This is a genomic window from Pseudodesulfovibrio sp. (genome assembly GCF_028692895.1).
Lineage (GTDB): Bacteria > Desulfobacterota > Desulfovibrionia > Desulfovibrionales > Desulfovibrionaceae > Pseudodesulfovibrio.
Genome location: NZ_JAQUWN010000014.1, coordinates 1 through 56246, shown reverse-complemented (window position 1 = coordinate 56246; position 56246 = coordinate 1). Strand labels below are relative to the sequence as shown.

General features: G+C 64.9%; 56 protein-coding genes (1 of these 56 running past the window's edge). 22 read left to right on the top strand and 34 right to left on the bottom strand.

Annotated features, from left to right (window positions below; genetic code table 11):
* On the top strand, positions 1-640 hold the 3' end of the coding sequence (locus PHP91_RS05525; protein WP_300138059.1) for a beta-phosphoglucomutase family hydrolase. The gene continues 2528 nt to the left of window position 1, outside the view; only the last 640 of its 3168 coding nucleotides appear in the window; the start codon falls outside the window, past its left edge; the stop codon is at positions 638-640.
* 166 nt (positions 641-806) lie between these two features.
* Here PHP91_RS05525 and PHP91_RS05520 read toward each other — a convergent pair whose 3' ends face one another.
* The 11 genes from PHP91_RS05520 to PHP91_RS05470 all read right to left on the bottom strand — a co-directional run bounded on the left by PHP91_RS05520 (position 807) and on the right by PHP91_RS05470 (position 11700).
* Positions 807-2075, bottom strand: coding sequence for a class II fructose-bisphosphate aldolase (locus PHP91_RS05520; RefSeq protein ID WP_300138057.1), 1269 nt, complete (start codon positions 2073-2075; stop codon positions 807-809).
* Positions 2076-2247: 172 nt separating this feature from the next.
* Positions 2248-2562, bottom strand: coding sequence for a phage regulatory CII family protein (locus PHP91_RS05515; protein WP_300138055.1), 315 nt, complete (start codon positions 2560-2562; stop codon positions 2248-2250).
* A gap of 179 nt (positions 2563-2741) precedes the next feature.
* On the bottom strand, positions 2742-3149 hold the full coding sequence (locus PHP91_RS05510; RefSeq protein ID WP_300138052.1) for an ATP-binding protein: 408 nt from the start codon (positions 3147-3149) through the stop codon (positions 2742-2744).
* Between the two features lie 2 nt (positions 3150-3151).
* Entirely contained in the window at positions 3152-3481 is a 330-nt protein-coding gene (locus PHP91_RS05505) for an STAS domain-containing protein (protein WP_300138049.1), read from the bottom strand.
* A gap of 19 nt (positions 3482-3500) precedes the next feature.
* Positions 3501-5435, bottom strand: coding sequence for a SpoIIE family protein phosphatase (locus PHP91_RS05500; RefSeq protein ID WP_300138046.1), 1935 nt, complete (start codon positions 5433-5435; stop codon positions 3501-3503).
* Positions 5432-6397: an ABC transporter substrate-binding protein gene (locus PHP91_RS05495; protein ID WP_300138043.1), complete on the bottom strand. Its 966-nt coding sequence runs from the start codon at positions 6395-6397 to the stop codon at positions 5432-5434. Before PHP91_RS05495 ends, PHP91_RS05500 begins: the two co-directional genes overlap by 4 nt.
* A 5-nt stretch (positions 6398-6402) precedes the next feature.
* Positions 6403-7569 (bottom strand): rhodanese-like domain-containing protein, encoded by a 1167-nt coding sequence (locus PHP91_RS05490; RefSeq protein ID WP_300138040.1) that lies wholly within the window; start codon positions 7567-7569, stop codon positions 6403-6405.
* Positions 7566-8084 (bottom strand): alpha/beta fold hydrolase, encoded by a 519-nt coding sequence (locus PHP91_RS05485; protein ID WP_300138037.1) that lies wholly within the window; start codon positions 8082-8084, stop codon positions 7566-7568. The genes PHP91_RS05490 and PHP91_RS05485 overlap by 4 nt, the downstream gene beginning before the upstream one ends.
* Before the next feature lie 122 nt (positions 8085-8206).
* Positions 8207-10204 carry an ATP-binding protein gene (locus PHP91_RS05480; RefSeq protein WP_300138034.1) on the bottom strand — a complete coding sequence of 666 codons (1998 nt, stop codon included), beginning with the start codon at positions 10202-10204 and terminating at the stop codon, positions 8207-8209.
* Between the two features lie 112 nt (positions 10205-10316).
* The gene (locus tag PHP91_RS05475) at positions 10317-10562 is read right to left on the bottom strand and encodes a phage regulatory CII family protein (RefSeq protein WP_300138031.1); all 246 of its coding nucleotides are present in this window, start codon (positions 10560-10562) and stop codon (positions 10317-10319) included.
* 499 nt (positions 10563-11061) lie between these two features.
* Positions 11062-11700: a TetR/AcrR family transcriptional regulator gene (locus tag PHP91_RS05470; protein WP_300138028.1), complete on the bottom strand. Its 639-nt coding sequence runs from the start codon at positions 11698-11700 to the stop codon at positions 11062-11064.
* A 299-nt stretch (positions 11701-11999) separates the two neighbouring features.
* Between PHP91_RS05470 and PHP91_RS05465 the strand changes: the two genes are divergently transcribed.
* Positions 12000-12287 carry a YciI family protein gene (locus tag PHP91_RS05465; RefSeq protein ID WP_300138026.1) on the top strand — a complete coding sequence of 96 codons (288 nt, stop codon included), beginning with the start codon at positions 12000-12002 and terminating at the stop codon, positions 12285-12287.
* A gap of 195 nt (positions 12288-12482) precedes the next feature.
* Here PHP91_RS05465 and PHP91_RS05460 read toward each other — a convergent pair whose 3' ends face one another.
* On the bottom strand, positions 12483-14258 hold the full coding sequence (locus PHP91_RS05460; RefSeq protein WP_300138023.1) for a glutamine--tRNA ligase/YqeY domain fusion protein: 1776 nt from the start codon (positions 14256-14258) through the stop codon (positions 12483-12485).
* A 155-nt stretch (positions 14259-14413) separates the two neighbouring features.
* Here PHP91_RS05460 and PHP91_RS05455 point away from each other — a divergent pair, with 155 nt between their 5' ends.
* Both PHP91_RS05455 and PHP91_RS05450 read left to right on the top strand, forming a co-directional pair.
* Positions 14414-15235: a nitroreductase family protein gene (locus PHP91_RS05455; protein WP_300138020.1), complete on the top strand. Its 822-nt coding sequence runs from the start codon at positions 14414-14416 to the stop codon at positions 15233-15235.
* A 60-nt stretch (positions 15236-15295) separates the two neighbouring features.
* Positions 15296-16081: a transporter substrate-binding domain-containing protein gene (locus tag PHP91_RS05450; protein ID WP_300138017.1), complete on the top strand. Its 786-nt coding sequence runs from the start codon at positions 15296-15298 to the stop codon at positions 16079-16081.
* Between the two features lie 78 nt (positions 16082-16159).
* Here PHP91_RS05450 and PHP91_RS05445 read toward each other — a convergent pair whose 3' ends face one another.
* The 5 genes from PHP91_RS05445 to PHP91_RS05425 form a co-directional block, all read right to left on the bottom strand.
* Positions 16160-16282, bottom strand: a complete 123-nt coding sequence (locus PHP91_RS05445) for a hypothetical protein (protein WP_300138014.1) — start codon at positions 16280-16282, stop codon at positions 16160-16162.
* Between the two features lie 209 nt (positions 16283-16491).
* The gene (locus tag PHP91_RS05440) at positions 16492-17223 is read right to left on the bottom strand and encodes a tetratricopeptide repeat protein (protein ID WP_300138011.1); all 732 of its coding nucleotides are present in this window, start codon (positions 17221-17223) and stop codon (positions 16492-16494) included.
* Positions 17224-17424: 201 nt separating this feature from the next.
* On the bottom strand, positions 17425-17889 hold the full coding sequence (locus tag PHP91_RS05435) for a TadE/TadG family type IV pilus assembly protein (protein ID WP_300138009.1): 465 nt from the start codon (positions 17887-17889) through the stop codon (positions 17425-17427).
* Positions 17890-17899: 10 nt separating this feature from the next.
* Positions 17900-19111, bottom strand: a complete 1212-nt coding sequence (locus PHP91_RS05430; protein ID WP_300138082.1) for a pilus assembly protein TadG-related protein — start codon at positions 19109-19111, stop codon at positions 17900-17902.
* A gap of 28 nt (positions 19112-19139) precedes the next feature.
* Positions 19140-19520: a TadE/TadG family type IV pilus assembly protein gene (locus PHP91_RS05425; protein WP_300138006.1), complete on the bottom strand. Its 381-nt coding sequence runs from the start codon at positions 19518-19520 to the stop codon at positions 19140-19142.
* 257 nt (positions 19521-19777) lie between these two features.
* On the opposite strand from PHP91_RS05425, the gene PHP91_RS05420 reads away from it, so the two are divergent.
* The 12 genes from PHP91_RS05420 (at position 19778) to PHP91_RS05365 (ending at position 33404) form a co-directional block, all read left to right on the top strand.
* On the top strand, positions 19778-21160 hold the full coding sequence (locus PHP91_RS05420) for a sigma-54 dependent transcriptional regulator (RefSeq protein ID WP_300138003.1): 1383 nt from the start codon (positions 19778-19780) through the stop codon (positions 21158-21160).
* A 540-nt stretch (positions 21161-21700) separates the two neighbouring features.
* Positions 21701-21865, top strand: a complete 165-nt coding sequence (locus PHP91_RS05415; protein WP_300138000.1) for a Flp family type IVb pilin — start codon at positions 21701-21703, stop codon at positions 21863-21865.
* 140 nt (positions 21866-22005) lie between these two features.
* Positions 22006-22548, top strand: a complete 543-nt coding sequence (locus PHP91_RS05410) for a prepilin peptidase (protein WP_300137997.1) — start codon at positions 22006-22008, stop codon at positions 22546-22548.
* Between the two features lie 9 nt (positions 22549-22557).
* Positions 22558-23373, top strand: a complete 816-nt coding sequence (cpaB, locus tag PHP91_RS05405) for a Flp pilus assembly protein CpaB (protein WP_300137995.1) — start codon at positions 22558-22560, stop codon at positions 23371-23373.
* A 9-nt stretch (positions 23374-23382) separates the two neighbouring features.
* Entirely contained in the window at positions 23383-24825 is a 1443-nt protein-coding gene (locus PHP91_RS05400) for a type II and III secretion system protein family protein (protein ID WP_300137992.1), read from the top strand.
* Positions 24826-24837: 12 nt separating this feature from the next.
* A complete protein-coding gene (locus PHP91_RS05395) occupies positions 24838-25113 on the top strand; it encodes a hypothetical protein (protein ID WP_300137989.1) in 276 nt (91 codons plus the stop codon).
* 73 nt (positions 25114-25186) lie between these two features.
* Positions 25187-26377, top strand: coding sequence for a histidine kinase (locus tag PHP91_RS05390; RefSeq protein WP_300137986.1), 1191 nt, complete (start codon positions 25187-25189; stop codon positions 26375-26377).
* A complete protein-coding gene (locus PHP91_RS05385) occupies positions 26374-27762 on the top strand; it encodes a CpaF family protein (protein ID WP_300137984.1) in 1389 nt (462 codons plus the stop codon). Before PHP91_RS05390 ends, PHP91_RS05385 begins: the two co-directional genes overlap by 4 nt.
* Positions 27759-28733 carry a type II secretion system F family protein gene (locus PHP91_RS05380; RefSeq protein ID WP_300137982.1) on the top strand — a complete coding sequence of 325 codons (975 nt, stop codon included), beginning with the start codon at positions 27759-27761 and terminating at the stop codon, positions 28731-28733. Before PHP91_RS05385 ends, PHP91_RS05380 begins: the two co-directional genes overlap by 4 nt.
* 10 nt (positions 28734-28743) lie before the next feature.
* On the top strand, positions 28744-29700 hold the full coding sequence (locus PHP91_RS05375) for a type II secretion system F family protein (protein WP_300137979.1): 957 nt from the start codon (positions 28744-28746) through the stop codon (positions 29698-29700).
* A 24-nt stretch (positions 29701-29724) separates the two neighbouring features.
* Positions 29725-31089 (top strand): tetratricopeptide repeat protein, encoded by a 1365-nt coding sequence (locus tag PHP91_RS05370; RefSeq protein WP_300137977.1) that lies wholly within the window; start codon positions 29725-29727, stop codon positions 31087-31089.
* 176 nt (positions 31090-31265) lie between these two features.
* A complete protein-coding gene (locus PHP91_RS05365; RefSeq protein ID WP_366141536.1) occupies positions 31266-33404 on the top strand; it encodes a response regulator in 2139 nt (712 codons plus the stop codon).
* Between the two features lie 736 nt (positions 33405-34140).
* On the opposite strand, the gene PHP91_RS05360 is transcribed toward PHP91_RS05365, so the two are convergent.
* The 3 genes from PHP91_RS05360 to PHP91_RS05350 all read right to left on the bottom strand — a co-directional run bounded on the left by PHP91_RS05360 (position 34141) and on the right by PHP91_RS05350 (position 36809).
* Positions 34141-34677, bottom strand: a complete 537-nt coding sequence (locus PHP91_RS05360) for a hypothetical protein (RefSeq protein WP_300137974.1) — start codon at positions 34675-34677, stop codon at positions 34141-34143.
* 51 nt (positions 34678-34728) lie between these two features.
* On the bottom strand, positions 34729-35235 hold the full coding sequence (locus PHP91_RS05355) for a hypothetical protein (RefSeq protein WP_300137972.1): 507 nt from the start codon (positions 35233-35235) through the stop codon (positions 34729-34731).
* A 389-nt stretch (positions 35236-35624) separates the two neighbouring features.
* Positions 35625-36809: an RHS repeat-associated core domain-containing protein gene (locus PHP91_RS05350; protein WP_300137969.1), complete on the bottom strand. Its 1185-nt coding sequence runs from the start codon at positions 36807-36809 to the stop codon at positions 35625-35627.
* Positions 36810-37067: 258 nt separating this feature from the next.
* Between PHP91_RS05350 and PHP91_RS05345 the strand changes: the two genes are divergently transcribed.
* On the top strand, positions 37068-37868 hold the full coding sequence (locus PHP91_RS05345) for a 4Fe-4S binding protein (protein ID WP_300137966.1): 801 nt from the start codon (positions 37068-37070) through the stop codon (positions 37866-37868).
* Positions 37869-37937: 69 nt separating this feature from the next.
* Here PHP91_RS05345 and PHP91_RS05340 read toward each other — a convergent pair whose 3' ends face one another.
* The 6 genes from PHP91_RS05340 to PHP91_RS05315 all read right to left on the bottom strand — a co-directional run bounded on the left by PHP91_RS05340 (position 37938) and on the right by PHP91_RS05315 (position 44268).
* A complete protein-coding gene (locus PHP91_RS05340) occupies positions 37938-39251 on the bottom strand; it encodes a TRAP transporter large permease (RefSeq protein WP_300137963.1) in 1314 nt (437 codons plus the stop codon).
* Position 39252: 1 nt separating this feature from the next.
* On the bottom strand, positions 39253-39741 hold the full coding sequence (locus tag PHP91_RS05335) for a TRAP transporter small permease (protein WP_300137960.1): 489 nt from the start codon (positions 39739-39741) through the stop codon (positions 39253-39255).
* A 63-nt stretch (positions 39742-39804) separates the two neighbouring features.
* Complete coding sequence (locus PHP91_RS05330) at positions 39805-40803, bottom strand: TRAP transporter substrate-binding protein (protein ID WP_300137955.1); 999 nt, start codon at positions 40801-40803, stop codon at positions 39805-39807.
* 103 nt (positions 40804-40906) lie between these two features.
* A complete protein-coding gene (locus PHP91_RS05325) occupies positions 40907-41917 on the bottom strand; it encodes a TRAP transporter substrate-binding protein (protein ID WP_300137952.1) in 1011 nt (336 codons plus the stop codon).
* Between the two features lie 55 nt (positions 41918-41972).
* Positions 41973-42566 carry a TetR/AcrR family transcriptional regulator gene (locus PHP91_RS05320; RefSeq protein ID WP_300137949.1) on the bottom strand — a complete coding sequence of 198 codons (594 nt, stop codon included), beginning with the start codon at positions 42564-42566 and terminating at the stop codon, positions 41973-41975.
* A gap of 235 nt (positions 42567-42801) precedes the next feature.
* Positions 42802-44268, bottom strand: a complete 1467-nt coding sequence (locus PHP91_RS05315; protein ID WP_300137946.1) for an MFS transporter — start codon at positions 44266-44268, stop codon at positions 42802-42804.
* A 214-nt stretch (positions 44269-44482) separates the two neighbouring features.
* Here PHP91_RS05315 and PHP91_RS05310 point away from each other — a divergent pair, with 214 nt between their 5' ends.
* Complete coding sequence (locus PHP91_RS05310) at positions 44483-44710, top strand: hypothetical protein (protein WP_300137943.1); 228 nt, start codon at positions 44483-44485, stop codon at positions 44708-44710.
* Positions 44711-44742: 32 nt separating this feature from the next.
* On the opposite strand, the gene PHP91_RS05305 is transcribed toward PHP91_RS05310, so the two are convergent.
* A complete protein-coding gene (locus PHP91_RS05305) occupies positions 44743-46458 on the bottom strand; it encodes a PAS domain-containing sensor histidine kinase (RefSeq protein WP_300137940.1) in 1716 nt (571 codons plus the stop codon).
* A gap of 179 nt (positions 46459-46637) precedes the next feature.
* Here PHP91_RS05305 and PHP91_RS05300 point away from each other — a divergent pair, with 179 nt between their 5' ends.
* Positions 46638-48647 carry a methyl-accepting chemotaxis protein gene (locus PHP91_RS05300; RefSeq protein WP_300137937.1) on the top strand — a complete coding sequence of 670 codons (2010 nt, stop codon included), beginning with the start codon at positions 46638-46640 and terminating at the stop codon, positions 48645-48647.
* 60 nt (positions 48648-48707) lie between these two features.
* Here PHP91_RS05300 and PHP91_RS05295 read toward each other — a convergent pair whose 3' ends face one another.
* Positions 48708-49700, bottom strand: a complete 993-nt coding sequence (locus tag PHP91_RS05295; protein WP_300137934.1) for a glycosyltransferase — start codon at positions 49698-49700, stop codon at positions 48708-48710.
* A 218-nt stretch (positions 49701-49918) separates the two neighbouring features.
* On the opposite strand from PHP91_RS05295, the gene PHP91_RS05290 reads away from it, so the two are divergent.
* The 3 genes from PHP91_RS05290 (at position 49919) to PHP91_RS05285 (ending at position 51535) form a co-directional block, all read left to right on the top strand.
* Positions 49919-50791 carry a hypothetical protein gene (locus PHP91_RS05290; protein WP_300137932.1) on the top strand — a complete coding sequence of 291 codons (873 nt, stop codon included), beginning with the start codon at positions 49919-49921 and terminating at the stop codon, positions 50789-50791.
* On the top strand, positions 50715-50957 hold the full coding sequence (locus PHP91_RS17280; RefSeq protein WP_366141535.1) for a glycoside hydrolase family protein: 243 nt from the start codon (positions 50715-50717) through the stop codon (positions 50955-50957). Before PHP91_RS05290 ends, PHP91_RS17280 begins: the two co-directional genes overlap by 77 nt.
* A 275-nt stretch (positions 50958-51232) precedes the next feature.
* Positions 51233-51535: a lysozyme inhibitor LprI family protein gene (locus tag PHP91_RS05285; protein WP_300137929.1), complete on the top strand. Its 303-nt coding sequence runs from the start codon at positions 51233-51235 to the stop codon at positions 51533-51535.
* Between the two features lie 438 nt (positions 51536-51973).
* Here PHP91_RS05285 and PHP91_RS05280 read toward each other — a convergent pair whose 3' ends face one another.
* The 6 genes from PHP91_RS05280 to PHP91_RS05255 form a co-directional block, all read right to left on the bottom strand.
* On the bottom strand, positions 51974-52261 hold the full coding sequence (locus PHP91_RS05280) for a hypothetical protein (RefSeq protein WP_300137927.1): 288 nt from the start codon (positions 52259-52261) through the stop codon (positions 51974-51976).
* 272 nt (positions 52262-52533) lie between these two features.
* Positions 52534-53505 (bottom strand): DUF3150 domain-containing protein, encoded by a 972-nt coding sequence (locus PHP91_RS05275; protein WP_300137925.1) that lies wholly within the window; start codon positions 53503-53505, stop codon positions 52534-52536.
* On the bottom strand, positions 53502-54491 hold the full coding sequence (locus PHP91_RS05270; protein WP_300137922.1) for an AAA family ATPase: 990 nt from the start codon (positions 54489-54491) through the stop codon (positions 53502-53504). Before PHP91_RS05270 ends, PHP91_RS05275 begins: the two co-directional genes overlap by 4 nt.
* A gap of 90 nt (positions 54492-54581) precedes the next feature.
* Positions 54582-54875: a type II toxin-antitoxin system RelE/ParE family toxin gene (locus tag PHP91_RS05265; protein WP_300137919.1), complete on the bottom strand. Its 294-nt coding sequence runs from the start codon at positions 54873-54875 to the stop codon at positions 54582-54584.
* Between the two features lie 3 nt (positions 54876-54878).
* Positions 54879-55106 carry a type II toxin-antitoxin system ParD family antitoxin gene (locus PHP91_RS05260; protein ID WP_300137917.1) on the bottom strand — a complete coding sequence of 76 codons (228 nt, stop codon included), beginning with the start codon at positions 55104-55106 and terminating at the stop codon, positions 54879-54881.
* A 56-nt stretch (positions 55107-55162) separates the two neighbouring features.
* Positions 55163-56246, bottom strand: a 1084-nt coding sequence (locus PHP91_RS05255) for a hypothetical protein (protein WP_300137915.1), incomplete at its 5' end; no start/stop codon positions are given.

Sequence of the window (56246 nt, the reverse complement as noted above, 5' to 3'; positions counted from 1 at the left end):
GTTCTACTCCATCGGCCGCATGGATCGCATCCTCAAGGCCGAGAACGACTCGCCCGACAACTACAAGGTGGCCAAGCAGGCCGACACGCTCATGGCCTGGTACGTCCTGGAGCCCGAGGAGGTGGCCCGCATCCTGGGCCAGTTGGGCCATCCCGTGGCCGACCCGCTCGCCCTGCTCAAGACCAACTACGACTTCTACGAGCAGCGCACCAGCCACGGCTCCACCCTGTCCAAGGTGGTGCACGCGGTTATTTCAAGCTACGTCTATCCAAGCGGAATATCGTGGGATTGGTTCATGGAGGCCATGCGGAGCGACATCGAGGACACCCAGGGCGGCACGACCATCGAGGGCGTCCACACCGGCGTCATGGCCGGGACCCTGGAGGTGGTCAAGCAGGACTTCGCCGGGCTGAACCTCTCGGCCTCGCCCATGAAGGTCGACCCGGACCTGCCCGCCCACTGGGGCTCCCTGCGCTTCAGCTTCACCTGGCGCAGGATCTGGTTCGACCTGGCCATCGAACCCGGCCGCGTCAACATGACCGCCTACCACAAGGGCGACCGGGTCGTGCCCGTGGACATCTTCGGCCGCCGCTACGAACTCAAGCCCGGCATGACCGTGGAGGCGCGCAAGGAGGCGTAGGGGGCGGCGGGATCGGGGGAAGGGCTATTCTGTCCTGAAAACGTCCGGAGTCGCCCTGGCGGATGCGGGGCGCAAAAAAGGCCGGGCCCGAAGCGTATCTTCATACGCGAGGACCCGGCCTTTTTGTTGCAATGAAGCGGACGTCGTGACAGGCGTCCTCGGCTGTCTAATCGTCGAAGTGGCCCTGGGGGCCCTTGTCGGTGTCCATCTGCTTGGCGCGGGCCTTGATCTTTTCCTCGGTCCAGTCGGCGGCATCCTCGAACTTCTCGACCTTGGGGCCGAGGTCGTAGGAGCCTGCCTTGCAGAGGATGTCCATGGCGATGGGCGCGGTGTCGGCCGCGTTGAACACGTTGACCAGCAGGTGGTGGACGAAGTCCTCCACGGCCCCGGCCATGCGCTCGCGCACGGCGGCGGGCTGGCCCAGCCAGCGGCGCTCGAAGGGCAGGTTCAGCTTTTTGTAGTTGCCGCCGGTGATGCCGTTCTTATCGGCGTATTCGACCATCTCGGCCCACAGGGCGTCGTCGAGGCCTTCGCCCGGCACTTTGTCGAACTTGCCGTCATCGGTCATGATGGCGTTGCCGAAATCGTTGACGCGCACGCCCCAGCTTATCATTTGCAGGGCCGTGGCCACGTTGGCCTTGGTGGTGCGGGTCTTGGCCGCGATCTCTTTCAGGCGCTGGGAGTCGTTGCCCGAAGTGCCGTGCTGGGCCCCGGAGGTGCCGTAGGCGGCCAGGGCCTGGTGAATCTCGGCCGTCAGGTCAACCTGGATGCCCTCGCCAGAGGCCTCGATGCCATGGGTGGTGCCGTTGTTCAGGGCGATCCAGTCAGGGCACAGGCCGTGGGCGTTCAGCCCCTGGCACAGGAACTTGGCCTCCACCGGGGAGGAGAGGCCGAACTCGCCCTTGATTTCGCCGATCTCGGTCTCGTAACCGGCCCAGGAAGGGATGGAGGACGCCACGGCCAGGTTGCCCAGCAGGTTCAGGTCGTCGGTCATGTGCGAGGCGTCGATGGCGATGGAGGTGACGCCGGAGTCGAAGACCGTCGGAATCTCGGCCTTGGCCACGGGCACGTCGTCCCATTTCTTCATGAAGTAATGGTCGGCGTGCACGGCCACGGGCACGGTGATGCCGAGCATGTTCATCACGTAGTCGACGCGGCGGGCGACGTTCCACAGGGTGGTGGGGCAGTAGGTCGACTCGCTGCGGGCGATCTCGATGATGATGGCGGCGTTGGCCCGCTGGGCGGCGCGCAGCGCGCCTTCGATGACGAATATGTTCCGGCCGTTGGCCGCGATGGTCATGCAGTGGCCTTTCTCGATCATGGCCCGGTCCACGACCTTGCCGCTGACGATGAGCGCCTTGGAATTGGGGAAATTCTTGACCACGTTCGGCGGCCGACCGATGGCGAGAGCCTGGTTGAATACATCCTGGGACATGCCCGTTCCTCCTTGGGATATTGCTGAGCGGTCGCGCGAGACGCGCGACGCAAAGAAATACTACGGATCGCATGGAAAAGTCAAAAAATGAACCGCACGCGGCCGGGCGGTCCGAAGCGATGCCCGGAGCGCCGGTCATGCGCTCCGGGCATCGTCGCTTCCTCAGGGCCTGCTACAGCGTGGCGCTCTGGCGGCGAAGCCGCTTGGTCGCGTTGGGCTGCCGGACGGGCATCTGCTTGCGGGTCTCCAGGGGCATGAGCGTGTAGCCCAGCTCCCGGGCCATGAATTCGAGCACGGACACGTTGTGCGTGGCCTTGACGATCTCGAACATGGTCTCCGCGCCCAGCTTGGCGTGCGTGTCGAACGGGTTGAGCTCGCGAAGCAGCGTGGAATACGGCTTCTTGATCTCCCGGCACACTTCCTTGGCGGAAATGCGGCCTTCCAGCACGACATCCTGCATTTTCTTGGTCAGGTTTTTTTCAAACATGTTGTCCCCCCACACGTTGAAGAGTTCTGCCTAGTAGTAGCGTTACCCCAAATTTCAATTTTGCGTCAACGAAAATTGGAGATTCAGGGGACGTTTTTTGGGTGGCGAATCCGTTACATGATAGAATATTCTATGAAGTCGGCCGGTTGAAAGTCACCGGTGGGGGACGAAAAAAACGTTCAGGGCTTGCGGGTGAAGCAGAAGGTCAGTTCGTTGGCGTTGCCGAGGCGTTCGTAGGCGCAGTGGTCGGGCATTGTGGTGGCCAGGAAGATGCCCAGGCCGCCGATGGGCTGGTCCATGATGTCCTGGCCCACGTCCGGGGGGGCGGCCTCCAGGGGATTGAAGGGCGGACCCCAGTCCCGAAGCAGGCAGCAGAAGCTGTCGTCCCGCAGGAAACAGTCCACCTCCAGGGGGCCGCCTTCCCTTCGGTAGGCGTGGTTGGCGACGTTGACCAGGATCTCCTCCAGGACGAGGTCGATCTTCTGTTCCGCGCCCTTCGGCAGCCCCGCCCGGCGCGCCTGGCCGAGGACGTACTCGCGGACCTCGGGCAGGCTGGCGAGGGAGGCGGTGACGCTCAGGACGGCCATGTCTACCCGGCCAGGGCGTCGTCGAGGGTTTTGTGAATCGTAAACATGGCTGCGAAGCCAGAGACGTTGAAGACCTCCTCGACCATGCCGGAGAGGCCGCAGAACACGAGCTGGCCGCCCGAACCCTTGAGCTGCTTGGCCGCAGCCAGGATGGAGCGCAGCCCGGCGGAGCTGATGTATTCCAGGCCGGAGAGGTCGGCGATGACCTTCTTTTCGCCGTCGGCCAGCCAGGTCTGGCTCTGGGCGTCGAACTCCGTGGTGGTGATGGCGTCCATGCGGCCCTCGACCGCCACGACCAGCGCGCCATCCTTCTTGGTTGTACTGAATTCCACGTTTATCTCCTTGTCGCTGTTATTTCTTGCACTTGCCCATGAACTGCATGGCAAGCATGGTGATGTCGTCGCTCTGCTCCGCGCCGCGGGCGAACGCCTTGATGGAGGCGTCCAGGTCCTTGACCAGCTTGGGCGCGAAGGGTCCCCTGGCGTCGCTCATGAAGCGCATGAGCCGTTCGTCGGAGTAGAGCTCCTTGTCCGGGTTCATGGCCTCGGTGACGCCGTCGGAGTAAATGAAGATGATGTCGCCGGGGTTCATCTTCATGGATTTGGTGGTGTACTGCATTCCGTCCATGATGCCCGCCACGGGTTCGCCCAGGGGCGGAATCCACTCCGGCGCGCCGCCGCAGGGCATGTAGACCGGCGGATTGTGGCCCGCGTTGGCGTATTGCACGTCGCCGGTCTCGATGTCGATGATGGCCAGGAACAGGGTGACGAACATGCAGGATTCGTTTTCCGCCGCCAGGTCGCTGTTGACCTTGGAGAGCACCTCGCCGGGGTTCAGCCCGCGTTCGGATACGACTTTGAGCAGGGTCTTGGTCACGGCCATGAAGAAGGCCGCGGGCACGCCCTTGCCCGAGACGTCGCCCACCAGGAAGCAGAAGTGGGTCTCGTCCACGAAGAAGAAGTCGTAGAGATCGCCGCCCACCTCCTTGGCCGGTTCGATGGAGGCGAAGATCTCGAACTCCGTGCGGTCCGGGAAGGCGGGGAAGAGCTTGGGCAGGATGCCCATCTGGATGTCGCGGGCGATGCGCAGCTCGGATTCGATGCGCTCCTTGGCCGCCGTGGTGCTGGTCAGGTTGTCGATGTACTCCTTGAGGGAGAACTTCATGGTCCGGAACGACTTGGTCAGCCGCCCGACCTCGTCGTCGCAGCGGGTCTCGGGCAGGACCAGATCCAGGTTGCCGTCCGCGATCTCCAGCGCGGCCTTGGAGAGGCGCGACAGCGGCCGGGTGATGCGCCGCGAGATGGTCACGATGAGCAGGGCGAGCAGGGCGAAGCCGAACAGGCCGATGAGCGACATGACGTTGGACAGCCGTGTCACGTCCGCCAGCATCTCGGACTTGGGAAAGATGACGCCCAGGGACCAGCCCCCGTACTCCAGGCCGGTGTAGAACAGGTAGCGTTCGTCCTCGGAGACGGTGTTGTCCAGCTCCACGAAGGCGCTTTTGCCGTCGAGCATGTTGCGGCCGATCCGCCACAGGGCCGGGGACTTGACCTCCTCGGCCAGGCTGAAGATGGTCTGGTTCATGACCAGGTTGCGGTCCGGGTGGGCGACAAAGGTGCCGTGGCGCGAGAGCAGGAACGCGTAGCCGGTGCGGTAGATGCGGATGTCCTGCAGCATCTCCTTGAGCCATTCCAGGGAGACGTCGGCCGTGACCACGCCCGCGAAGACCTTGCGCCCGTCCACGGTGCGGTAGAAGGGCACGGCGTAGGTGGTCATGAGCACGCCCCCGCCGCCCTCGTCGTTGTAAGGCTCGGTCCAGATGGAGTGGCCCAGCTCCTTGGGAATCTGGTACCAGTCCATGTAGAAGTAGCGGTAGCGCGGGCCGCCGAGCATGGTGAAGGCGATGCGCCCGGCCGAACGGTAGTGGTAGGGGGCGAAGAAGAGCTTGTCCTTCTCCAGGAAATAGGGCTCGAAGGCGATGGCCATGCCGTAGATTTCCGGGTTGTTGGCCAGGACGCGGCGGTCGAGATCCAGGATCTCTTCCCGGGTCAAGGTGGCGTCCTCCAGGGAGAAGGCGATGTTGTTGGCCATCTTCTGGACGCTGGAGAGCACGGCGTCGATGCGGCTGGTGGTCTCCAGGGCCAGGAGGCGGGAGTTCTCCTCGGCCTGCTTCAGGATGATCTCGCGGGAATAGGCGTAGTTGTATATGACGATGGCCAGGACGATGACGAAGACGCAGGACAGGATGAAGAGGGCCAGCTTGGCCGCGATGCCGAGACTTTTCATCGGACCGGCCCCCTGTAGAATTCGGGGAAGAGCGGGGCCTTGTCGATGACCCCCACGTCCTCAAGAATTTTGACCACCCGCTCGTAGTCGGCCTGGCGCAGGACGCCGATGGACGGGACCTGGTCGGAGAGGATGATGTCCTCCATGCGGGCGAGCATCCAGCGCTGGTGGGCGCGGCTGGCGGGCACGCGCGCCTCCTTCATCCGCTTCATGACCGAGTCCAGGGCCTCCTCGGGATGGTTGAAGGCGTACATCCAGCCCCTGGCCGTGGCCCGGACCAGGGCGCGGCAGAGCTCGGGGCGGCGGTTGGCGGTCTTTTCCAGGCAGTAGATGCCGTCCTCGGGAAAGTTGAGGTCATAGTCGGTGTAGAAGAATGTCGTGAGGTCCTCGGGCTTGAGACCGTAAGTCATCAGGGTGTGGTATTCGTTGTACCACATGCCGGACGCGGCCTGGACCCCGCCGCGCATGAACATGTCCAGGGAGTCGGACTGGGGCACCACGGTGACCCGCATGTTGCGCTTCTTGAACAGCGCCCTGGCCTGGATCTGGAACTCGTTGGCCCACAGGCCGACCTTCTTGCCTGCCAGGTCCTCCACCTTCTCGATGCCCGAGGACTTCTTGCAGATGAGCATGAGCGCCGAGTTCTGGACGAACTGGCCGATGTTGACAAGGGGCAGGGTGGCGCGGCGCTGGATGCCGGTGGCCAGGAAGAGGGTGGCGAAGTCCGCCCGGCCCGTTTCCAGGTATTCGCTGGCCAGCACGTCGGGGCCGCCGGACATGATGTGCAGGTAGATGCCCTCTTCCTCGTAGAAGCCCTTGTCCTTGGCCACGTAGTACCCGGCGAACTGGGCCTGGGGCAGCCATTGCAGGACGATGGAGGCCTTCTCGATGGCCCCGGCCGGCGCGGCGGTCAGCAGCAGGGCCAGGAGCGCGGCCGGGAGGAGGTGCGTGAAGCGGGACATGCTCGTCATTCCTGAGGGTTCGCGGTGGGGTCGAATTCGGCCAGCTTTTCCTGCCACACCTTGCCGCCCACGGTTCCCTTCCAGGCCAGGCGGGGGTCCACCTGGACGATGAGGGTGGACTGGGCCACGGAGTGGTCGGCGTACTTGAGCCGGGTCAGCTTGTTGACCGAGGCCATGAGCAGGGTGTGGGGAAGCTCCATGTCCTTCTCGGCCGCCGGGATGTCCACCACCACGTAGTTGTTGAACTTGACGTTGGCCAGCAGGTAGCTGAGCACCTTGCGGTCCGTGTTGTCGAGCCGGGTGTCGGCGGTGAGGGTCAGGAGCATTTCCTGGTTGCTGACGATGGACCGGTTGGCTTCGATGACCGGCCGGACCTTGCCGGGCTGGTCGGCGATGGCGCGCACGCCGCCCTTCAGGAAGGCGTATTCGAAGTAGCCGTAGGATTCGAGGAAGTATTGCAGCCAGCGCACCTGCTTGCCCACGGCGTCGAAGAACAGGAGCCGCTTCTCGGTCCAGATGCGGGAGACCACCAGGTCGAGCAGGGGGTCAAGCGGGATGTTGCGGATGCCCTCCAGCCGGGGAATGAGGGCGCGCTGGAAGGGGTCGCGGATGTCGATGACCACGGTGTCGGGCTCGGCGGCCAGGGTCGCGAACCGGTCGTAGTCCACCTGGCGATCGCGGAAGGCCTCGGGACTGATGATCCGCCCGGTGCGGGCCGGGGTCTCGCCCATGAGGGTGGCCTTGTCCGGGGCCATGGCGATCCATTCGAAGATGCCCGCGTCGTAGACGTAGACGTGGCCGAAGCCCAGGGAGAGGGCGAGCTGGGCCGCCTGGTAGCTCTTGGCGCAGGTGTGGCCGTTGCAATAGAAGACCATGGGCGTCGGGTCGTTCTTGGCCCGGAGCCTCGCCAGCTTGGCCGCGAAGTCCTTGTCGGTCAGGGGGAGCAGGACGGCCTTGTTGATCTTGGCCACGTCGTATTCGAACCGGGAGCGGATATCGAGGATGACCGCCCGGTCGTAGTCCTTGAGCAGGGCCTCGGTGGTGATGGGCGCGACTTCCGGGTAATAGGCCCGGAGCGGGTAGCCCTCGGCGGCCCGGGCCGGGGCCCCGGCCCGGAGCGCGGCGGTCAGGAGCAGGGCGCAGGCGAAAAGCAGGGTGCGCGTGCGGCTCACTGGACGCCTCCCGCGCGGGCCAGGAAGCGGGCGAAGAGCCCGGTCAGGTCGTCCAGGCTGGCGAGGAGCCGGTGGCCGTCGGGCAGGAGGTGGAGCCGGGCGCCGTGGAATCGGGCGAAGCGGATGGAATTCTCCGGCGGGACCTCGTCGTCGTCCCAGCCGTGGACCACCTCGACCGTTTTCGGCAGGCGGGAAAAATCGTGCACGGCGTAGCCGGACAGGTAGAAGGCCGGGGCCAGGAGAAAGAGGCCGCGCACCTCGGCCGGGCCGGCAGAGGCCGCGGCGGCGGCCACGTAGCCGCCCATGCTGGACCCGGCGAGGAGAACCGGGCCGTCGCTGTCGCCGAGCATCTCGCGGAGCCGCTCCACGCGCTGGTCCGGATCGTCGAGGTCGCGGAAGTCCGGCCCTTCCATGGCCAGCCCCGCCTTCTCGGCGACGGCTGCCAGGGCCGTGCTTTTCCCTCCCCAGGGACGGCTCAGCGAGCCGTGGCACCAGATCAGGCGTGCGTGTTCCATGGTTTCCCTGTCCTCGAATCCCGCGATTTTCCCGCATGATAGTACACATGCCGGAATCCTTCAACGTATTCCGTCAAATGGCCGGGAGGGGGCGAGGCGGATCCGGTTGGCGGGAGTCGGCGTCAGGCCCGGGGGGCCAACCTTCGGATGGCGTCGAAGAGGGCGCTCTTCTTGACCGGCTTGGGCAGGTGGAGGTCGGCCCCGGCGGCCAGGCAGCGGGCGGCCTCTTCGGGCAGGGCGTGGGCGGTCAGCGCCACGATGGGCGTGCGGGCCAGGCCCCGGCCGCGCTCCCAGTTGCGCATGGCGCGCATGGCCTCGTAGCCGTCCATGTCCGGCATCTGGATGTCCATGAGCACGAGGTCGGTTCCGTTCTCGGTGAAGGCGGCCAGCCCGTCGCGTCCGTTTTCGGCCACGGAGAGGCGGCAGGGCGTGTCCTTCAGGTAGGTCTGGACCACGAAGGCGTTGTACTTGGAGTCCTCCACCATGAGGATGCGGACGTCCGGCAGGGGCGCGTCCGGGGCCGTCTCGGCCGGGGGCGGCGCCGGCTCCGGGGCGGCCACGGCCTTGAACCGGGCCGTGAAGTGGAAGGTCGAGCCCTTGCCCGGCGTGCTTTCGGCCCAGATGCGGCCGTGCATCATCTCCGCCAGTTGGCGGCTGATGGCCAGGCCGAGGCCGGTGCCGCCGAACTCGCGGGTGGGCGAGTCGTCGGCCTGGGTGAAGGCCTCGAAGACCGAGGCGAGCTTGGCGGGCGGGATGCCGCAGCCCGTGTCCGACACCGAGAACTGGAGCCGGGGCAGGTCGCCGCTGCCGGGAGCGGTCCCCACGGCCAGGCGCACGGACCCGTGGGCGGTAAACTTGACCGCGTTGTCCAGGAGGTTGATGAGCACCTGGAAGAGCCGGTTGGGATCGCCGCGCAGCCGGTCCGGCGCGTCCGGGGCGAGCTCGCGGGTGAAGCGCAGCCCCTTTTCCGCCGCCTTGGGCTCGATGATGGCCACGGCGCGGCTGACGGTCTCGGCCAGGGAGAAGTCGGCCTCCTCCAGGTGGAGCCGCCCGGCCTCGATGCGCGAGAGGTCCAGGATGTCGTTGAGGATGGCGAGCAGGTTCTCGCCGGCGTTGCGGAAAATCCTGACGTAGCGCTGCTGCTCCTCGCTGAGCTCGGTTTCCCAGAGGATGTCGGCCATGCCGAGGATGGCGTTCATGGGCGTGCGGATCTCGTGGCTCATGCTGGCCAGGAAGCGGCTCTTGGCCAGGTTCGCCACGTCGGCCTCCTGCTTGGCCCGGCGGATGTCGCCCAGGGCCTGGCTCAGGGAGACGTTTTTGCCGTTGAGCTCCTCGGTGCGCTCCCGGACCGTTCCCTCCAGTTCGTCGCGATGGCGCAGGAGCCGGGTGTTGGCCTCGCGCAGTTCGCCGATGTGCGAGCGCAGGGAGAGGCGCATGTCGTCCAGCACGCGGGCCAGTCGGCCCAGCTCGCCCGGCAGGCCGGCGTCCACGGGCGCGTCCAGGTCGCCCTCGGCGATGGCCGTGGCCGAGCGCTCCAGCCTGGCCAGGGGGTCGAAGAGGTGGGTGCGCGCCTTGGCGAAGATGGCCCGGTTGACGATCAGGGCCAGCAGACAGCCCAGGACGAGGACGATGGCCGCGTTGACCAGGATGTTCCGGCGGAGTCCCTGGCGGGAGACCGCGAGGTTGAAGGAGCCGATCCAGTCGCCGTGCATGCGGATCTCCACGGAGGAGGTCAGGAACTCGGCGTTGTTCTTGAAGAAGGAGAAGGGTTCGTCCGCATGGGCGGGCTTGGCGCGCGTGGCCATGACCTCCCGGCCGGTGACCACCTGGGCGAAGGCTACGTCCGGGTCGCGGGCCAGGGCGTCGATGAAGTCGCGGGCCGAGGCGTGGTCCACCTGCCAGACGGAGGAGGCCAGGCTGGTCTCGGCGAGCTGGGAGATGGCGCGGATCTTGTCGTCCAATTGCATGCCCATCAGGTGGGCGTTGAAGGCGATGATGAGGCCGGAAAAGAGGAGGACGATGCCCGCGATGATGGTCTTGAGGGCGAGCCCGGCCCGGCGGGCCAGGGGGCGGTCGGCCGGAGCGGGGGCGGCGGCGCGGTTTGCGGACGGGTCCTTCATTATTCCCCGGTTACGCGCAACCGCGAACAATTGCCATGATTTTCCCGCCGACCGGCTGCAAAAAAAGGGCCGGAGCGTCGTCCGGCCCTTCGGGGAATGCGTGTGCGGGGGACTAGGCCTCGCCGATGAGGGAGTAGCCCATCTCCTGGGCCATGAACTGCAGCGGGCGGATGTCGGCCGTGACCTTCATGATTTCGAGGAGGGTCTCGGCGCCCAGCTTGGCGCTGGTGTCGAAGGGGTTGATCTCGCGCATCAGGGTGGAATAGGGCTTCTTGATCTTTTCCGCCACAACCTTTGCCTGAATACCGCTGTCGAGAATGCAGTCCTGGACGACCTTGGTGACGTTCTTTTCAAACATGGCGTTCCCCCCTGGAGGTTTGTTTGCTCGTCGCGCGGTCACTCGCGACCTGCCTGTCATTTAGCAACGGGTGTGCCAGAGAGAGGGTATTTCCATTATATTTCATTAAAACCAATGGTTAAACGAAGTCTAGAAATCCTGCTCCTGTGGAGTGTGTTGCGACAAAGCGTCGCATGCGACAGTTGAAATGCGACATATGTGTTGCAAGTGTCGCAATGCGACATGCGTGGCCGTGGGGTGGCCGGGGGAAGGGCAAAAGAAGAAGGGAGCCGCCGAAGCGGCTCCCTTGTGTGACCCGGCGAACCGGGTTCCGAACCATAAACAGGCTGTCAGGTGTGGGTTGCGGTCCAATCCTAGTCTGCCGTTTGGAGGTGTGTCTGGTTCGGCAATGGGTGTCTATGTTGTTGTCTCGCGCGGGGTCGGGTCCGGTCATCCGGGGCGGAGGCGGCGTTTTCGGCCGTCGCGCGGGTCGAGAGTGTCCTTGTTTGTTCTTGTCCGTCTAGTGATCGGGGGTCCCGCTGTCCGCGTTGGCCATTTCCACCGGCTGCCAGCAGCCGCCTGCGGCCGGATGGCGTTCCAGGCTGCGCGTCACGTGCTCGATGGTGTCCAGGAAAATCCCCTTGCTCTCGTAGGGAGTCAGGAGGCTCGTCCGGACGCTGCCCACGATGTTGCCGTATATGATCAGCGCGGTCTTTTCACGGGGCAGGGGGCGGATGGAGCCGTCCGCGATGCCCTCCTCCACGCATCCCTTGAGGATGTCGATGAAGACGCCGAACTTTTCGGCCACGCGCCGCGCGTCCACGCCCGGCTCCAGATGGCTGAAGGGCGAACACCTGAGCAGGATGGGGAAGCGGTAGCGGTGCTCCTCGGTGAAGTCGAAGTAGGCGGCCATGTAGCGGCGCACCTTGTCGAGGCCGGAGCCTTCGCCCCCGGTGGAGCCGCTCAGCTTGTCGACCAGCCGGTCCGCCATGTCGAAGGCGGCGGCCAGGTAGAGGTCCTGCTTGCTGCCGAAGTAGTGGGAGACCAGGCCGAAGGACACGCCAGCCCGCCCGGCCACGTCCTTGACGGTGGCCGCGGTGAATCCCAACTGGCCGAAGGCCTGCTGGGCTGCCGTGAGTATCGCTTCCTTTTTGGTCATTTCCCGTTTCCCTCTTCGGGCCGATTGATTGGACAATCAGCCAACGCCCCTGTATTAGATTGATTGTGCAATCAAAGTCAACCCCCCCTGTGCGCATTTTTTCGGATTTGTCCGGCCGGCTTACGCAGGCGGCCTCCCGACGGGGCAAAAGGCCTGCGGCAAGCGGGCGGAATCCTTTTGGATCGGATCGGAGAAAAAGGGCGCTCTTCCTTTGACAACGGCCCCGGCCTGCCGTAGACCTCGGACCTGCCGACCGCTCGTCGGCGTCAAAGCCAAATCAACTGCAACGGAAGGAAATCATGTTTATTGTCGATCTCGCCTATGTCGCGCCCCTGGAGGCGGTGGACGCGCATCTCGGGGCGCACGTCGCCTTTCTCAAGGAACAATATGAAAAGGGCGTGTTCATCGCCTCGGGCCGCAAGGAGCCGCGCACCGGCGGGGTGATAATCGCCCGCTGCGCCTCGGCCGGGGAGCTGCAGGCCGTGCTGAACAAGGACCCGTTCAAGCGCAACGGGGTGGCCTGGTACACCGTCACGGAGTTCATCCCCTCCATGACGGCCAAGGGCCTGGAAGCGCTCATGGCGTAGCGCTCCCTCCCTCGGGATATTGCAAAAGGCCGCACATGCGGCCTTTTTCGTTTCAGTGGCGGGGCAGGCCGAGGGCAGCGCCGAGCCAGCCGATGACCGGCCGACCTGTCCGGACGGCGCGGCCGTCCGCTTCGCGGACGAAAAAAAGGGACCGCACCGGGCGGTCCCTTTTCATTGGCGGGTGTTGCGGGCCGATCAGTTGTCGCCCTTCTTTTGAATTTTGGCCCAGGTGTCGCGCAGGGTGGCGGTGCGGTTGAAGACGAGCCTGCCGCCCGGCTTGTGGTCGCGGCTGTCCGCGCAGTAGTAGCCCATGCGCTCGAACTGGAAGTTGGTCCCGGGCTTCATCTCGGCCAGGGCTGGCTCCACCCAGCAGGTGTCGAGCACTTCCAGGGAGTCCGGGTTCAGGTAGTCGAGGAAGGTCTTGCCCTCCTCCACGGCGTTGGGATTCTCGGTGGTGAAGAGGTTGCCGTAGTTGCGCACCTCGGCCTTGACGCCGTGCTTCGCCGACACCCAGTGCAGGGTGCCCTTGACCTTGCGGCCGTCCTTGGACCAGCCGCCCTTGGTCTCGGGGTCGTAGCTGGCGCGGATGAGCGTGACCTTGCCGTCGGGGTCGGTCTCGTAGCCGGTGCAGGTGACGTAGTAGGCGAAGCGCAGCCGGACCTCGCGGCCGGGTCCCAGGCGGAAGAATTTCTTGGGCGGGTCGATCATGAAGTCCTCGCGCTCGATCCACAGCTCCTTGGAGAAGGGCACCACGCGGTGGCCGAAGGACTCCTCCTCCGGGTGGAGCGGCATGTCGAACTCGTCCGTCTGGTCCTCGGGGTAGTTCTCAATGACCAGCTTGACCGGGTCCAGGACGCCGAGGTAGCGCGGGGCGCGGTCGTTCAGGTCCTGGCGCAGGCAGTGCTCCAGGAGGGCGAACTCCACGGTGGAGTCGGACTTGGCGATGCCGATGCGCTCGCAGAAGTCGCGGATGGACTCCGGGGTGTAGCCCCGGCGGCGGAAGCCGCAGATGGTCGGCATGCGCGGGTCGTCCCAGCCCGAGACGTGGCCTTCCTTGACCAGTTGGATGAGCTTGCGCTTGGACAGGACCGTGCCGGTGATGTTCAGGCGGGCGAACTCGTACTGGCGGGGGCGCTGGTTGAAGCCGGGCAGGGCGGCCAATTCATTATATATGGCCGCGTTCTCGCCGAAGAGCTCCGGCTGGCGCAGTCCCTCCATCAGCGTATCCACGCACCAGTCGTAGAGGGGCCGGTTGTTCTCGAACTCCAGGGTGCACAGGGAGTGGGTCACGCCCTCGATGGCGTCGGACAGGCCGTGGGTGAAGTCGTACATCGGGTAGATGCACCAGGCCGCGCCGGTGCGGTGGTGGTCTGCGTGCTTGATGCGGTAGAGCGTCGGGTCGCGCATGACCACGTTGGCGGCGGTCATATCGATCTTCGCGCGCAGGACGCACTCGCCGTCCTTCATGTCGCCCGCGCGCATGGCGCGGAACAGGGCGAGGTTCTCGTCCACGGTCCGGTCGCGGTGGGGGGACGGAACGCCGGGCTCCTTGAGGGTGCCCCGGTTGGCGCGGATCTCGTCGGCCGACTGGTGGTCCACGTAGGCCTTGCCCATCTTGATGAACAGCTCGGCGATGAAATAGAGCTTCTCGAAGTAGTCGGAGGCGTAGAAGTTGGCGTCCCAGTCGAAGCCGAGCCAGTGCACGTCCTCGCGGATGGAGTCCACGTACTCCACGTCCTCTTTCACCGGGTTGGTGTCGTCGAAGCGGAGGTTGCACTTGCCCTGGTAGTCGCGGGCGACGCCGAAGTTCAGGCAGATGGACTTGGCGTGGCCGATATGCAGGTAGCCGTTGGGCTCCGGGGGAAAACGGGTGTGCACCCGGCCGCCGTACACGCCGGTTTCGTTGTCCTTGTCGATGATCGTGCGGATGAAATCCTTGCCTTTTTCCGGGCCTTCGGGCTTGTTGCTCATGGATGTTCCTTGCTGATGATGGTTCCCCCGCAGGCGCGGCGACGGCCGCGCGCTCCGGTGGATTAGGAAATACGGGAAATCGCCAGGCCGGTCAACGCATCCCTCGCGCGGGGAAGGACAAAAGCGGAGGCCGGACGGGCGGAAGGAGGCGGCCCATGGCCCTGTTCACCATTGACACGGAGCGCTGCGCCCGCGACGGCCTGTGCGCGGCCGAGTGCCCCCTGGGGTGCGTGGAAATTTCCGGGGACGGCCTGCCCGTCGCCCACGCGAAAAAGGCGGACTACTGCATATCCTGCGGCCACTGCATGGCCGTCTGCCCCACAGGGGCCTTCCGCCTGGACCGGTTCGACCGCCCGGCCGCGCCGCTCCGCGGGATCGCCGAGGCTCCGTCGGCAGGGCAGGTGGAACGGCTGCTCATGGGCCGCCGCTCGGTCCGGGCCTTCCGGCCCGAGCCCCTGGACCGCGGCCTCCTCGCCCGGCTTCTGGACCTGACCCAGTACGCGCCCTCGGGGCACAACGCCCGGCCCGTGCGCTGGGCCGTGGCCCTGGGCGCGGACAGGGTGCGCGGCGTCGCCGGGGCCGTGGCCGGGTGGATGCGGCGCGAGGCCGAGGCCGGGAGCGAGGTCGCGTCCCGGCTGCACCTGGGCGGGCTGGTCCGCAAATGGGACGAGGGCGAGGACCTGATCTGCCGCGACGCCCCGGCCCTGGCCGTGGCCCTCGCGCCCGAGCGGGGCGTCACCCCGTCCGAGGACGCGGTCATCGCCACGGCCTGGCTGGAGCTGGCCGCCCACGGCGCGGGCCTGGGCGCGTGCTGGTGCGGCTACGTCCTCATGGCCGCCGGAAGCGACCCCGCCGTGCGCGCCGCCCTGGGCATGGGGGAGGGCCTGGTTGCGCACGGAGCGTTGCTCCTGGGACGACCCGCCCGGCGCTGCCCGTCCGCCCCGCCCCGGCCGCGGGCCGAGGTGCGCTGGCTGTAGGGTAAACGCTCATTTGATTTGGCGCTGGACGCGCCGTTGTTTGTCGGATATGGGCAAGGGATGTTCCATTTGCGGTCCCGCTTCTTCAGCGCGCTCCTGGCCGTCGCGCTGGCCGCGCTTTTCGCCGTTCCCGCCCTGGCGCAAGACGTGCGCATCGGCATCGGTTTCGTGCTGCCGCCCTACGTCATCCGCGAGAACAACCAGGGGCTGGAGGTGGAGATCATCCAGCAGGCTCTGGCCGTATCCGGGCGTTCCCCGGTCTTCGTCTACCTGCCCAACCTGCGCCTGCCCATGGAGCTGTCGCGCGGGACCCTCGACGCCGTGGCCGCCAACCTGTCCTACGACCTGGGCCGGGAGACGGGTCTGCCTGTCTTTCACTCCGCCGAGACCCTCGCCTATCACAACTACGCCATCACCCTGGCCGAGAAGGGGCTGGTGGTGAACCGCCTGGGGGACCTGCTGGGCCGCCGGGTCCTGGCCTTCCAGAACGCGCACAAGTACCTGGGCCCCGAGTTCCGGCAGGTGACCGCCGAACTCGCCTGCTACCGGGAGCTGGCCGACCAGTCCCTGCACGTTGGCATGCTCTATGCCGACCGCGCGGACATCCTCATCTCCGACAAGCGCATTTTCTATTACTGGCGCAAGAAGCTCGCCGAATCCCCCCAGGCCAAGGGGCTGGGGCTGGACCGGCCGCTGACGTTCCACGACGTCTTCCCCCCGTCGCCCCGCGCCGTTTTCTTCATGAACCGGGAGCTGCGGGACGATTTCGACCGCGGCCTGAACGAGATCCGGAAGCGGGGCGAGATCAAGGCGCTCTGCCTCAAGTACCTCGGCGAAGTGCCCTGAGGGCCTCGGGCCAATTGATGAAAAAAAGCGCCCCGGCCGTTTTCGGTCGGGGCGCGTCGTTTTTTCGGGATGCTCGGGTTAGCGGGATTCCTCGCCGCCTTCGTTGCGTTCGTCCTGGCTCTCCGTCAGATTCTGGTCCCACAACTCGCAGTTGTCGGCGATGCAGGAGAGGCACGGTCCGGGATAATCCATGTTGGGCATAGTTTCCTCCTCGGTTGGAGAGGTGTCGGGCCATTCCCCGCAGGGCGGCCCGTTAATGTATTATTCGTATGTTCACATATGATAAGAATGGAATCGGGAATGGCAAGAGGGAGAGTGGAAAAAAAACGGCGGGCCGGGGGGCCGCAAGCCATGAAAAAAGCCGCCCCGGCTGGCCGGGGCGGCTGTTCGCGACGCGGGGTTCGCGCGGGTCAGGCCGCGCGTTTCTGGCAGTATTTGAGGAACTTCTGCGCTTCGATGAATTCGGGGTTGAGGCTCAGGGCCTGCTGCAGGTTGGTGATGCAGCGATCGTTCATGCCTTTTTCAAAATAGACCCGGGCCAGGTTGAAGTAGACGTTTTCGTCCTCGTCCACGATCTCCAGGGATTTTTCGTAGTAACGGATGGATTCGTCGTAGTGGCCGTTCTTGCGCAGGCTGATGCCGAACTGGTTGAAGCGCTGGCGATGCACGTAGGTGAAGGCCTCGCTCAGGCCGAGCAGGGTTTCGAGCACGCCGCGCAGCTTGTCGAACTCCTTTGTCTCGGAATAGACCTCGCCCAGGCCGTAGTTGGCCTCGACGCTCTTGTCGTCGATCATCAGGGCCTTGATGAACTGGTTTTCGGCCTCGTCCAGCTTGCCCTCGGCAAAGGCCTTGGTGCCCATTTCGATCTTGCGGGCCAGGCTCTTCAGGGCCGGGACGGTGTGGATGCGGTAGTAGCTGGGCTCGGGCGTGTACTGCTTGAGGAAATCCATGGCCTTCAGCTCGGACCGCACGCCCGAGGGGACGTGCTGGGCGTTGAGGGGCTGGACCTCGAACCGGTCCTCGCCGAGCTGGCGGGCGTACCAATAAGTGACGTTCGCATGGGTGGACTGGGTGCCGCCCGTGCCAAGTTCCGCTTCCAGTTGCAGGGAATACACGCCGAGGATCTGTGGGAAGTCGCTCACTCTTTTTTGCTCCGTATCATGGCGTTGTCCCGGCGTTTGCGCGCGCCGGGGCTTTGCACCGCCTTGCCTGGAATTCTTAGCGCAGCGAGCGGTTAAAAGCAATTATTCTTATTCGGGGAATGCGGGGCGGCATGGAAAAGGCTCCCCGCCTGGGGAGCCTTTCCGGAGGGGGGATGCGGCGTGGCCGCGGAAAGAGCGGGATCAGTCGCAGGGCCGCCAGGGCTCGTTGAGCTTGCGGTCGGTCCCGCGCAGGGGAATGGTTTCGGGCAGGGCCGAGCCGATGACCGGGGTGAAGGGGTGGTAGGTGTAGGTCACGTCCACCTCGACCATCTGGCAGGGGCCGCCAGCGTCGCCCTCCACGCCGTCGCCCTCGGGCAGGCCGGCGGGCCAGGAACGGACCACGATGGTCTTTTCGCCCTTGTCCAGGTGGTCCATCCATTCCTCGGCCACCCCGAGGATTTGGGACATACGCGTGCCCTGGTCCTCGCCCTGGCCGGTGGCCGCGAAGCGCGCGCCGGACTGGGCCGCCTTCTGGATGGTCAGCCAGGAGTAGAACATCACCCCGCCCTCGATGAGGGCCATGGCCAGGGCCAGGAGCAGGGGCAGGATCAGGGCGAACTCCAGGGAGACCAGCCCCCTGCGGTGTCGATTGCGTGCCGTGTGCATGGTCGCCTCCCTAGTTGAGCAGCCGCCAGCCGAGCTGCTTGCCGATCCGCTTGAACACGTCCGGGATGTCGTAGACCGAGGGCGCGTCGAAATAGTGGTCGTCCGTGCCCGCCTTGCTGGAGGCGATGGACTTCATCAGGTTGACGTCCACCGTGTCCGAGGAGCCGAAGCGGATGGCGAATATCTCGATGCCCGCGTCCTTGGCGGCCTGCGCCTCGGCCAGCATGGCCGCGTTGAGCGCGCCGCCGTCGTCGCAGTGCGAGGCCTTGTCGCCCATGCCGTAGTATGCGTTGGTCCAGTAGACGTTGGGCCGGTATGAGGCGCGGTATGCCCCGCCGCACTCGCCGTCCTCGGTGTCGCCGTCGGTGAGCACGATCATGATCTTGCGAAAGTCGTCCCTGCTCCCGGCCTGGGTGTAGGGGGCCTCGGGGGTCAGGATGTGGCGGCCCCACTTGAGGCCCTCGGAGACGACCGTGCCCGACGCCGCGCCCAGGGCGTCCTGCCCGTTGATGGCCGCGATGACCGCGTTCTTGTCCTTGCTGAGCGGCATGGCCTCGGGGATGTCCGAGCAGGTGTCCAGCGGGATGGACTGCCGGTAGTAGTAGGGCAGGGCGTAGTATTCGTCCATGAACGCCTGGTTGATGCCGGTGTTCACCGATCCGTCGGCGTTGCGGCAGCCCGCGGCCAGCCCGTCCACGCCCGCGCCGACCCGGACCTTGCCCCGGAAGGCGACCATTCCGACCTTGGTGTCGGGCGAGGTCCCGTCAGGGATGAGCAGGTCGGTCAGGCCGATGGAGGCCTCCTTGACCATATTGATGGGCGCGCCCTTCATGGAGCCGGAGTTGTCGGTGACGAAGACCACCTCCAGCTTGTTGAAACCGGCGGCCGCCCTGGCCGTGATGTATTCGTCGGCAAGGTTCAGGAAGCGCATCAGGAAGAGCTGGACCTTGGCCCTGGCCTGGACCACCACGCTGCGCACCTCGGCGCCGGGCGCGACCGAAGTGACCTCGGCCCGCTCCATGTTGGCGGCGACCATGGAGAGCACGGCAGCCCGGACCAGACCCTTGTCCAGGTCGGGATCGTAGGGGAGCTCCAGGCTGCCCGCCAGCGCGCCCGCGTCCACCGCGGCCTGGAGGCGGGTGTGGGTGACGTACATGTTGCCCATGTCGATGGCCAGCCCAGCCACGGCCAGGAGCACGGGCAGGAGCATGGCCACCATCAGGCTGGTGGCCCCGCGCCGGGGGCCGCGCCTACGGCAGCGGCATGGTGGTGCGGGCGGCCAGTTGAATGGTCTCGCTGCCCACCAGGATTTCGAGGATGTTTTCGTTGAACGGGTGGTAGTCATAGCTCACCTCGACGGTAACGGTATCCGGTCCTTCGCTCACGGCGGTGGTCAGGCTGTCGCGGTCCAGGTCCGTGGTCAGGGCCTCGACCATGGCAGCCACGTTGGCGGTGTCCCCGTCGACAAGGGCCTTGCGGGCCCCCTCGCGGCTGGCCTCCACCAGGGTGGAATAGGCGTGCATGGCGCTCGCCCCCTCCACCAGGAAAAAGAGCAACAGGACCATGAGCGGGAGCAGCAACCCGAATTCCACGGCCGCGATGCCCCGGCGTGACGCGTCCCTCTTCCTCATTTCCATGTCTCCTTGCTCAAGATGCAATGCACGCCCCCGGCGGGCTTGCAACTGCGGCAAGCAACCAGCGTGCCACTCTATGAACAGATGTTTTTACTGAATCGGAACATCTTGAATTCTCAGGATAATATAGTAAGATATAGATTATTAAAATAGGACGAATGAAATGTAATCGAGAACAGTTGTCTATTTTATGTGGAGTTTTGTCGGGGCTGGGGGTAGGGTGACCACGAAGCGTGGAGCACAAGGAGGCGGCCATGGCGGAGCGGATACTGGTGGTGGACGACGACCGGGCCTTTCAGGGCATGCTGGTGGAGGCGCTCATCGACAAGGGATACGGCGTGGAGGCCGCGTCCTCGGCCGAGGAGGGCATCCGCAAGGCCGCATCCGGCCGGTTCGACCTCATCCTGCACGACATCAAGCTGCCGGGCATGTCCGGCCTGGACGCCCTGGCCCATCTGGCCGAGGCCGCGCCGGGCGTGGACGTCATCGTCATGACCGGCTACGCCTCCAAGGACTCCGGGGTCCGGGCCATGCAGAAGGGAGCCTACGACTATTTCACCAAGCCCTTTTCCCTGAGCGAGATGGAGGTGGTGGTCCGCCGCGCCCTGGAAAAACGGCGGCTCCAGTCCGAACTGGCCGAGCTGAAACGCCGGGGCGGCGCCAGCCCGCTGGACAACATCATCGGCCAGTCCCCGGCCATGGGGGCGCTCAAGGAGCGCATCGCCCGCGTGGCCGAGCTCAACGCGGACGTCCTGGTCATGGGCGAGACCGGCACGGGCAAGGAGCTGGTCTCGGACACCATCCACGCCCTGAGCGCCCGGGCCTCCGGCCCCTTCGTCAAGATCAACTGCGCCGCCATTCCGGAAAACCTCATCGAAAGCGAGCTGTTCGGCCACGAGAAGGGGGCCTTCACCGGCGCGGCCGCCGCCCGGGCGGGCAAGTTCGAGCAGGCCAAGGGCGGCTCCCTGCTTCTGGACGAGATCGGCGACATGCCGCTGAACCTCCAGCCCAAGCTCCTGCGCGCCGTGGAGCAGAAACAGGCCGAGCGCCTGGGCGGGACCAAGCCCGTACTCTACGACGTGCGCATCATCGCGGCCACCAACCAGGAGCTGGAGAAACGGGTGGAGGAGGGCGCGTTCCGCAGCGACCTCTATTACCGGCTCAACGTGGCCACCCTCGTCCTGCCGCCGCTTCGGGAGCGCAAGAGCGACCTGCCCGAGCTGGCCGCGTTCTTTCTGGACCGGGCCAACCGGCGCATGGGCACGGACATCGCCTCGGTCTCGTCCGGGGCCATGCAGGCCTTCTTCAACTACGACTGGCCGGGCAACGTCCGCCAACTGGCCAACGCGGTGGAGCGCGCCGCCATCTTCTGCGCCGGGCCGGTCATCACGGAAAAGGACGTGGACCAGGCCTTTTCCAAGCGGCAGTCGGCCACGGCCAGCGACGCCCTGGCCCTGCCCGGCGCGGGCCTGCCCCTCAAGGACGCCCTGCGCGAGTACGAGCGCACCCTCATCGCCAACGCCCTGCGCGCGGCGGACGGCGTCCAGACCGAGGCCGCCGACACCCTGGGCATTTCGGCCAAGAATCTCTGGAACAAGCTCCAGAAGCACGGCATCGACCCCACGACCTTCAAATAGGTATATGGACCCGGCCGCCGGGTCCCCGTCCATTTCCCGCTCCCGACTCCTCCTTTCGCCTTCGCAATGCCCGCTCCCACCCCGGTTTCCCAGGAAACGTGGAGTGGCGGCCGCTCTTCCCGATCCATTGGCGTGATATCGTCAACATAGCGTAATCAAAGGATAACAGCGTATCGAGGCGGGCCTTCGGCGCTTCCCATCCCGCGTGGCGGGCGGCCTGGCCGGGCATATATTCCGAGACTCCATTATTGGTGGACTGCTGTGGTAACATGCCAATTTAAAAGGAGTTGTGTGGCTTGATGCGGAAGTCTGGCCGCTGCAACAACTCCACGAAAAATGTATTCTTCTGTTCGCAAAAGGCCGCGTTACGAGCGCCGATGGACATGGATATTTTTTTAGTCAAGTTATTACAATTTGTTACAAGTAAATATGAACGTGCCGATCCTCGGTGGCACACCGGTTGCTTTATCCGGGTCGTGGCTGATGCGGGGACAGTTCAAACCGCAAGTAAAAACGAAACCGTTTTCAAGGAGAAGTATCATGACCAAGCTGATGAACCTCATTCGTAACGAGGAAGGCGCGACCGCTCTGGAATACGGCCTGATCGCCGCCCTGATCGCGGGCGTCATCGCCGGCGCCGTCACCCTGCTGGGCAACCAGGTGAACACCGTCTTCACCGACCTGCAGGCCGACATGACCATCTAGGTCAAAAACTTTCCGTTTAACGGAAGCAGCCAGAGCAGCCGAACCGGGGCTTGCGGGAAGCAGCCCGCCAGCCCCGGTTCCGTCTTTCGGGGGGAAACGAGGGACGGAGGCCGAGTCGGCGTCTGGCAGGGGGAGGAACCATGAATTTCATCATCGCCGCCATCCTTGCGTCCGCGCTCCTGACCGCCGTGGTCACGGACCTGCGCGCCCGGCGCATCCACAACTGGCTCACTTTTCCGCTCATGCTCTCCGGGTTCGTCTTCCACGCCGTGGTCGGCGGGCCGGGCGGCCTGGGCTTCAGCGCGGCCGGGTTCGGCCTGGGGCTGGCGGCCATGCTCCTGCCCTTCCTTCTGGGCGTCATGGGCGCGGGCGACGTCAAGCTCATGGCCGGTGTCGGCGCATGGGTCGGCGCGTCCACCATCCTGGCCGCCTTCCTCTTCACCTGCCTGGCGGGCGGGGTCTACGCCCTGGGCGTTCTCGCCTTCCACCGCGCGGCGGCCCGGCAGGTCCTGCTGAACCTGAAGGGCGCGTTCTACGGCTTCATGGCCACGCGCCGTTTCAACTACGCGCCGTCCGCCTCCGCCGCCCTGCCGCGCCTGTGCTACGGCGTGGCCATCGCGGCGGGCACCGTGGCCGCCGTGGGCCTGAACCTCGTCCGGACCGGCTCGGTCCTGGCGCAGTAGGGGGGAGCCATGAGCAAGTCGTCGCGCGCAATGGTCCAGATTTCCGTGGCCCTGGTCCTGGCCCTGGCGGCCGGAGTGGTCATGTTCCGGTGGACCTCCGCCGTGAAGCGCCAGCATCCGGCGGGCCAGGCGTCGGCCAGGACCGCGCCCGTGGTCGTGGCCAAGGCCGACATCCCGCTCGGAACCAAGCTGACGGCCGGGATGCTCCTGGTGCGGCCCTTCACCACCGACTCCCGGCCGCCGGACGCCTTTGCCGAAGTGGCGGCCGTGGAAGGCCGGGTCCTGAACGTGGCCGTGGGCGTCAACGAGGCCGTCACCGCCCGCAAGCTGGCCGACAAGTCCGTCATGGGCGGCGGGGTTTCCGCGCTCATCGAGCCGGGCAAGCGGGCCATGGCCGTCAAGGGCAACGCCGTCATGGGGCTGGCCGGTTTCGTCCGGCCGGGCGACCGGGTGGACGTCCTCGTCTCCCTGACCGTGGGCAAGGAGGACAAGCCCGTGGCCAAGCTCGTGCTGGAGCGGGTCAAGGTCCTGGCCACCGGCTCCGAACTGACCCCGAACGGCGAAGGCAAGACCGCGCCCGTGGACGTCTACACCCTGGAGCTGACCCCGGAGGAGAGCGAGCGTCTGGCCCTGGCCGCCACGCGCGGCACCCTGCACTTCGCCCTGCGCAACGAGCAGGACGCCGAGACCGTGCTGACCACCGGGGCCACCGTGCCCTCGGCCCTGGCCGCCCTCAAGCCCAAGCCGAAGCCGCGACCGGCCCCCAGGCCCAAGGTCACGGTCGAGGTCATCACCGGCGGCAGCAGCCAGCAGATGACCTTCTAGGAGACGGACATGACTGATTCGCGCACCGCAACACACCTGTCGGCCGCCCTGGCCCTGGCCTGCCTGATCTGCCTCGCCGCCGCCTCCCCGGCCCCGGCCGCGGTCGAGGTCCTGGACACCGAGGCCCCCGGCGTGATCCGCATCGTGGCCGGAAAGTCCACCATCCTGAACACCGCCGAGCTGGTGAGCCGCGTCTCCCTGTCCACCGAGGAGGCCGCGTCCATCATCATCCTCTCGCCCCGCCAGGTCTACATCACCGGGCGCAAGATGGGCACCGCCACCCTGACCCTGTGGACCGGCGAGCGGGTGCTCAACGTCTACGACCTGGTCGTCACCCCGGACGTGACGCGCCTCAAGCGCATGATCCACGAGATTTTCCCGGACGAGACCGGCGTGAAGGTCCTGTCCTCCGGCCAGTCCATCACCCTGTCCGGCTCGGTCAACAACACCGGCAACCTGACCTCCATCCTGGCCCTGGCCGAGGCCGAGGCTCCTGACAAGGTGGTCAACCTCCTGCGCGTGGACGGCGTCCAGCAGGTCATGCTGGAGGTCCGCGTGGCCGAGATGACCCGCACGGCCATGAAGCGCATGGGCATCAACCTGTTCGGAACCATCTCCAACTTCACCTTCTATTCCTTCCTGAACAACTTGAGCTCCCTGAATGCCGCAGGCACCCTGGTCGAACTGACCGACAAGATCAACGGCGTGGTCCAGTACAGCAGCGGGTCCACCTCCATCTCCGGCCTGTTCGACGCGCTGAAGGCCAACGGGCTGATCCGCACCCTGGCCGAGCCCAACCTGACCTGCGTCTCCGGCGAGTCCGCCGACTTCCTGGTGGGCGGCGAGGTGCCCATCCCCATCCCCCAGGCCCTGGGCCAGGTGGCGGTGGAGTTCAAGCCCTTCGGCATCGGGCTCAAGTTCACGCCCACGGTGCTCTCGGCCGGGCTCATCAACCTGCGCGTCTCGCCCGAGGTCTCGGACCTGGACTACTCGCGCCAGGTCAGTTTCGACGGCTACGAGATTCCGGCCATCACCACGCGCAAGGCGTCCACCACCATCGACCTGGCCGACGGCCAGTCCTTCGCCATCGCCGGGCTCATCAGCGACCAGCTCAAGGAGAACTCCAACCGCTTCCCGGTCCTGGGCGACGTGCCGGTGCTGGGGACCCTGTTCCGCAGCCAGGACTTCGAGCGCAACAAGACCGAACTGGTCATCATCGTCACCGCCCACCTGGCCAAGCCCATGGACCTGGCCAGGCAGACCCTGCCCACAGACGGGTTCAAGGAGGCCGACGACTTCGAGTTCTACATGCTCGGCCTGCTGGAAGGAAAGAAGGACAAGCCCGGGGCCTCCCCGGTGGGGCAGGCGCCGGACGACAAGGCCGCGCCCGGCACCGTGGTCCGGCCCGAATCGGGCTTCGACGGCGAATTCGGCCACACCTGGCCCAAGTAGAGGAGGATCGTCATGCAGAACATTTTCATCTATCTCGCCATCTTCGGCATCATGTTCCAGGCCGGTTGCGGGGCCATGGTCGAGCGGGAGCCGACCACGCCCGCCTTCGGCAGCTCGGTCCGGCTGGCCGTGAGCCAGCAGATCGCGGACCCGGCCCCGCCGTCGGACGCGCCCGTGGCCTTCAAGGACGGCCGCTACGCCGCCGCCGTGGCCAGGAAGTACCAGGAAGGGCCGCAGTCCAAGCCGAACGACGGCATGTCCATTTCGGAGATCGTCATCGGCAAGTAGCGGGACGGCCGGGCGCGACAGGGGAAAGGGCGCGCCGTCCGGCTGGCCAGGACGTGAGGAAAAAGGGGGAACCGTGAACAATCGAATCATACCCGTGACCCTGGCGCTCATCGACAGCGGGGAGCGCCGCAGGCTGGAGTCCATCATCGGCGCGAGCCCCATGGTCCGCCTGCTCGATGACGACGCCGACGAGATGGGCGTGCTCATCTACGAGCCCGGCCCCAACGTGGACGAGGACATGCCGCAGATCATCCACGCCCTGGAGACCGGCCAGGCCGAGGATGTCTACCTGGCCGGACGGGACGCGGACGCGGACGTGCTCATCCGGGGGATGCGCAGCGGCATCCGCGAGTTCCTGCGCTACCCGGTCAGCGAGGAGGACTTCCGTGGCGCGATCATGCGCACGGCCATGCGCCGGAGCCTGAGCGAGCCCGACGGCGAGCGCGGGCGGCTGGTCACCCTGTTCGGGGCCAAGCCCGGCCTGGGCGTCACCACCCTGGCCACGAGCCTGGCCTGGGCCGTGGAGCGGCAGGCGCCCGGCTCGGCCATCCTGGTGGACCTGCGCCGCCCGGCGGGCGAGGCGCCGTATTTCCTGGACCTCAAGCACGAATACCACTGGGGCCACCTGACCGAGGACATCACCCGGCTCGACGCCACCTACCTCAAGAGCGTGGTGGCCACCCATCCCTCGGGCCTGCGCGTCCTGCCCGCGCCCCCCGGCCCGGACCGGCCCGACCCGCAGTCCCTGCACCTCATCCTGGAGCAGTTGCGCCAGTGCTTCGAGTGCGTCATCGTGGACACGGCCTGGCCCGACGACGGTGAGCTGCCGCGCGAGGTGGAGCAGGCCGACCACATCTTCGCCGTGACCCAGTTGACCCTGCCCTGCCTGGCCCGCACGGCCCGGCTGCTGGAAGGGCTGCGCGGCCAGGCCCCGGACGCCGGGCGCCGGTTGCGCCTCGTGGCCAACCGTGTCACCCGCGACGGGTCCATCACCGTGGAGGAGGCGGCCGAGGTCCTGAACAAGGGCGTCTTCCTGTCCGTGCCCGAGGACGGCCCGGCCGCGCTCTCCGCCCTGAACCAGGGCGTGCCGCTGATCCAGGCCTTTCCCAAGTCCCCGGCCAGCCGCGCCGTGGCCCGCCTGGCCCGCGCCCTGGCGCCCAAGCGGGAGAAGGCGCGCAAGGGCATCCGCCTGCCCTTCGCCGGGCTCTTCGGCCGCAAGGCCAAGGCCGGCCCTGAAGCGGGTCTCGCGGAGGCCGCGTCATGAGCATCGCCGCACGCCTCAACCGCAACGCCGCCAAGGCCCGTCCCGCCGCCCCGGCGCGGGGCAGGGACGCCAAGGACGCGCCCGGCGACCGGACCGACCACTATTTCGAGATCAAGACCCGCATCCACGACCGGCTCATCGACATGATCGACCTCTCGCTCCTCGACACCCTGAGCGAGACCGAGATGCGCGCCGAGATCGCCAAGGTCACCGAGGGGCTGCTCTGGGAGGAGTTCCGCAGCGCGCCGCTCAACCTGGCCGAGCGCAAGCGGATGCTCACCGAGATCCAGGACGAGGTCATCGGCCTGGGGCCGCTGGAGCCCTACGTCAAGGACCCCACGGTCAACGACATCCTGGTCAACGGCTACAAGCAGGTCTACGTGGAGCGGCGGGGCAAGCTGGAGCTGACCCCGGCCAGGTTCCGCGACGACGACCACCTGCGCAAGATCATCGACCGCATCGTCTCCCTGGTGGGGCGGCGCATCGACGAGTCCCAGCCCCTGTGCGACGCCCGGCTGCTGGACGGCTCGCGCGTCAACGCGGTCATCCCGCCCCTGGCCATCGACGGCCCGTCGCTCTCCATCCGCAAGTTCTCCCGCGACCCGCTGGAGGTCGCCGACCTCATCGGCTTCGGGGCCATGACCCCGCCCATGGCCGACCTGCTGGACGGCATCGTCAGGTCGCGGCTCAACGTGCTCATCTCCGGCGGCACGGGCTCGGGCAAGACCACGCTGCTCAACTGCCTGTCCCGGTTCATCCCCGAGGACGAGCGCATCGTCACCATCGAGGACGCGGCCGAGCTCCAGCTCAAGCAGGACCACGTGGTCCGGCTGGAGACCCGCCCGGCCAACATCGAGGGCAAGGGCGAGATCGACCAGCGCGAGCTGGTCAAGAACTGCCTGCGGATGCGCCCGGACCGGATCATCGTGGGCGAGGTCCGCGCGGCCGAGGCCCTGGACATGCTCCAGGCCATGAACACCGGCCACGACGGCTCCCTGACCACCATTCACGCCAACTCCCCGCGCGACGCCATGATGCGGCTCGAAACCATGGTCTCCATGGCGGGCCTCAACCTCTCGCCCCTGTCCATGAAGCGGTACATCTCGTCCGCCGTGGACGTGGTCATCCAGGCCACCCGCCTGGTGGACGGCGCGCGCAAGGTCATCTCCATCCAGGAGGTCACCGGCATGGAGGGCGAGATGATAACCATGCAGGAGATCTTCGCCTACGAGCAGACCGGCGTCACCAGGGACGGCAAGGTTGAGGGCTACCACACCGCGCGCGGCATCCGGCCCAAGTTTGCGGCCAAGATGGAGCGCATGGGCCGCCCGTTCCCGGCCGAGATGTTCGTGCCCGCCCGGCAGGCGGGGAGGGGGCGGCAATGAGCCTGACCCTGCTGATCGTCGTCCTGGGCGTGGTTTCCGCCTTTCTGCTGGCCTCGGGCGTGGCGGCCCTGCTCACGGCCCGGCGCGAGGAGGCCGGGGAGCGGGTCGGCCGCCGGTTGCGCCGCCTGGCCCTGCACGAACTGGAGAGCCCGTCCCTCGACCTGCTCCTGGCCCAGTCCTCCATGAGCCAGGTCCCGTGGTTCAACCGGCTCCTGGAGCGGGCCCGGTTCGCCTCGCGCCTCTCCCTGACCATCCGCCAGGCGGCGGCCAAGGGCACGGCCGGGACCTTCCTGCTCCTTTCCGGGGTGCTCGGCATGGCCGGGTTCTACGGCGGGCTGGCCTTCTCGGGCCGGTGGTGGGTGGGCGCGCTCCTGGCGGGCGTGGCGGGCTACCTGCCCTTCGTCTGGCTGAACCAGAAGAAGCGGGCCCGCATGGACGCCTTCCACCGCCAGTTGCCCGAGGTCCTGGACCTGATGAGCCGCGCGCTCAAGGCAGGGCACACCTTCGGCGGGGCCATGCGCATGGTGGCCGAGGAGTTCGACGATCCGGTGGGCGGAGAGTTCCGCAAGACCCTCGACGAAATCAACTACGGCCTGGACGTGGACCGGGCCCTGAACAACCTGCTCACCCGGGTGGACGTCACTGACCTCAAGTTCTTCGCCGTGTCCGTGAACATCCAGCGCGAGACCGGCGGCAACCTGGCCGAGATCGTGGAGAACATCGCCCGGCTGGTGCGCGAGCGGTTCGTGCTCTTCGGCAAGGTCCGCGTGCTCTCGGCCGAGGGCCGCCTCTCGGCCTGGCTGCTCTCGGCCCTGCCCTTCGTGGTCACGCTGATCCTCTACCTCATCAACCCCGGCTACATGAGCCGGATGTGGACCACGGAGCTGGGGCAGCAAATGAGCTACGGCGCGGTCATCGGCATGGGCTTCGGCATGTGGTGCATGCGCCGCATGGTCAACATCAAGGTCTAGGGAGGCGCGCATGTCCGGTTCCGACTACCTTCCGCTCTTCGCCGCGTGCCTGGCCTTCGTCTCGGTGCTCCTGGCAGCGCGCGGGCTCATGGGCTACCTGGGCAACGCCTCCGCCGCCGCCCGGCTGAAGGAGCGCATCTCCGGCCGTCCCCAGCGCCGCCGCGACTCCCTGCTCGCCCCGCTGGCCGGGCTGGGCCGGGCGCTGACCGCCCATTTCGAGCGCATCGGGGCCAAGGTCGGCCCCCGCGACGCGGCCGAGCTCGACAGGAACCGGCTGGCCCTGATCCAGGCGGGGCTGCGCACGCGCAACGCCCCGGTCCTGTTCCAGGGGGTCAAGGTCTTCCTGGCCGTGCTCCTGGGCGGCGGGTTCCTGGCGGCGCGATTTTTCGGCGGGCTGGAGCTCAGCGTGCTCTGGACCTGCCTGGGCGCGGCGTTCCTGGCCGTGCTCGGGGCCTACGCCCCGGAGGCCTGGCTGCGGCGCAAGGTCGAGGCCCGGCGCAGGCGCGTGGCCGATGAACTGCCCGACGCCCTGGACCTGCTGGTCGTCTGCGTGGAGTCCGGCATGGGGCTCGACCAGGCCATCGACCGCGTCTGCACCGAGCTGGTCCTTTCCGGCCCGGTCATCAGCTCGGAGCTCAAGCTCATGACCCTGGAGCTGCGCGCGGGCAAGGCGCGGGCCGACGCCCTGCGCGGCCTGTCCGAGCGGGTGGGGCTCGACGACCTTTCCAGCCTGACCTCGCTGCTGGTCCAGGCCGACGTCTTCGGCATCAGCGTGGGCCGCACCCTGCGGGTCTACTCCGACGCCATGCGCACCAAGCGCTCCCAGCGCGCCGAGGAGCTGGCGGCCAAGCTGCCGGTCAAGCTCCTGCTCCCGCTGGTGGGATTCATTTTGCCCGCCCTGTTCGTGACTATCATGGGACCGGCCGGGCTGACGTTCATCGAGGTCTTCGCCAAGGTGAACAACTAGGCCGCCCTCAAGGAGGAAACGATCATGAAGAAGTCCATCCTGACCCTCGCCGTCCTGCTCCTCGGCCTTTCGATGGCCGGTTGCGCCGCCAGGCAGAAGGAGCCGTCGTTCCAGGAATTCGCCTGGGGCAAGGAGGGACCGGTCGACCTGACCGGGGACCAGCACGAGCAGGCGGGCGACGGCTTCCTGCGCCGGGGCAACTCGGAAATGGCCTTCGTGCACTACAACAAGGCCCTGGAGAAGGACCCGGAGAACCTGGGCGTGCGCATCAAGAAGGGCGACCTGCTGGTGACCAAGGGGCTGGACGAGCAGGCCCTGGCCGAATACCTCCACGTCCTGCAAAAGGAGCCGGACCACGCCATCGCCAACGAGGCGGCCGGGTCCGTCTACTTCCGCGCCGGGCTCTACGCCGAGGCCGAGACCCACCTGTCCCGCGCCGTGGACGGCAACCCCATGCTCTGGAAGGCCCAGAACTACCTGGGCAACCTCTACGACCGCCAGGGCCGGTACGAGGACGCGCGCGCCCATTTCCTGCGCGCCCTGGAGCTGCACCAGGGACAGTTCAAGGATGAAATCTACAACAATCTCGGCGTGGTCCAGATCGCGCTCAAGCAGTATGGCGACGCGGTCAATTCCTTCCGCTACGCCCTGAAGAACGGGGGCGTCTCGCCCCGCACCTACAACAACCTCGGCCTGGCCCTGGCCCGCCAGGGACGCCTGGTCGAGGCCCTCGAAGCCTTCAAGTACGCCGGGGGCGAGTCCAGGGCCAACAACAACCTGGGCTACGTCCTCCTGGCCGACGGCCGGGCCGCCGAGTCCGTGCCGTACTTCGAGCGCGCCGTGGAGCTGGCCCCCAGCTACTACGTCAAGGCCGCCGAAAACCTGAAGCGCGCCCGCATGGCCGCCCGGTTCGCCGACGCGCAGCCCGAGGCCGCCGCAGCCGAAATTCAAACCAGCGGTTCCACCCCGAACCCGCTGCCCCGCGATCCTTTCCCCGGAGCGGGGCAGAACCCCGGCGGGCCTGCGGCATCTCCCGCAGCCGCAGGTCCGCCTTCCGGGGATGTCCGGCCCATCGCCTGGCATCCGGGAACAGGGGACGCCATAACTTCCCCCACCTGGGGCATGCACGTCAGCTCCTGGCGCGACCACGGCAGGGCCTTCCGGCACTGCCGCAAGCTCGCCGGGCAGGGCTACGAGCCCTGGATCAACCAGGTGGACCTGGGCGACAAGGGCATCTGGTATCGCGTTCTGGTGGGGCGCTACCCCAGCGTGAACGCGGCCAGGGCCGACCGCGCGCACATCCTGGGCGAGCTCAAGCTCGACCGCGCGCCCATCTACGAGCTGGTCACGCCCGCCCTGGACGGTTCCCACCTCAGGCAGGGCGAGTAAACGCCGTGAAGAGGGGCCAACCTCCCCGCAGAGGCGCGGAGCCGGGCCGGACGCCCCCCGTCCGGCCCGGCTTCCTGGCTCTTGCCGGGGAACTTTCCTTTTTTGACGGAGTTCAATATGTTGGGGGAACGTATCGGTCCTGGCCACGGTGGCCGGGCCGCACCGGGAGCGCACGCTTGGCCGACGACATCCGAACCTTCCGCGTCCTGGCCGTGGACCACGCCGAGGACATGCTGACCCGCTACCGGGACGTGCTCTGCTATGAATGCGAGGACGCCTCGGACCTGGCGGCGCTGATCCGCGCGGACGCGGCCCCGCAGGGCGGGGAGGGGGGCGACCCGGAGCGGCCGGTCTTCGAGGTCTCGGCCGTGACCGCCGGCCGGGAAGCCCTGGAGGCCGTGCGCGAGGCGTGCGGCCGGGGCGAGCCCTTCGCCGTGGCCTTCATCGAAATCCACCTGGAGGACGGCAGCGGCGACATGGCGGGGCTCGACGCGGCCGAGGCCATCCACGCGGTCGATCCGAGCATGGAGCTCGTGCTCCTCTCCTCCCGCGCCGGGGTGCCGCTGCGGGCCATCAACCGGCGCATCCGTCCGGCGGACAAGCTCCTCTACCTGCAAAAGCCCTTCCGCTCGGCCGAGCTGCGGCAGATCGCCACCTCCCTGGCCGCCAAGTGGAACACCGAGAACCGGCTGCGGGAGCTGAACGAGACCCTGGCCAGCAAGGTCGAGGCGCGCACCGCCGAGCTCAACGCCGCCAACAGCCGCCTGCGGCGCGACATCGCCAAGCGCGCGGCCGTGCTGCGCGAGCTCCAGGCCAGCGAGGAGCGCTACCGGCTGCTCTTTGAAAAGGACATTTCCGGCAACTTCGCGGCGGACGGCGACGGCCGCATCCTGGACTGCAACGCGGCCTTCGCCCGGCTGTTCGGGTTCGGGTCGCCCGACGAGGCGAACGGCGCGGACATCTTCGAGCTCTGGGACGACATGGGCGCGCCCGAGCCGCTGCTCGGCCTGATTATGCGCCACAACCGGGTGACCAACCACGAGGTGGTCTTCGCCCGTGGCCCGCTCAAGCGTCACCTCATCGCCAACTTCGACGCCGCGGTCAACGAGGCGGGCGAGCTGAGCGAGGTGCGCGGCTACCTCTTCGACATCACCGAGCCCAAGCGGCTGGAGGAGCAGCTCCGGCAGTCGCAGAAGATGGAGGCGCTCGGCACCCTGGCGGGCGGCATCGCCCACGATTTCAACAACATCCTGGGCGTCATCCTGGGCTATGCCGAGATCATCCAGAACTCGGCCGAGTCCGGCACCGGCCTGGCGCGCCGGGTGGGCGAGATCACGCTCGCGGGCAAGCGGGCCAGGGACCTGGTCAACCAGATTCTCAATTTTTCGCGCCAGGGCCCGCAGGAGCGCCACGCCATGACCCTCTCGCCCCTGGTCAAGGAGGCGCTCAAGCTGCTGCGCTCCAGCGTGCCCGCCAACGTGGAGATCATCTCGCGCATCGAGACCGACCGCGACTCCGTGCTGGCCGACCCCACCCAGATCCACCAGATCATGCTCAACCTCTGCGGCAACGCGGCCTTCGCCATGGCCGAGGCCGGGGGCACCCTGACCGTGACCCTGGCCGACGTGGCCGAGGGCGACCCCTTCGTCCCCCCGCGCGAGCTGGGCCGCCCGGAGCGGTTTGTGCGCCTGACCGTGGCCGACACCGGCCCCGGCGTCGATCCCGAGGTGGTGGGCCGCATCTTCGACCCCTTCTTCACCACCAAGCGGCAGGGCGAGGGCACGGGCATGGGGTTGGCCATGGTCCACGGCATCGTCAAGCGGCACGACGGCCACCTGGAGCTGGACAACCGGCCGGGCGAGGGCGCGACCTTCCACGTCTTCCTGCCCAAGACCTCGGACGCGGAGCGGCCCGTGGCCGAGGCCGCCACGGACCTGGTCTTCCGCGAGGGGCGCATCCTCTTCGTGGACGACGAGAAGCCGCTGGTCGACATCGGCCGCGAGATGCTCCAGTCCTGCGGGTTCGAGGTGGTGACGCGCACGTCCAGCGTGGAGGCCCTGGAGGCCTTCCGACACCGGGCGGCGGATTTCGACCTGGTCATCACGGACCAGACCATGCCCAACATGACCGGCATGGAGCTGGCGCGCGAGATTCTGCGCCTGCGCCCGAACATGCCGATCATCCTGTGCACCGGCTTTTCGGACGCGGTCTCCTACGACCGGCTGCGCGACATCGGCATCGGCGACTTCATCATGAAGCCGATCCTCAAGCACGACCTCATCGGCAGCATCAGCCGCCTCCTGGCCGAGGGCTAGGGGGGCGACGCCTTTCGCACGGCCGGGGAATCCACCGGCCGTCGTCCAGGCGGAGAGCAAGCCAGTCCGGGTCGCCGCCCGCATCGCCCATGGGGTCGGGGGCGGTCCGGCGGCTGGAGAAGGATTCGGCTATTAGTCTTGTCTCTGGTCGCTGCCGGGGAAATATGCTTTGTCAATACGCTTGTGTAGTAGTTTTGACAGAGCTGTATTGTATAAAAGAGAAATAAAAAGAACTACGAAATATAAAGAAAAAAATGAAAGAAACATAGTTGCCACAGTTGATGAATCAAATTCTATTTTTGGATAAAAAGGATCAATGTAAATTGAAATGCACAATAATAATGATGAAATCATGCAGATCATGATAAAAAATAGAACAGTTGTTTTGTTCGGCTTGTATTTTTTTATGAGCAAGTGAACTGGAATAAAAAGAACAATAAGTACAGAAAAATTAGCGATACTAGAGTTGAAATTGTAGACAGAAAATAAAAATGAATAATATACGATCAATGGGTAAATGGTAAGTATGGCATGCATGGCGTTTAAACAGGTACCATTTCTGGCGCCATTGTTTTTATGTTATTTGACCTTGAGTGTGCTTCTGGATAAGAAGTAATGTCCAGCATCCCTGTTTCCTAAGTCGATACATCAACGGCTTCCTTCTTTTTTCCCCTGCATCAGCCGAAGCGTACGAAGCCGAGGTCCGGGTCGTGCAGCCCGCCCGCGAAGCTCTCAATCAGATATGCAGAGTCTCATGATAGCATCGGTCGAATTTGAAGGTGTAGTCGGGGTTGATAAGGCATCGGATACGGCCCATGTATTTTCTTAAGGAGTCAAAGGGGGATACGACCTCAAGCGTCAGATCGACTCCGTTTTTGGCTTCCGGAAAAGGCAAGTCAAAGACGAACAGGATTATCAGGCTGTAGTCTTTGTTTTGTCCCTGATGCTCTCGGCCTTTGGGGGCGATGACCCCTTGCGCGAGTGTACGCCCATCGGATGTGAATCGATACCGAATTCGCCCTTTGTCCAGGGGTAAATCATCGAGAGCAAGCCAGCCGGGTACGGCAATGGCCACATCATAACATGTCCTGTATCTGTATTCTCTCAGTGGGATGGTAATCGATACGCCCTTTCCCGTTACGTCAAAGGGAAGATCGGCGATGTTCGCGTAAAAGTCTGAGGAGAACGCCGCCTGAAATTGCAGACTGTTGTATATGCGGTACGCACCAAACAGTATTCCGGCCAAGATTACTATAGCTAGAGCCCGTTTCATTCGTATCTCCGGTAACCCGGGAGACATTGATGCCTCCCGGGTTTGTTTGCATCAACGCATTTTATCGCCGCGATCCAAAACCCCATACCGGGTTCTCATCGTATCCGCGAAGTCTTGGCAGTTGTTTTTGTCGCCGTTAACTCCACAAAGATTATATGTGGGTTTCTCCCCAAGGCTCTTTACGGCCCGTCGCATGCGTTTGTCGTCGTAATGACGGCCTTCCAGGTCGTAGGCCTCAATCTTTTCCTGCTCCATCAGTCCATCTTCCCCCAATCCGATGTTCCTGCCCGAGCCGTCTTCCCAAAAGCCTTGCTCATGAGCGAATTGCAGGTTCTTCTTGTCGTCGATCTTCCGGACATAGGGTGTCGCCAATTGCGCCAAGGGCGCGGGTAGCGCCTTCGACGCCAGCTCGGTGACGCCCGTTCCGTACAGTAGCCCGCCAAGCGGCATGTCCAGCTTGCGTTTCCCGAACCGGAACAGCCCCAGCGGGTCCGCGCCGTTCACGGGGTCGTCCAGGCAGTAGCCGTACCAGTCCGGGTCGCCGCCCGCGTCGCCCATGGGGTCGGGGGCGGGCCGCTGGATGCCAAGTCGGTCTGGCGCTGTGCAAAACCGGGTTCCCCGCCGGGGCAGGGCCGACATGCCTGTGCAGGTATGATTGGCGCGTCGTTCAGTCGTGGAATTCGGACATGCACTTTTTGCAAGTATAAATGCAGCAGCCGTCGCTGAAAAAGTAATAACAACAAATAATTGCGATAGTGATATATAAGAAAAGTGAAAATGATTGCGAGATTAAATCGATAATAAGCACGACAAAAGCTGCTCCGAGCAGGGAAAATCCGATAGTCTTTTTGTATTCCTTGATCATTTTTGAACCACAATTAGGGCAACGATGCATGAAAACTCCTGTGAAACGGGTGGCAAGAGGTCCTTGCCACCCGTGCTTTGCGCTATTGTGTTTGGATGTAGTACTTGGGATCGTAGTCGTCCAGACGAGTTTTTTTCATCCGCTCAGCTTTCCCATCCGTTAATTCATAGACAGTTTTTTCCTCGGTAGCATCGAGCCAGGACCGTAAAGGGGGATATTCTTTTATTGTTCCGCGGAGGGCACCTACGCTACCTCCGATAAAGCCTCCGGCGGCAGCCCCTGGCCAGCCTGCCTTACTTCCTCTCAATGCGCCCATGCCTGCCCCAATTGCAGCATCTTTCGCTATTCGTGCCAGCGCCTCTTTCTTTCCCCTCAGCCCCAGCGGGTCCGCGCCGTTCACGGGGTCATCCAGGCAGTAGCCGTACCAGTCCGGGGCGCCGCCCGCGTCGCCCATGGGGTCGGGGGCGGTCCAGCGGCTGGTGAAGGGATCGTAGTCCCGCCAGCCGAAGCGTACGAAGCCGAGGTCCGGGTCGTGCAGCCCGCCCGCGAAGCCGATGGGGATGCGCAGGGCCGGGTTGGTATCCTTGAGGATGCCGCCGAAGGGATCATACTGGACTTCCTTTATCACATTGTTGTCGATGTCCACAACCACCCGCAGGGAGCCGACCTGGTCTTGGAACAGGCCGAAGACCGCGCCGTCGTCCCGGCGCATGGCGAAGGGTGTGCGTTCGCCGTCGCGGTAGGCGAATTCGAATCCGCTTTCGCCGTTGAAGAACCCGGCCAGGCGGACCATGTCGAGCCAGGCGTAGGACTCGGCCAGGCGGCCGTTGCGGTACTTGGCCGCGCGGCGGCCCTGGTCGTCGTGCTCGAAGGTGAACGCCGCGCCGTCCGGCCCTTCGGCCGAGAGCAGGCGGCAGTCCGGGGCATACCCGTAGCGCGTGTACTTCCCGCCATGGTTCCAGACGGAGCGGAACCCGTTCCCGTCATGGGTGTACTGGTTGTTCCCGGCGCGGATCAGCCGGTCGTTCATGGTGTACGCGAAGTTGCGGTAGCCGCCCTCCAGGTGGGGGAAGATGTCGTTCGATCGTCGGCCGTATCGGTCGTAGCCGACGCGGCAGACCGTGCGGCCGTCCAGCTTCGCCTCGGTCAGGCGGCCCGCCTTGTCGTAAGCGTAGGCCCATGTGGCGGGGCGTCCCGCCACGGTTTCGGTTTTCTCGACGATGCGCCCTTTGGGGTCGCGCCTCAGTTGGATGGTGAATGGCGTCATGATGGCCTCCTTTGGTTTTTCCCGGACCGGGTCCGGGAGTTTGGGGGACAGCATAACCCCGGTTTTCCGCCACGGGAAAAACGGCAGGAATAAACAGGAGAACGGGTAAAACAGGTGGAACTTGGCGTATTGACAGGGGTGGCGGGCGGCCCCCGGAAGGCGGCCTTTGACTTCGGCTCCTGCCGCGCATAGGCTGGCCCATGCCGACAGGCCGCGAGGGACGGGCCGGGCGCGGATGCAAACAGCAAGGAGCCTGACATGCAGTGTGACGAGGCGCGGTTGATCTTCTTTTCCCCCACCAAATCGACCTTGCGGATTGCGGAGGCCGTGGCCGCGGGCATGGGCTGCGGGAACGTCTCCCGCGTGGACCTGACCTTTCCCGAGGGGGCCGGGGAGCCCGAAGCCGACGGCGGCGTGGCCGTCATCGGCGTGCCGGTCTATGCGGGCCGCGTGCCCGGCATTGCGGCCGAGCGGCTGCGCGCGCGGGTGCGGGGCGGCGGACGCCCGGCCGTGCTCGTGGCAGTGTATGGCAACCGCGCCTTCGAGGACACCCTGATCGAGCTGCGCGACCTGGCCGTGGAGCTGGGCTTCAAGCCCGTGGCGGCCGGGGCGTTCATCGGCGAGCACTCCTTTTCCTCGGCCGCTCTGCCCGTGGCGCCGGGTCGGCCCGACGACGCGGACCTGCAAAAGGCCCGCGACTTCGGCGCGCAGGTCGCGGCCAAGCTCGCGGGCATGGCTTCGGCGGCCGACGCCCCGGAGCTGGCGGTGCCCGGCAACGTCCCCTACCGCGACGGTTGCGCGCCCAACGGGCTCGCCCCCGCGACCAAGGCGGACCTGTGCACCCTGTGCGGCGAGTGCGCGCGCCTGTGTCCGGTCCAGGTCATCCGGGTCACGGAAACGGCCGTGGAGACCGACGGCGACGGCTGCATCCGCTGCTCGGCCTGCATCCGGGCCTGCCCCACGCAGGCGCGGGTCTGGGACGCGCCCCGGATTCACGAAATCAACGTCTTCCTGAACGCCAACCACGGCGCGCGCAAGGAGCCGGAGACCTTCCTCTAGGCCTGTCACGAAGCATGGAAAAAGGCCGTCCGTTTCCGGGCGGCCTTTTTTGTGCGCGTTGCGGGGGCGTCAGTACATCAGCCCGGGCAGGAACAGGATGATCTGCGGGAAGATGAAGAGCAGGGTGATGCCCGCCACGATGGCGAGCATGAAGGGCAGGATGCCCTTGAAGACGTCCTCCAGGGTCACGTCGGGCGCGATCTTTTGGCACATGCCGTAGACCACGTAGACGTTGATGCCCACGGGCGGGGTGATGACGCCCATCTCCGTGACCAGGACGATGATGACGCCGAACCAGATGGGGTCGTAGCCCATGCCGGTGACCACCGGGAAGAAGACCGGGATGGTCAGCATGATGAGCGCCAGCGAGTCCATGAAGCAGCCGCCGATGAAGTAGATCAGGATGATGGCGGACATGATGGCGAAGGGCGGCATGTCGAACCCGGACACCCAACTGGCGATGTCGAAGGGGATGCGGGTCACGGCCAGGAACTTGCCGAAGACCACCGCGCCCGCGATGAGCACCAGGACCATGCAGGAGGTCCGCAGGGTCTCGTAGAGCGAGTTGACGAACCCCTGCCAGGTGATCTGACGCTTGACGATGGCCAGGGCCAGCACGCCGAGCACGCCGATGGACGCGGCCTCCGTGGGCGTGAACCAGCCCTTGAACAGCCCGCCGATGACCAGGGCGAAGACGATGATGGTGTCGCTCAGGTTGAGCAGGGAGCGGAGTTTCTCGGCCCAGGTGAAGGATTCGCCCTTGGGGCCCAGGGCCGGGTTGCGGCGGCATTGCAGGTGAATGCCGCCGATGAACAGCGCGGTGAGCATGATGGCGGGCAGGATGCCGGACACGAAGAGCGCGCCGATGGACTGCTCGGTCAGCACGCCGTAGATGATGAGCACCACGGACGGGGGCATGATCATGCCCAGGCCGCCGCCCGACGCCACCGAGGCCGCCGCCAGGGAGTTGGCGTAGCCGTAGCGCTTCATCTCCGGGATGCCCACGGTGGACATGGTGGCCGCCGTGGCCGGGCTGGAGCCGCAGACCGCGCCGAAGGCCGTGCAGGCCGAGACCGTGGCCATGGCCAGGCCGCCCCGGACCTCGCCCAGGAAGTGGTAGGCCGTGCTGTACAGCCGCTTGGAGATGCCCGAGTTGAAGGCGATCTGCCCCATCAGGATGAACAGGGGGATGGTGGACAGCTCGTAGGAGGCGAAGGCGTCGTAGATGTTGCGGCTCATGAGGTTGAGCCCGCCCTTCCAGGAGGTGAGCAGGGAGAACCCGACGAAGCCCACCAGCATCATGACGTAGGCCACGGGCATGCGGGTCATGAACAGGACCACCATGATGAGGATGCCGATCACGCCGGCCATAGTCGGGTCCATGTTACGCCTCGCCGCCTTTGAGAAATTTCACGATGTCCGCCGCCAGGCACAGGGTGTAGACCAGGAAGCCGAAGGCCAGCAGGTAGACGACCATGTATTCCGGCAGCTCCAGGTTCATGGAGACCTCGCCGGACTCGGCCAGGGTGGAGCCGTAGAGGAACATGCGCCAGGTGATGATCCCGACCAGGAACAGGGTGGCCGAGGTGGTCAGGAGCCCCAGGGCCCGGCGGGTCCGGCGCGAGAAGTGGCGGACCAGGATCTCCACGCCGATGTGGCTCTTCTGGTAGTGGGCGTAGGGCAGGGCGAAGCCGACCACCACGATGCCCAGGATGGTCACGATCTCCTCGCTGCCGAAGACCGGGGTGTTGAACGCCCCGCGCATGAAAACGTCCGCGCCGGTCAGGAGCGCCATGCCCATGAGGCAGGCGGCCGCGATCCGGCGCATGGCCGCCTCGATCCGGTCGAGGGGGCTTTTCTTCCTTTCTTCCATTGTTCCTCTTTCCTTGGGTTCCGAAGGGGCGGCGGAGCGGGCCGGGCCCGCTCCGCCGTCCGGTTATTTCAGGGTGGAGAGCGTGTAGTCGAGAATGGCCTTGCCGTCGAGCCCGCGCCCGTCGGCCTCGGCCACCCAGCCGTCCAGCACGGGCCGGGCCGCCTTGACCCAGCGGGCCGACTCCTCGGGGGTGAGTTGGACGATCCTGCCGCCCTGGTCGAGCAGGAACTGCCGCCCGGCCACGTCGTTCTCGTCCCAGGCCGCCGCGTGCTTCGCGGCCCATTCCTTGTTCAGGGCGCGGATGGCGGCCTGGCTATCGGGGTCCAGGGCGTTCCACTTGCCCTTGTTCATGACGATGAAGAAGACCGTGGTGTAGGCCACGTCGAACGAGTCCGTGCCGAACTTGCAGACCTCGCCGAGCTTGAAGGACTTGTTGGACTCGATGGGGTGCATGGACCCGTCCACCACGCCCTTTTGCAGGAGCTGGTAGTTCTCGGCCATGGACTTGGCCACCGGGGTGCCGCCCAGGGCTGCCACCAGCTTGGCGGAGTTGCCGGTGGAGCGGATCTTGAGCCCCTGCATGTCCTCCAGAGAGGTCACGGGCTTGCCGACGGTGAAGAGCAGGCCGGGACCGTGGGCGTGGAAGTACATGACTTCCACGTCGTCCAGTTCGGCGGGCTTGAACTTCTCGTGGACCGCGTTGGCCGTGGCCGTGGCCTGGGCCGCGGTCTTGTAGCCCAGCGGCAGGTCCACGGCGGCCATGACCGGGAACCGGCCGCGCGAGTACGCCAGGCAGGAGAAGCCGATGTCGGAGATGCCTTCGACCACGCCGTCGTAACACTGGGGGGCCTTGGTCAGGGTCTGGCCGGGGTAGTATTCCACCACGACCTTGCCGCCCGTGCGCTTCTCCACTTCCTTGCACCACTCCTCGGCCAGTTGGGACTGGAGATTGGCGGGCGGGAAGAAGGTGGAGTAGGTCAGCCGGGTCTGGGCCGATGCGGCGGCCGCCAGCATCAGGCAGGCCATGGCGGTGGCCGTGAGCGTCGTCAGAAGTCTGTTCATCGTTGCCTCCGGGAAGGGTCAGGGGTCCGAGGAGGAGCCGCGGCTCCCCCCGTATATATGCGAAACCGCCTCCCGCCCGGACGGATGGGAGGCGGCTGTTCCCCTACTGGGCCTTGGTCATCTCGGCCTTGATGAAGTCGACCACGGCCGCGCCGTCGATCTTCTTTTCCGCAACGGTCTTGACGTACTGGTCCATGACCGGCTGGGCGGCCTTGGCCCAGGCGGCGGACTCGGCGTCGGACAGGGCGATGAACTTGCCCCCCTGGTCGAGCAGGTACTGGCGGCCGAGCGCGTCGGCGTCGTCCCAGGCCGCGCCGTGCCTGTCGGCCCATTCCTTGTTGATCTGCATGATGGCGGCCTGGACGTCGGGATCGAGGGCGTTCCACTTGTCCTTGTTCATGACCACGAAGAAGGTGGTGGTGTAGGCCACGGAGAAGGACTCGGTGCCGAACTTGACCACCTCGGCCAGCTTCCAGCCCTTGTTGGACTCCACCGGGTGGATGGAGCCGTCCACGATGCCGCGCTGGAGGGACTGGTAGGTCTCGGACATGGGCTTGGCCACCGGAGTGCCGCCCAGGGCCTCGACGAGCAGGGCGGAGTTGCCGGTGGAGCGGATTTTGAGCCCCTTGAGGTCGGCCATGGCGGCCACCGGCTTTTCGGTGGTGAAGAGCAGGCCCGGGCCGTGGGCGTGGAAATACATGGGCTGGACGTCCGAGAGCTCCTCGGGCTTGAAATGCTCGTAGACCGCGTTGGCCACGCGGGTGGCCTGTGCGCCGGTGCGATAGCCCAGCGGCAGGTCGATGGCGGCCATGACCGGGAACCGGCCGCGCGAGTATGCCAGGCAGGACATGCCGATGTCGGAGATGCCCTCGACCACGCCGTCGTAGTTCTGGTGGGCCTTGGACAGGGTGGAGCCGGGGAAGTAGTCGATCCGCACCTTGCCGTTCGTCCGTTTTTCCACCTCGCGGCACCACTGCTCGGCCAGTTGGGACTGGATGTGGGTGGGCGGGAAGAAGTTGGAGTAGGTCAGCTTGACGGGGCCTCCGGCCAGGGCCGTGACGGCGAATCCGAGCAGGCAGGCGCAGGCGGACAGGATCAGGGTCGTTTTCTTCATGATATGTCTCGCAGCGTTACGGGTTATGGAAACCGGTCGGCCGGGCCGCCGGGAGTCAGCCGTTCTTGGCGCCGTTCGCAAGGGCCAGGGCGATGGCCGCCCGGCGCACGTCCCCGATGGTCAGGACCTGGGTGCCCAAGGTCCGGTGGATCAGGAATCCCTCGAACAGGGCGGTATTCAGCGCGCCGATCTTCTCGGGCGGGAAGTCCGTCCGGACGTGGGCGCGCACCAGGTCGGCGAAGATCTGGTTGGAGAGCCGGTAGATGGACTTGTTCATCAGCTTCTTGAGAATCTCGCTGTGGGCGGAGTGGATGGTGAATTCCAGGAAGATGGACGACCAGTTGCGGTCGTTGATGATGGTCTCCAGGAAGTCCCAGATGATGTTCATGGCCTCTTCCAGGTCGTGCGCGCCCGAGACCTTGGGATCGCGCGCGTCCCGGTATTCCCGGAGCTTGCGCTCCACGATCTGGAGGAAGAGCTCGTCCTTGCTGTCCCAGTGGCGGTAGAAGCTGCCCTTGGCGTACCCGGCGTTCTCGGTGATCTCGGCCACCGAGGTCTGGGTGAACCCCTTGGTGCCGAACAGCTCCACGGCCGAGGCCATGAGCTCGTCCATGGTCTGCTGGGACTTTTCCTGCTGTTTTTTCGCCATGCTCCATTCTCCGTGGCCGGATCGCTCCTTTTGCGGAGCGGGAAAGCCGGGGCGTAAAATGACCTACGGTCAAAAAATGACCTGCGGTCACTTTTGGAAGTCCCTGCTAGCATGGGGGCAAAGAGGGTGTCAAGCGGGGAGGGGCGGATCGGACGGGATTCCGCCCGGTTCCGGGCGGGTAATCGGCGCGCGCGTTCGGGGGGGGGGAGGAAAAACGGTCGGCCGACGGGCCGGGTCACTCCGCGTCCAGGGTCTCCAGGTTTACGCCGGTGGTCTCGATGCGGAAGAGCCAGGTCACGGCCGCGCCGAGCAGGGAGGTGCCCACCAGGATGGAGAGGATGGTCCCGGTGCCCAGGTCGGCCAGGAGGATGGGGAAGAGGAAGGCCGTGGCCGCCGCGCCCGCCTTGGCCGTGGAGGCGGCCACGCCCGAGCCGAGCCCCCGGATGGCGGTGGGGAAGACCTCGCCCGCCAGCAGGTAGGTCATGGCGTTGGGCCCGAGGTTGGTCATGAAGCTGAAGAGCATGAACCCGCAGAAGAGCAGGACCGTGCGCTCCGTCCCGGCGGTTTGGAGGGAGAGGGCGGCCAGGAGCAGCCCGGCCGCGCAGCCGACGAAGCCGATGACCTGGAGGCGGATGCGGCCGACCCGGTCGGCCAGGAGCACGGCCGCGACGATGCCGACCAGGAGGAGCAGGTCGATGAACGCCGCGCCCCTGGCCGCGCTCATCTCGTTGTGGATGACGTCCGCCAGGTTGCGCGCGTACCTGGCCTTGGCCCCGATGACCGAGGCCAGGATGGTGGGCGTGAAGATGCCGATGCCGTAGGTGCCGAGGTCCTGGAGGAACCAGGGCACGGCCGCCAGGATGGTGGCCCGGCGGTGGCGGCGGGAGAACAGGGCCCGGAATCCCCGGCCGCAGCGGAATGAGGCGCGGGGCGGCGGGGCCAGGGCGATCTCGGCCGGATAGGGCGGGTCGCGCCGGAGCAGCCGCCTGACCGCCTCCTCGGCCTCGCCCATGCGGCCCCTGGAGGCCAGCCAGGGCGCGGAGTCGGTGATGAAGAGCCGGGCCCCCATCACGAGCAGGGCCGGGACCACGGCCGTGGCGTACATCCAGCGCCAGGCGGTCAGCCCGCCCATGTCCTCCAGGATGAGGTAGCCCACGGCGGTGCCGACCAGCGCGCCCACGGCCTGGAACCCGAAGGCCCCGAGGACCAGCCGTCCGCGCATGGCGCTGGGGATGGACTCCGAGATGACCATGTGCGCCGTGGGATAGTCGCATCCCAGCGAGAGGCCCACCCCGAACAGGGCGGCCAGCAGGAATTCATAGGTGGGGCTGTAGACCAGGAGGGCCAGGCACAGGGCGAACAGGGCCATCTCCACGATGAACATGGTCTTGCGTCCGAACCGGTCGGCCAGGCCGCCCAGGGCCGTGGCCCCGATGAGGATGCCCACCAGGGGCATGGCCCCCACAGCGCCCTTTTCCGCCGGGCCCAGGCCGAACTCGCGGACGATCAGGGGCAGGGCCACGCCGGTCATGAAGACCACCAGCCCCTCGAAGAACTTGCCCGCCGAGGCCAGCGCCCAGATGCGCCACTGCATACCGGTCATGGGCGTGGCCGGGGAGGGGGTGCCGTCCCGCCAGAGCGGGGTCTCGTCGATGTAGTCCTGGACGGTGCGGGGGGCGTCCGGCTGTCGGGGCGTGCTCACGGTTCCGCCTTGGGGGCTTTGGGTTGGGCCGTGCGTGGGGTGGCGGCATGGAATGTGGCCCGGAAACGGGGAGCGCGTCAAGGGGGGGGCGCGTCCGGCGCCGGTGAGGCGCATGCAAATTGTCACCGGACCGTAACACGGCGACCACGTCGAGGGTGTATGCTCCCCCTCGTTCGGCCGAGGTGCCGGACCCATCCCGAGGAGGTGGACGTTTATGAAAGGGCATCAGGAATTCGCCGAAAACGACGGCGTGGAGACGAAGGACGTTCGGCACTGTTCCGTGTGTTTCGCCGTCATCCCCAAGGGCGCGCCCGCGCGCCGTTCCCTGGAAGGACACTGCTACTGCGAGCAATGCAGCAAGGGATTCTTCAAGGAAGTCAACCTGCGGGGGCTGCGGCAGGACTGCTGCCGGTTGCCCCGTGAAGAGCAACTCCCGGCCTGACGGCCGCTCTCTCCAATTCCCGGCCCGGCGCTTCAGGCCTTGCGGGGCAGCGTGACGGTGACCACCGTTCCCTGGCCCTCCGCGCTGTGCATGGTCACGTCGCCGCCGTGCCGCCGGGCGATGAGCCGGGCGCTGTAGGCCCCGAGCCCGGTGCCCTCCCGCTTGTTCATGGTCACGTGCTTGCCGAAGAAGGTATCCCGGATGGCCGCGGGCACCACGCCCGCGTTGCGGATGCTGACGCACGCCTCGCCGTTGGCCGTCACATCCATGGTCACCGGCCTGCCCCCGTACGCGTCCAGCGCATTGCGCAGCAGGTTGCAGAACAGGATGTAGACCAGGGTGCGGTCGGCCCGGATGCGCACCTCGGCCGTCTCGTCCGGCGGTGATCCGGCCTGGGTGACGCGCACGCCGCCCGGCTCCCCGCCCCCCGGGGGCAGACGCCGCGCCAGGCTGCGGAGCAGGGCCAGCAGATCGAATTCCTGGCGTCGGAGCTCGCAGGTCCCGGTTTCCAGCCGGTACAGGGTCAGGGGCCGACCGATCACGTCGAGCATGACGTCTCCCGCGTCCTCCACGGTTTCGAGCAGCTCCTTCTGGTCCGGCGTGAGGTTGTCCGCCTCGCGCAGACGCCGGGGGACGCCGATGATGCCTTTCAGGAGCGGACGCATGTCCTGGCCGACGATGCGGGCCATGTCCTCCCCGCGCCCGTCCAGGGCCTTGCGCCGGGTGACGTCGAGTCCCAGGCAGACGTATTCCGTGACGGCCCCGTGGTCATCCCGGATGGACGAGCCGGTCCATTCGATCCAGACGGGAACGCCGTCCCGCCCGCGCAATTCCATCTCCAGCTCCAGCCGGGTCCCGCCCCTCAGGAACGCCTCAATGGCGGCCTTTGCCGTTTCGCCTCCGCCCTGCGACTCGAAGATCGCGTCCAGGGACCGCCCCACGACGTCGTTGCCGTCCGCGCCCAGGTGGTCGGTGGCGTACCGGTTGGCGAAGGCGACCGCGCCTTCGTCGTTCAGCCGGAGCACCAGGCACCGGGAATTCTCCACCAGGCCGCGGCAGAGGGCGCGGCTGTGCGTCAGGTCCTGCTCCAGGGCCTTTCGCCTGCCGATCTCGCGCACCGAGGCCCTGACGCCGAGGTTCACGCCGCCTTCGCCGCGCACGGGCACGCTGTTGAAGGCGATCCAGCGGGTCCGGCCCTGGGCGTCCTGGATGCGGCAGTCGAACTGCATGGGCTTTTGCAGGCTTTCCAGGGAAGAAAAGCGGTTGAGGACGGCCTCACGGTCCTCGGGGTGGACCAGGGTGCGAAAGAGCCGGGGGTCGGCCATGAACGCCTCGGGCGGGTAGCCGGTGATTCCCTCGCAGGCCGGGGACACGTATTCATACCGGCCGTCCGGCTTCATCCAGTATTCCCAGTTGTGGGTGAAAAGGGCAACCGTGCGGTAACGCTCCTCGCTCCTGGCGAGTTTTTCCGCCGACTGGCGCATCTGCCGCAGGAGCGGGCCGATATTGTAGACGCCCGCGAAAATCAGCGCCGAAATGGCCAGTCCGAGCAGTTCGTACCCCAGGGGAGCGCTGTCGCCGCTGCGATAGAGGGTGACCACGGAGTGCAGACGGCGAAAGGCCATGGCGAAGATGCCGGCCGAGAGCAGGAGCCACGCCCGGTTGCGTCCGGTGTCGGCGATGAGCCTCAGCGCCAGGACGCCTGCGGCGAATTGGAGAAGGGTGGAGGTGATGCCGATGAAATACATGCGCTGCTCCTCCGCCGTGTTCGAGTTTGCAAGGCGAGGCTACCCTGATTCGCAATGTCGTGTCACTGAAAAATAAATGGGGAGAGACGGCATATCCGGCAAAGTTATAATATCCCTCCAATTCGTCTCCGATTAACGTCAGAGCAGGTTTCCCCGTAATACCAAGTTGAGGAGGAGTCATGCTCAAGAATATGCGATTGGGATTGAAATTGGGATTGGGGTTCGCGTTGGTGCTGGTCCTGTCCGCCGTTGTGTCGGCCATCAGCTATGTGGGGATTTCGAACATCGAGACGCAGGTCGCCAGGGCCGAAGGCGCGAACAATCTGGTGCGGCTCGTCCTCGAAGCGCGCAGGCAGGAGAAGAACTACATACTCCGCAAGGATCAGCAGAGCCTGGACAAGCGTGCCGAGCATGTCAAAGATTACCTGGCTGGCTCCGAGGCGCTGGCCAATATGTTCGATGAAGGGAAGGACAAGGAGCAGCTCGGTCAGGCGCTGAAGGCCATCAAGGACTACGACGGCGCCTTCCTCGCCTACTATGACGCCGAGAAGGGCAAGGTCCAGGCCATGTCCGCCATGCGCGAGAGCGCCCGCCGCGCCCTGGACGTGACCGAGGAGCTGCGGGCCGGGCAGAAGCTCCAGCTCAAGGCGCTCCTGGATTCCGGCACGGCGAGCAAGGCGGACCTGGAGGACAAGATCGCCAAGGCGGACGACGCCAACCGGATGATCAAGTTGTTCGTGGACGCCCGCAAGCTCGAGAAGGAATACATCATTTCCGGGAATGCCGACCACCTCAATGAGAACAAGGGAGACCTGAGCAATATCCTCGATACCATCGCGAGCCTGAAGAAGCGGTTCCAAAATCCGCAGAATCTCGCCCAACTGGACGCCGTGGAAAAGAGCGTGGGCGAGTATCAGACGGAACGCGACACGTTCGTCAAGCTCATGGCCGAGCAGGACTCGGTCACCAAGACCATGGTCGCCACGGCCCGCGAGGCCGTCGCGGTCTGCAACGCCGTCCGCGATGAGCAGAATGCGCAAATGCATGACGTGATGCGCAGCGTCAACCTGTTCACCCTGATTATCACCGCAGCGTCCCTGATCATCGGCATTCTCGCGGCCATCTTCCTCACCCGGGGCATCACCGGCCCGGTGGGCAAGGGCGTCCGTTTCGCCGAACGCATGGCCGAAGGCGACTTCACCCGCACCCTGGACATCGAGCAGAAGGACGAGATCGGGGTTCTGGCCGGGGCGCTCAACGACATGGTCATCCGGCTGCGCGGGGTGGTAGCCGAGGTGGGCGGCGCCACGGACAACATCGCGGCGGGCAGCGAGGAGCTCTCCGCCTCGGCCGAAAGCCTGTCCCAGGGCGCCACGGAGCAGGCCGCCTCTATCGAGGAGGTATCCTCCTCCATGGAACAGATGGCCGCCAACATCAGCCAGAACGCGGACAACGCTCGGCAGACCGAGATCCTGGCCAACAAGGCGTCCACCGACGCACGGGAGAGCGGTCAGGCCGTGGCCCATACCGTGGAGGCCATGCGGAGCATCGCCGAGAAGATATCCATTATCGAGGAGATCGCCCGCCAGACCAACCTGCTCGCCCTGAACGCCGCCATCGAGGCCGCCCGCGCGGGCGAGCACGGCAAGGGCTTCGCCGTGGTGGCCGCCGAGGTGCGCAAGCTGGCCGAGCGCAGCGGCACGGCCGCGGGCGAGATCAGCGAGCTGTCGAGCAACAGCGTGGCCGTGGCCGAAAAGGCCGGAGCCATGCTCGGCGCACTGGTCCCGGACATCGAAAAGACGGCGGCTCTGGTCCAGGAGATCACGGCAGCCAGCAACGAGCAGAACGCCGGGGCCTCCCAGATCAACACGGCCATCAGCCAGCTCGATTCCGTGATCCAGCAGAACGCGTCCGCCTCCGAGGAAATGGCGTCCACCAGCGAGGAACTCTCGGCTCAGGGTCAGCAGTTGCAGGCCACCATGTCCTTCTTCAAGGTCGACGCCATTGCGGGCGGGGAGCCCAGGGCGCGGTCGCGCAAGCCGTCGAAGGTGACGGTCAAGCGCAAGGCTGCGGCGGCCCTGCCCCCGTCCTCGCCCCGTCCGGCGGCCAAGGCCCCGGCGTCGGGGGCGGGCGGGTTCGACATGAACCTGGCCGATGACGAGGGCGACGGAGAGTTCGAGCGGTTCTAGCCCGCTCGGCGTGAACGACGACAACAGGGGCGGCCGCGAGGCCGCCTCTTTTCGTCCGGGCTAGAGCGATTCGATGAGCGCCGCCATCTTCCGGCCCACGGATTCGGGCGAGAAGCGGCGCATGTCGCGGACGGCGTTTTCCGTGACCGAGGCCGGGTAGGCCCGGCGGGCGACCTTGGTCATCAGGTAGGCGAAGTGGGCCCGGTCGACGTCGGCCCAGCGCATGGACCGGGTGAACAGGGGCAGGCGGTCGCACATCTCCTCGGAGACCGGGACGAGCGTGAAGGCCGCCGGGAAGCTGTTCGCCTCGTTCATGAAGAACATGTTGCCGGAATAGCCCGTGGCGATGACCGGCTTGCCCAGGCTCATGGCGTCGGACAGGGAGAGCCCCCAGGCCTCGGCGTGGTGCGTGCTGACGTAGGCGTCGCAGGCCCCGTGCAGGGCGGCCATCTCGCCCGCCGAGAGGTCGTCGCGGATGCCGACCACGCCGGGCAGGGATTCGATGTCCCAGAAGCTCCGGTACTGCTTCACCACCAGCCGGACGTCGGTCCTGCCCCGGAAGGTCGCGAGGAAGATTTCCAGCAGCCCTTTCAGGTCCTTGCGCGGGTTCACGCTGTCGCAGACGGTGTAGAAGCGGAAGGCGCGGTCCGGGCCGAGCAGGGTCCGGATGCGTTCCCGGTCGGCCTCGGACGGCTCCGGGACGCGCACGATGTGGGGCACGACGTCCACGTTGGCGAACCCGGCGTCGGCCAGGGCGTTGCGCGAGAAGGGGGAGCAGGTCCAGACCCGGTCGAAGCCGGAGAGCTGCTCGGCGTAGGAGGCCGGGAGGGTCTCGGTCTCCCAGACGCAGTAGGCGATCAACCGCTTGCCCGCATGGGCCCGGACCCACTCGGGGTAGAAGAACGGGTCGTCGTGGACGACGATGACGTCGGCCGCCTCCGGGGTGGAAACGAAGGCCACCCCGGCGTCGCGCATGGCCGCGATGTTCGCCTCCCCCGCGGTGCGATGGCTGATGTAGTGGCTGGTGTGGTAGAAAACCTTTCTGCCGGTCATCCCGTCTCCAAAGCGCTTCCGGGCGGCCCCTCCGGCCGTCCGCCCTTGGTTCACATACCCGAGAGCGCCGGTTTTCTCAACGCTTCCCGAGGCGGGGAGGAAGGACCGCACTGGAAAAGGGGGTCGGTTTCAACAGCCGGGACGGCCGCGACGGCCGCCAACCGAACCGGCAGCGAAAACGCGACGCCTACCAGAACCTGGACCGGCTCAACCACGTCGTGGAGGCGGAAAACGACGCACACGATTTCTTCACCAAGGGGTTGGACGACTGGCGAAAGGGCGTGACCGGCAAAGACCCGTCCGGGGACGCCACCAATCTCAAGAAGCAATTCGACGACTACGAGCGGTCCATGCTCGCCACGTTGCCCACGGGCGGCAGGCGGCACACCGCGCTGTCCGAGTCGCTCCCGAAGATCAAGGACGCCTTCCTCAAGCAGGGCCACCAGTTCGCCGTGGACAAGCTCAACGAGCGGTCCCGCACCGTGCTCGACAAGGGCTTGCAGCGGATTGCCAAGGGCGCGCTCGGGGCCAAGGATGAAAGGGACGTCCAGGCCCACGACGGCGCGGCCTTCGACCTCATCAACAAGTACGTGCTGTCCGAGGCCAAATTTGACGAGAAGGATGCCGACGATATGTACGGCAGGTACTTGGGGTATGCGGGCGTCGATTTGGAGAAGGCGCGAACTAAGGAAGATGTTGATATTCCGGGAGCCAAGCCTGGATTCAAGATGGAAGATGCCATCATGCTGGCGGAGAATGACACCGGCACTGCAAGTGATGCAGTTGGTGAGCAAAAGGTAGAATCCCCAAAAGAACCAAACCTAAAACCAGATGAGGGTGTGAAAAAGGTGGAGGACCATAATAAGTCCGTGCCGGATAAGGATGCCAAGTCGAAAAGCGAAAAAGGAAAAGTTAAGAAATTTAATCGGTTAAAACCTGTTGAAATGGCTTCAAGTAAAGAGGTGAAAGAACGCCTCAAAAAACGCGAGGTTTATCGCGAAAAGCCTTACGACAATGATGGTGCGAAGAATTGTACCATTGGATATGGACATTTATTGCATCGGGGGAGCCTGCACACAAGAAGACTATGACAAGTACAAGGATGGCTGGTCTAAAGAGAAGGCTCAAGAAATGTTTGAAAATGATGTGAAAACACACGAGGAGATCGTCAAAAAATATGTAAAAGTGGATTTGTCGCAAGGAGAGTATGATGCCTTGACACATTTCGTTTTTAACGTAGGGGGAATCTGGATTTAAGACATCAACTTTGCTAAAGAAACTCAACTCAGGCAACTATGATGGGGTCCCCGATGAAATGAGGCGGTGGAATAAAGGCACCGTGGACGGTGAAAAGGTCGTAATTGATGGACTTAAAAATCGAAGAGAGGATGAGGTTGAAATTTATAATAAGAAATAGATTTTGGTTAGGTTGGTTACTGTGTCTCGCGATCTGTCCTTTCGCCTTTGCACAACAGCAGGCAGATAATGCTTCATCATCCCATTCAGTACGAGATCCGTTATCTGATTGCAGTATGGCTGAGATAGACCGACAAATGGACGCAATAATCGATAAGATCAAATCTGAATATGCAGATGATAAGCTTTTTTTAAAAAAATTGGATGAGGCACAATCTGCATGGGAGGCATACAGGGAAGCCTTTCTTTTATCGATTTATCCTGAGGATGACGCTCGTGCTATGTATGGCAGCGACTTTGACGCCTGTTGGTGTTTTCAATACACCGCAAAAACAAAAGAACGAATTAAAGAGCTTCAAATGTGGTTGGACAAGGTTGAAGAAGGTGACGTTTGTTCTGGCAGTGTCCGATTTAACTAAACATACTTCAAAGACAAAACTGTGTTTCTTACAATCCTTTAAGAGAGCCGCCAGCATTCCGCCAGCGGCTCTTTTCTTATCTCTCAAACTCAACCCCGCACTGGTTGCAATGCCAGAGCCCTATTACGTGTCGGTCAATGTGTTCACCGACTTGATTGCCGACCGTAGCTCCGGCGAAGAATCCCGCAAAGGCTCCGGCGAGGGCTCCGGTAATGGCTCCCATTCCTGTGCCGATGACAGGTGTAAAATACGAACCGACAATGGCTCCGTACATGGCCCCACTTGAGGCACTGGCGTATCCTGCCGCGCCTCCGGCGACTCCGCCGACAGCTGTCCCCAGCTTCTGAGTTTTGTTGACCAGAACGACGTGCGTATCACAATTGCAGTTCGGGCATTTGGGTATCTCGTTTTCCATATTTTCCTCGTTCATGTTTGTGATTATTCGACTAGCGCACCACGAAGCATCGCGAACATTGCCGGAGCCAGTTCGGATAGGTCGCTGATGGTACGACTGTGATCCGGAAGCAGTTTAGAGATGGCCTCAGACATGATGCCCAGGCCGTATATCTCGATGCCGAACCGTCTGCCTTCTTCAATGGCATTGAAGGCGACGTTGAATGAATCGGGATCGCCATCCGTCAGGATGAGGATGATTTTTCGGCTTTCTGGGAGCGGGTAAACCTGCTGCAGGACCCACCAGAGCGCTTCGCCCAGGGGGGGGTGCAACCCGCTGCGCTCAGGCCGAAGTTTTTATGCAACCTTTCGCCGTGCCTCAGGACCGGGCAGACCGTGGGACCTTGATCGTTCCCATTGCCCCTGTCAGTTGGTGTACCCGCCGGGAAGGCTGTGACGGCCACGTTGATGCCGTCAATGGAATCCAAGGCCGTTGCCACGGCATGGCAGACTTGTGTTGTCAACACGATGCGCCGCCGCATGGAGCCCGAGCACGCTCGCCACCATGGGTAGCGATCTCATGATGAGGTTGTTGGTCATGGCAATCACCACAACCCATGGCTGTCGATACGATGCCCATGTGCTGCCTCGCCCACCATGACGGTTTGGGGCACTTTAACCGCCTTTTCCTCGGGAATCGGCGGGACGGTCTGTTCAAGCAACCCAATGAGGATATCGGAGGCGTCCTGACCTTCGAGAATCTTCTGCCCGTGCGCCACGAGCGTTGCGGGATCGCGAAGGAGTGAGACCACCCCCTGGAGCAGGAGCAGCGCACTCCCCTCAATGTGGCCACGTCGGGGCATACGATTGAAGGCCGTTTCCAGAAGATCCACCACGGGCATGACGCGGGGCTCGACAAAGCTCAAACCAGCTAGTTTGGCATGGATGGAACGCAGGGGCGAAAGAGCCTTATGAGTCACCTTGTCCTTGCCCTCGAAGCAACGATGCCAGGTGTCTGTGGCTGCCTTGGCGACCTCGCCGAAAAGCGTGCCGCCGAGGTCCTGGACCTCCTCATGCAGTCCCTGATGAACGGCGTCACCTGCCGGGGGCAGCAGCTTGAACATCTGCCACTTGAACCCGATGTGACTGCGGACATAATCCGCACTGACCGTCGAGGCACTGATAAGCCGTTCCCAGCCCGGATGCAGAGATATCCAGTCGCGGACCGCTTCGTCGTAGCGATTGAGAAACTGATCCTTGGCGGCAAGGAAATCGTCTCGAATAACGCTCAGTTCGGCCACGATGTCGTCGGCCCTGTCCTCAGGAATGGCCCAGCCGCCAAGGAAGCGAACGCCAGTCCTATCCAGAAGGTTCACGGCGCGGGCCTTGAGGGTGGCGAAGATGCGCAGCTCCTGCGGATTGCAGGCCTTTTTGCTGCCCAGCGAAGCCAAGTCTTCCGGCGGCAGTTGCGCACCGCCGAAGTCGGCAGGCGTCAGCTTCTTGCGGGCGGTCCAGATGCTCACGTCCAGGTTCAGGGCCATCAGATGGTCGAGCACGGTGATGTCGGTATTCATCATTTTTCATTCTCCTCTTGTTGCGGGAAGATGCGTTGGGCCAGCTCATGCAGCACGGCCCTGGTTTCCGGGGTGGCGCGATAGCCCAGAGCGCGGTCAAGTGCGTAAGTGATGGGTTGGATGCCCTGCCGGGCAAGCGGCTGGAATCGGACGGTCAAATCCGCCCAACGGATTAAGGTCCGAGTCGAGAAGGTCACTTCGATGGTGTCACGGAAATTGCCATCGGCCTCGCCCATAAAGAGCTTGCGCACCTCGTTGGCGAATTCGACCATTTTGCTGCGCACGTCTGAGGGAAGTCCCGGAGCTTTGCGATGCAGCAATTCCCGCTCTGCCTTGGGGCTCGGATAGCCGATTACGCAAAGCCAGAATCTATCCATAAAGGCGAGGTTTTGCCGGAGAGTCCCCTGGTAGAGCCCGGTCTCATCGGTCCCGCCGTTGGTGTTGGCAGTGGCCGCAAACCGGAATAGCGGATGCGGCTTGATGACCTCCCCTCCGTTTTCAGGGATACACAGCGGATCGCCATCCAGGATGCCGTTCAGACCAGCAGCGGTCGCCGGGTCTAGCAGGTCGATTTCGTTGAGCAGGAAAAGGCCACCGAACTTCATGGCGAGCGCAAGCGGTCCGTACTGGAAGCTCATATTCGAGTCCTCCACGGTCAAGTGACCGACCATATCCGGGAACTCCAAACGCCCGTGCCCGGTGATGTCGAACACCGGGTAGTTCAGCTTGGCCGCAAGCTGCTTGATGAGGCTGGTCTTTCCACTTCCTGCGGGGCCAAAGACGTACAGAGGATCGGACGAGCCCATGAACCACACGACCGCATCGCGGCTGGAGTCGTGGAACAGGTATTCCGAGTTGAGTTCTGGGGTAAACGAGCACGGGGCCGCAAATCCGCGCACTTTTCGCTTGGACTTTTTGCCGCTGAAAATCTCTCCAGCGTCATGCTCGACGGGCTGGATGGCTTGTAATTCTTTCAGAATTTCACTCATACTCTTCTCCTTTGGAAAACAGAAAAGGCCCCATCCCGAATACGGGACAGGGCCTTTCAGCAGTCTCTGATTATTTTTTACATGCTAATTTTATTCAACAAACAGCCCGCCCAGGTCGCGATGACCATGCAGGACGCGCACAATGCGAACCGCGTCCTCATCGACTTTATACAATGCCAGGTAGGAACCGATGACGAGGTACCGCAAGCCGGGACGAATATCTTCACGCGCCGGGCCGAGTTGAGGATGGCGAGACAGCTGTTGGCACTTGGCGTCAATGGCATCGAGGACATCGTCCGCCGACTGCGGATCGTCCAAGGCAATATGACGCCAAATGTTGATCAAATCTTGTCGCGCCTTTTCAAGGCGTATGACGGGCAGCATCGGCTACAAGACACCCTTACGCGCTTCGGCCTTGATGTCTTCGATGGACTCCGGAGAAGCGTCACCGCTCATAACACCCTCGTCCCAAAACCGGCCAAGCAGTCGCTTGGCTTTCCATTCGCGCAACGCTTCGCGCACAACTTCACTGGAAGAGGCGTAGTCGCCACTGCCGACGGCCTGTTCAATCAGACGGGCTTGATCGCTCGTCAGGGATATGCTGATTTTTTCCATGATGGCCTCCAGCGCAAAAGTAGGATTTATTCATACTTTCGTCAATGCTCTCCCGGTCAGGCCGCTGCCTTCAGCGCTTTGTTGATTTTACCGACATACAGCCGGTCGTGTGGTTTGCCAGTCTTCTCGCACTGCTCTAAAGCGGCTTGAGCCTTGAGTTCATCGCCGGTTAATGAGGTCAACTTGTCCACCAACAAGGAGCGGTCGAGCGTCCTTCGGCCTGCTACAGTTGCGACCCGGAAACGGTGGTCTCCGGTTGAGATCCAGTCCTGTGTTCCGATCAAACTGTATGTCTGCCGGATACGTTCTTCAGCATCTGCGATGCGTTCTTCCAAGACGGTCTTTCGCTCCTTGAGCATGGCAAGTTCTTCCAGTTCCAGACCGCAGGCGGAATCCGAGGGGATGCTCACGGCCTGAAACTTAGGGCAGTCTGAATTGACCTCGCACCAGTCGCACAGAGGGTGGAACCCCCGGCAGTAGTCGAGGTCGTTCAACTCCAGGTTGCCAGATCGCACGTCTTCCACTGTTCGCCAGATGCCAACAGCTGTCTGTATGCAAGCCTCAAGCATGGTTTCGTCCGGAGGATAAGGGCCAAACGGTTTCACTTGGTCCATGGAAATGGAGAGCACCCAAGCCTCGATGTCCACGGCATCCTGAGTGTCAGGGAGGGCTACGCCGAACAGCCACTGTGCGACCTGTGGGAATGTCGCTCCAGCGAAGCCGGTGGGGTTGTGCTCTTCAGGAACAGTGAAGCATGACTTGTCCCAGCACGACTTGAGCAGCCCGACCTGGCCGTAGAGTTGTGCTTCGTATGAGGAGTACAGCGAGTCCGGGATACGCCCGTTGCTCTTCAGTTCCAGAATTCGCACGGCGGGCCGCTGTCCGCCCCAGATCAAGGTGAAGTCCAGATGTGCCTTGATGGGCACACCCCTCTGTTCCGTGGCGATCTCAAGCGGCGGCACCAGCTTTACGCCGGTGGCTGTGAGCACCTTTTCGATACCCATTTCCTGCCAGTGTCCGCGTTGCAGGACGACCTGCTTCCCGAGCATACGGGCCATATCCTCTGGAATAAGGCCGCTCACGGCGGTTGCGGCGGGAATGGCGGACATGCCGAGCTTGCTCGCCACAGCGGCACGCATG

Bases quoted from the DNA above. Each gene is read 5' to 3' on its own strand.
- PHP91_RS05520 (WP_300138057.1), bottom strand. From the start codon at position 2,075: ATGTCCCAGGATGTATTCAACCAGGCTCTCGCCATCGGTCGGCCGCCG.
- PHP91_RS05385 (WP_300137984.1), top strand. From the start codon at position 26,374: ATGAGCATCGCCGCACGCCTCAACCGCAACGCCGCCAAGGCCCGTCCC.
- PHP91_RS05345 (WP_300137966.1), top strand. From the start codon at position 37,068: ATGCAGTGTGACGAGGCGCGGTTGATCTTCTTTTCCCCCACCAAATCG.
- PHP91_RS05325 (WP_300137952.1), bottom strand. From the start codon at position 41,917: ATGAAGAAAACGACCCTGATCCTGTCCGCCTGCGCCTGCCTGCTCGGA.
- PHP91_RS05375 (WP_300137979.1), top strand. From the start codon at position 28,744: ATGTCCGGTTCCGACTACCTTCCGCTCTTCGCCGCGTGCCTGGCCTTC.
- PHP91_RS05465 (WP_300138026.1), top strand. From the start codon at position 12,000: ATGTTTATTGTCGATCTCGCCTATGTCGCGCCCCTGGAGGCGGTGGAC.
- PHP91_RS05410 (WP_300137997.1), top strand. From the start codon at position 22,006: ATGAATTTCATCATCGCCGCCATCCTTGCGTCCGCGCTCCTGACCGCC.
- PHP91_RS05275 (WP_300137925.1), bottom strand. From the start codon at position 53,505: ATGATGAATACCGACATCACCGTGCTCGACCATCTGATGGCCCTGAAC.
- PHP91_RS05320 (WP_300137949.1), bottom strand. From the start codon at position 42,566: ATGGCGAAAAAACAGCAGGAAAAGTCCCAGCAGACCATGGACGAGCTC.
- PHP91_RS05480 (WP_300138034.1), bottom strand. From the start codon at position 10,204: ATGAAGGACCCGTCCGCAAACCGCGCCGCCGCCCCCGCTCCGGCCGAC.
- PHP91_RS05260 (WP_300137917.1), bottom strand. From the start codon at position 55,106: ATGGAAAAAATCAGCATATCCCTGACGAGCGATCAAGCCCGTCTGATT.
- PHP91_RS05300 (WP_300137937.1), top strand. From the start codon at position 46,638: ATGCTCAAGAATATGCGATTGGGATTGAAATTGGGATTGGGGTTCGCG.
- PHP91_RS05310 (WP_300137943.1), top strand. From the start codon at position 44,483: ATGAAAGGGCATCAGGAATTCGCCGAAAACGACGGCGTGGAGACGAAG.
- PHP91_RS05270 (WP_300137922.1), bottom strand. From the start codon at position 54,491: ATGAGTGAAATTCTGAAAGAATTACAAGCCATCCAGCCCGTCGAGCAT.
- PHP91_RS05305 (WP_300137940.1), bottom strand. From the start codon at position 46,458: ATGTATTTCATCGGCATCACCTCCACCCTTCTCCAATTCGCCGCAGGC.
- PHP91_RS17280 (WP_366141535.1), top strand. From the start codon at position 50,715: ATGATGGTGCGAAGAATTGTACCATTGGATATGGACATTTATTGCATC.
- PHP91_RS05420 (WP_300138003.1), top strand. From the start codon at position 19,778: ATGGCGGAGCGGATACTGGTGGTGGACGACGACCGGGCCTTTCAGGGC.
- PHP91_RS05380 (WP_300137982.1), top strand. From the start codon at position 27,759: ATGAGCCTGACCCTGCTGATCGTCGTCCTGGGCGTGGTTTCCGCCTTT.
- PHP91_RS05340 (WP_300137963.1), bottom strand. From the start codon at position 39,251: ATGGACCCGACTATGGCCGGCGTGATCGGCATCCTCATCATGGTGGTC.
- PHP91_RS05445 (WP_300138014.1), bottom strand. From the start codon at position 16,282: ATGCCCAACATGGATTATCCCGGACCGTGCCTCTCCTGCATCGCCGAC.
- PHP91_RS05330 (WP_300137955.1), bottom strand. From the start codon at position 40,803: ATGAACAGACTTCTGACGACGCTCACGGCCACCGCCATGGCCTGCCTG.
- PHP91_RS05470 (WP_300138028.1), bottom strand. From the start codon at position 11,700: ATGACCAAAAAGGAAGCGATACTCACGGCAGCCCAGCAGGCCTTCGGC.
- PHP91_RS05450 (WP_300138017.1), top strand. From the start codon at position 15,296: ATGTTCCATTTGCGGTCCCGCTTCTTCAGCGCGCTCCTGGCCGTCGCG.
- PHP91_RS05295 (WP_300137934.1), bottom strand. From the start codon at position 49,700: ATGACCGGCAGAAAGGTTTTCTACCACACCAGCCACTACATCAGCCAT.
- PHP91_RS05400 (WP_300137992.1), top strand. From the start codon at position 23,383: ATGACTGATTCGCGCACCGCAACACACCTGTCGGCCGCCCTGGCCCTG.
- PHP91_RS05395 (WP_300137989.1), top strand. From the start codon at position 24,838: ATGCAGAACATTTTCATCTATCTCGCCATCTTCGGCATCATGTTCCAG.
- PHP91_RS05425 (WP_300138006.1), bottom strand. From the start codon at position 19,520: ATGAGGAAGAGGGACGCGTCACGCCGGGGCATCGCGGCCGTGGAATTC.
- PHP91_RS05285 (WP_300137929.1), top strand. From the start codon at position 51,233: ATGGCTGAGATAGACCGACAAATGGACGCAATAATCGATAAGATCAAA.
- PHP91_RS05460 (WP_300138023.1), bottom strand. From the start codon at position 14,258: ATGAGCAACAAGCCCGAAGGCCCGGAAAAAGGCAAGGATTTCATCCGC.
- PHP91_RS05415 (WP_300138000.1), top strand. From the start codon at position 21,701: ATGACCAAGCTGATGAACCTCATTCGTAACGAGGAAGGCGCGACCGCT.
- PHP91_RS05485 (WP_300138037.1), bottom strand. From the start codon at position 8,084: ATGGAACACGCACGCCTGATCTGGTGCCACGGCTCGCTGAGCCGTCCC.
- PHP91_RS05475 (WP_300138031.1), bottom strand. From the start codon at position 10,562: ATGTTTGAAAAGAACGTCACCAAGGTCGTCCAGGACTGCATTCTCGAC.
- PHP91_RS05360 (WP_300137974.1), bottom strand. From the start codon at position 34,677: ATGAAACGGGCTCTAGCTATAGTAATCTTGGCCGGAATACTGTTTGGT.
- PHP91_RS05355 (WP_300137972.1), bottom strand. From the start codon at position 35,235: ATGGGCGACGCGGGCGGCGACCCGGACTGGTACGGCTACTGCCTGGAC.
- PHP91_RS05495 (WP_300138043.1), bottom strand. From the start codon at position 6,397: ATGTCCCGCTTCACGCACCTCCTCCCGGCCGCGCTCCTGGCCCTGCTG.
- PHP91_RS05350 (WP_300137969.1), bottom strand. From the start codon at position 36,809: ATGACGCCATTCACCATCCAACTGAGGCGCGACCCCAAAGGGCGCATC.
- PHP91_RS05515 (WP_300138055.1), bottom strand. From the start codon at position 2,562: ATGTTTGAAAAAAACCTGACCAAGAAAATGCAGGATGTCGTGCTGGAA.
- cpaB (WP_300137995.1), top strand. From the start codon at position 22,558: ATGAGCAAGTCGTCGCGCGCAATGGTCCAGATTTCCGTGGCCCTGGTC.
- PHP91_RS05370 (WP_300137977.1), top strand. From the start codon at position 29,725: ATGAAGAAGTCCATCCTGACCCTCGCCGTCCTGCTCCTCGGCCTTTCG.
- PHP91_RS05265 (WP_300137919.1), bottom strand. From the start codon at position 54,875: ATGCTGCCCGTCATACGCCTTGAAAAGGCGCGACAAGATTTGATCAAC.
- PHP91_RS05435 (WP_300138009.1), bottom strand. From the start codon at position 17,889: ATGCACACGGCACGCAATCGACACCGCAGGGGGCTGGTCTCCCTGGAG.
- PHP91_RS05500 (WP_300138046.1), bottom strand. From the start codon at position 5,435: ATGAAAAGTCTCGGCATCGCGGCCAAGCTGGCCCTCTTCATCCTGTCC.
- PHP91_RS05455 (WP_300138020.1), top strand. From the start codon at position 14,414: ATGGCCCTGTTCACCATTGACACGGAGCGCTGCGCCCGCGACGGCCTG.
- PHP91_RS05335 (WP_300137960.1), bottom strand. From the start codon at position 39,741: ATGGAAGAAAGGAAGAAAAGCCCCCTCGACCGGATCGAGGCGGCCATG.
- PHP91_RS05510 (WP_300138052.1), bottom strand. From the start codon at position 3,149: ATGGCCGTCCTGAGCGTCACCGCCTCCCTCGCCAGCCTGCCCGAGGTC.